This is a genomic window from Pseudomonas sp. PS01298, assembly GCF_029959745.1.
GTDB classification, from domain to species: Bacteria; Pseudomonadota; Gammaproteobacteria; order Pseudomonadales; family Pseudomonadaceae; genus Aquipseudomonas; species Aquipseudomonas aylmerensis.
Map to the genome: position 1 here is coordinate 1 of NZ_JASCPP010000055.1, position 42,533 is coordinate 42,533.

Annotated in this window: 41 protein-coding genes and 1 tRNA gene; 23 read left to right on the plus strand and 19 right to left on the minus strand. The window is 62.6% G+C overall.

From position 1 onward, the window contains the following. Positions 1-249: 249 nt before the first annotated feature. On the minus strand, positions 250-1,128 hold the full coding sequence (locus tag QMX97_RS18995) for a LysR substrate-binding domain-containing protein (RefSeq protein WP_120447877.1): 879 nt from the start codon (positions 1,126-1,128) through the stop codon (positions 250-252). A 111-nt stretch (positions 1,129-1,239) separates the two neighbouring features. Here QMX97_RS18995 and QMX97_RS19000 point away from each other — a divergent pair, with 111 nt between their 5' ends. The 4 genes from QMX97_RS19000 (at position 1,240) to QMX97_RS19015 (ending at position 6,781) form a co-directional block, all read left to right on the plus strand. After that, complete coding sequence (locus QMX97_RS19000; protein ID WP_282397385.1) at positions 1,240-2,865, plus strand: 5-guanidino-2-oxopentanoate decarboxylase; 1,626 nt, start codon at positions 1,240-1,242, stop codon at positions 2,863-2,865. Next, a complete protein-coding gene (locus tag QMX97_RS19005) occupies positions 2,862-4,304 on the plus strand; it encodes an aldehyde dehydrogenase family protein (RefSeq protein ID WP_282397386.1) in 1,443 nt (480 codons plus the stop codon). Before QMX97_RS19000 ends, QMX97_RS19005 begins: the two co-directional genes overlap by 4 nt. Positions 4,305-4,520: 216 nt before the next feature. Continuing rightward, a complete protein-coding gene (locus QMX97_RS19010) occupies positions 4,521-5,708 on the plus strand; it encodes a cyanate transporter (protein ID WP_282397387.1) in 1,188 nt (395 codons plus the stop codon). Positions 5,709-5,845: 137 nt separating this feature from the next. Beyond that, entirely contained in the window at positions 5,846-6,781 is a 936-nt protein-coding gene (locus QMX97_RS19015) for a LysR family transcriptional regulator (protein WP_120447874.1), read from the plus strand. A gap of 15 nt (positions 6,782-6,796) precedes the next feature. On the opposite strand, the gene QMX97_RS19020 is transcribed toward QMX97_RS19015, so the two are convergent. Both QMX97_RS19020 and QMX97_RS19025 read right to left on the minus strand, forming a co-directional pair. Further along, a complete protein-coding gene (locus QMX97_RS19020) occupies positions 6,797-7,159 on the minus strand; it encodes a 5-carboxymethyl-2-hydroxymuconate Delta-isomerase (RefSeq protein WP_065899374.1) in 363 nt (120 codons plus the stop codon). A gap of 79 nt (positions 7,160-7,238) precedes the next feature. Beyond that, positions 7,239-8,162, minus strand: coding sequence for a LysR substrate-binding domain-containing protein (locus QMX97_RS19025; protein WP_106804849.1), 924 nt, complete (start codon positions 8,160-8,162; stop codon positions 7,239-7,241). 129 nt (positions 8,163-8,291) lie between these two features. On the opposite strand from QMX97_RS19025, the gene QMX97_RS19030 reads away from it, so the two are divergent. Continuing rightward, positions 8,292-8,471 (plus strand): hypothetical protein, encoded by a 180-nt coding sequence (locus QMX97_RS19030; protein WP_106804850.1) that lies wholly within the window; start codon positions 8,292-8,294, stop codon positions 8,469-8,471. Positions 8,472-8,546: 75 nt separating this feature from the next. Here the strand turns inward: QMX97_RS19030 and QMX97_RS19035 are convergent, their stop codons facing one another. Further along, a complete protein-coding gene (locus QMX97_RS19035; RefSeq protein ID WP_016971360.1) occupies positions 8,547-8,690 on the minus strand; it encodes a hypothetical protein in 144 nt (47 codons plus the stop codon). Positions 8,691-8,886: 196 nt separating this feature from the next. Between QMX97_RS19035 and QMX97_RS19040 the strand changes: the two genes are divergently transcribed. Then, on the plus strand, positions 8,887-10,191 hold the full coding sequence (locus QMX97_RS19040; RefSeq protein WP_282397388.1) for an MFS transporter: 1,305 nt from the start codon (positions 8,887-8,889) through the stop codon (positions 10,189-10,191). Then, complete coding sequence (locus QMX97_RS19045; protein WP_282397401.1) at positions 10,191-10,949, plus strand: substrate-binding domain-containing protein; 759 nt, start codon at positions 10,191-10,193, stop codon at positions 10,947-10,949. Before QMX97_RS19040 ends, QMX97_RS19045 begins: the two co-directional genes overlap by 1 nt. On the opposite strand, the gene QMX97_RS19050 is transcribed toward QMX97_RS19045, so the two are convergent. Next, complete coding sequence (locus tag QMX97_RS19050) at positions 10,941-11,837, minus strand: LysR family transcriptional regulator (protein ID WP_282397402.1); 897 nt, start codon at positions 11,835-11,837, stop codon at positions 10,941-10,943. The two genes, QMX97_RS19045 and QMX97_RS19050, sit on opposite strands and share 9 nt — an antisense overlap. Positions 11,838-12,176: 339 nt before the next feature. Between QMX97_RS19050 and QMX97_RS19055 the strand changes: the two genes are divergently transcribed. From QMX97_RS19055 to QMX97_RS19085, 7 genes are all read left to right on the plus strand, one after another. Further along, positions 12,177-13,028, plus strand: coding sequence for an STAS domain-containing protein (locus QMX97_RS19055; protein ID WP_106804852.1), 852 nt, complete (start codon positions 12,177-12,179; stop codon positions 13,026-13,028). A 2-nt stretch (positions 13,029-13,030) separates the two neighbouring features. Beyond that, complete coding sequence (locus tag QMX97_RS19060; protein ID WP_106804853.1) at positions 13,031-13,393, plus strand: STAS domain-containing protein; 363 nt, start codon at positions 13,031-13,033, stop codon at positions 13,391-13,393. Continuing rightward, positions 13,390-13,794 carry an ATP-binding protein gene (locus QMX97_RS19065; protein ID WP_065899382.1) on the plus strand — a complete coding sequence of 135 codons (405 nt, stop codon included), beginning with the start codon at positions 13,390-13,392 and terminating at the stop codon, positions 13,792-13,794. The genes QMX97_RS19060 and QMX97_RS19065 overlap by 4 nt, the downstream gene beginning before the upstream one ends. Next, positions 13,785-14,792: an ATP-binding protein gene (locus tag QMX97_RS19070; RefSeq protein ID WP_106804854.1), complete on the plus strand. Its 1,008-nt coding sequence runs from the start codon at positions 13,785-13,787 to the stop codon at positions 14,790-14,792. The genes QMX97_RS19065 and QMX97_RS19070 overlap by 10 nt, the downstream gene beginning before the upstream one ends. Continuing rightward, positions 14,785-15,648 carry an ATP-binding protein gene (locus tag QMX97_RS19075; RefSeq protein WP_213552027.1) on the plus strand — a complete coding sequence of 288 codons (864 nt, stop codon included), beginning with the start codon at positions 14,785-14,787 and terminating at the stop codon, positions 15,646-15,648. Before QMX97_RS19070 ends, QMX97_RS19075 begins: the two co-directional genes overlap by 8 nt. After that, positions 15,638-17,572: a response regulator gene (locus tag QMX97_RS19080; protein ID WP_282397389.1), complete on the plus strand. Its 1,935-nt coding sequence runs from the start codon at positions 15,638-15,640 to the stop codon at positions 17,570-17,572. Before QMX97_RS19075 ends, QMX97_RS19080 begins: the two co-directional genes overlap by 11 nt. An 83-nt stretch (positions 17,573-17,655) precedes the next feature. After that, on the plus strand, positions 17,656-18,540 hold the full coding sequence (locus QMX97_RS19085) for a hypothetical protein (RefSeq protein WP_282397390.1): 885 nt from the start codon (positions 17,656-17,658) through the stop codon (positions 18,538-18,540). Positions 18,541-18,674: 134 nt separating this feature from the next. On the opposite strand, the gene QMX97_RS19090 is transcribed toward QMX97_RS19085, so the two are convergent. The 3 genes from QMX97_RS19090 to QMX97_RS19100 form a co-directional block, all read right to left on the minus strand. Next, entirely contained in the window at positions 18,675-19,700 is a 1,026-nt protein-coding gene (locus tag QMX97_RS19090; protein WP_282397391.1) for a histone deacetylase family protein, read from the minus strand. Between the two features lie 78 nt (positions 19,701-19,778). Continuing rightward, positions 19,779-21,008, minus strand: coding sequence for a Zn-dependent hydrolase (locus tag QMX97_RS19095; protein ID WP_282397392.1), 1,230 nt, complete (start codon positions 21,006-21,008; stop codon positions 19,779-19,781). Positions 21,009-21,021: 13 nt separating this feature from the next. Further along, positions 21,022-22,341, minus strand: a complete 1,320-nt coding sequence (locus tag QMX97_RS19100; protein ID WP_106804858.1) for an MFS transporter — start codon at positions 22,339-22,341, stop codon at positions 21,022-21,024. Positions 22,342-22,498: 157 nt separating this feature from the next. Here QMX97_RS19100 and QMX97_RS19105 point away from each other — a divergent pair, with 157 nt between their 5' ends. The 3 genes from QMX97_RS19105 (at position 22,499) to QMX97_RS19115 (ending at position 25,412) form a co-directional block, all read left to right on the plus strand. Further along, positions 22,499-23,440: a LysR family transcriptional regulator gene (locus tag QMX97_RS19105; RefSeq protein ID WP_282397393.1), complete on the plus strand. Its 942-nt coding sequence runs from the start codon at positions 22,499-22,501 to the stop codon at positions 23,438-23,440. Between the two features lie 112 nt (positions 23,441-23,552). Next, positions 23,553-24,374: an SDR family NAD(P)-dependent oxidoreductase gene (locus tag QMX97_RS19110; protein WP_262133946.1), complete on the plus strand. Its 822-nt coding sequence runs from the start codon at positions 23,553-23,555 to the stop codon at positions 24,372-24,374. An 18-nt stretch (positions 24,375-24,392) separates the two neighbouring features. Next, complete coding sequence (locus tag QMX97_RS19115; protein WP_282397394.1) at positions 24,393-25,412, plus strand: AraC family transcriptional regulator; 1,020 nt, start codon at positions 24,393-24,395, stop codon at positions 25,410-25,412. Between the two features lie 2 nt (positions 25,413-25,414). On the opposite strand, the gene QMX97_RS19120 is transcribed toward QMX97_RS19115, so the two are convergent. From QMX97_RS19120 to QMX97_RS19140, 5 genes are all read right to left on the minus strand, one after another. Further along, positions 25,415-26,182, minus strand: coding sequence for a transcriptional regulator (locus QMX97_RS19120; protein ID WP_201143713.1), 768 nt, complete (start codon positions 26,180-26,182; stop codon positions 25,415-25,417). Then, complete coding sequence (locus QMX97_RS19125) at positions 26,179-26,676, minus strand: RNA polymerase sigma factor (protein ID WP_282397395.1); 498 nt, start codon at positions 26,674-26,676, stop codon at positions 26,179-26,181. Before QMX97_RS19125 ends, QMX97_RS19120 begins: the two co-directional genes overlap by 4 nt. A 60-nt stretch (positions 26,677-26,736) precedes the next feature. Continuing rightward, positions 26,737-27,288 (minus strand): tetratricopeptide repeat protein, encoded by a 552-nt coding sequence (locus QMX97_RS19130; RefSeq protein ID WP_201143712.1) that lies wholly within the window; start codon positions 27,286-27,288, stop codon positions 26,737-26,739. A 48-nt stretch (positions 27,289-27,336) separates the two neighbouring features. Further along, positions 27,337-27,888, minus strand: a complete 552-nt coding sequence (locus QMX97_RS19135) for a cytochrome b (protein ID WP_282397396.1) — start codon at positions 27,886-27,888, stop codon at positions 27,337-27,339. Positions 27,889-28,027: 139 nt separating this feature from the next. Further along, positions 28,028-28,654 (minus strand): response regulator transcription factor, encoded by a 627-nt coding sequence (locus QMX97_RS19140; RefSeq protein ID WP_282397397.1) that lies wholly within the window; start codon positions 28,652-28,654, stop codon positions 28,028-28,030. 165 nt (positions 28,655-28,819) lie between these two features. Between QMX97_RS19140 and QMX97_RS19145 the strand changes: the two genes are divergently transcribed. The 3 genes from QMX97_RS19145 to QMX97_RS19155 all read left to right on the plus strand — a co-directional run bounded on the left by QMX97_RS19145 (position 28,820) and on the right by QMX97_RS19155 (position 35,502). After that, positions 28,820-32,437: a transporter substrate-binding domain-containing protein gene (locus QMX97_RS19145; protein WP_282397398.1), complete on the plus strand. Its 3,618-nt coding sequence runs from the start codon at positions 28,820-28,822 to the stop codon at positions 32,435-32,437. Between the two features lie 98 nt (positions 32,438-32,535). After that, positions 32,536-33,738 (plus strand): EAL domain-containing response regulator, encoded by a 1,203-nt coding sequence (locus tag QMX97_RS19150; protein WP_282397399.1) that lies wholly within the window; start codon positions 32,536-32,538, stop codon positions 33,736-33,738. Positions 33,739-33,876: 138 nt separating this feature from the next. After that, positions 33,877-35,502: a methyl-accepting chemotaxis protein gene (locus tag QMX97_RS19155; RefSeq protein ID WP_282397400.1), complete on the plus strand. Its 1,626-nt coding sequence runs from the start codon at positions 33,877-33,879 to the stop codon at positions 35,500-35,502. Positions 35,503-35,610: 108 nt separating this feature from the next. Here QMX97_RS19155 and QMX97_RS19160 read toward each other — a convergent pair whose 3' ends face one another. Further along, positions 35,611-35,865, minus strand: coding sequence for a hypothetical protein (locus QMX97_RS19160; protein WP_106804865.1), 255 nt, complete (start codon positions 35,863-35,865; stop codon positions 35,611-35,613). Positions 35,866-36,144: 279 nt separating this feature from the next. Between QMX97_RS19160 and QMX97_RS19165 the strand changes: the two genes are divergently transcribed. Continuing rightward, complete coding sequence (locus tag QMX97_RS19165; protein WP_065899394.1) at positions 36,145-37,371, plus strand: MFS transporter; 1,227 nt, start codon at positions 36,145-36,147, stop codon at positions 37,369-37,371. Between the two features lie 61 nt (positions 37,372-37,432). Here QMX97_RS19165 and QMX97_RS19170 read toward each other — a convergent pair. From QMX97_RS19170 to dapA, 5 genes are all read right to left on the minus strand, one after another. After that, positions 37,433-37,522: transfer RNA gene (locus QMX97_RS19170), tRNA-Ser, on the minus strand. 83 nt (positions 37,523-37,605) lie between these two features. Beyond that, a complete protein-coding gene (gene purC, locus QMX97_RS19175; RefSeq protein ID WP_016971341.1) occupies positions 37,606-38,319 on the minus strand; it encodes a phosphoribosylaminoimidazolesuccinocarboxamide synthase in 714 nt (237 codons plus the stop codon). 27 nt (positions 38,320-38,346) lie between these two features. Continuing rightward, entirely contained in the window at positions 38,347-39,105 is a 759-nt protein-coding gene (locus QMX97_RS19180) for an MBL fold metallo-hydrolase (protein ID WP_213552008.1), read from the minus strand. 4 nt (positions 39,106-39,109) lie between these two features. Next, the gene (gene bamC, locus QMX97_RS19185; RefSeq protein WP_065899399.1) at positions 39,110-40,225 is read right to left on the minus strand and encodes an outer membrane protein assembly factor BamC; all 1,116 of its coding nucleotides are present in this window, start codon (positions 40,223-40,225) and stop codon (positions 39,110-39,112) included. 17 nt (positions 40,226-40,242) lie between these two features. Beyond that, positions 40,243-41,121, minus strand: a complete 879-nt coding sequence (gene dapA, locus QMX97_RS19190) for a 4-hydroxy-tetrahydrodipicolinate synthase (RefSeq protein WP_065899400.1) — start codon at positions 41,119-41,121, stop codon at positions 40,243-40,245. 273 nt (positions 41,122-41,394) lie between these two features. Between dapA and QMX97_RS19195 the strand changes: the two genes are divergently transcribed. Together QMX97_RS19195 and QMX97_RS19200 are read left to right on the plus strand one after the other, a co-directional pair. Next, a complete protein-coding gene (locus tag QMX97_RS19195; RefSeq protein WP_003172487.1) occupies positions 41,395-41,955 on the plus strand; it encodes a glycine cleavage system protein R in 561 nt (186 codons plus the stop codon). 12 nt (positions 41,956-41,967) lie between these two features. Then, positions 41,968-42,441 (plus strand): peroxiredoxin, encoded by a 474-nt coding sequence (locus QMX97_RS19200; protein WP_025855402.1) that lies wholly within the window; start codon positions 41,968-41,970, stop codon positions 42,439-42,441. Positions 42,442-42,533: the final 92 nt, after the last annotated feature.

The following is a 42,533-nucleotide window of genomic DNA, read 5'->3' on the forward strand; positions in this document are numbered from 1 at the left end:
CCGCGGGGGGCTCGCTAGCCCACCCCCCCCCCCCCCCCCCCGGCGGGCCCCCCCCCCCCCCCGCTCCCACAGTGGGGGGAGGCGTTGTCCATGCCTGCGGTGCACGGCCGGACTATTCCAGCCACACCGCCACACCCCAAGCCTCACACCGACTAAAAATGTGGGAGCGGGCTTGCTCGCGAAGGCTGCCTGCCAGTCACCGAAAACATCACGTGAACCACCGCCCTCGCGCCCCCCTACACTCGCTCTTCAGCGCTCCGCCTGTTGTGCCTGGCCCACCAGCCACTCCATCAGCGCTTCAAGCCCGGCCGACGGGGCTGTCCCCGGCGGGTACACGAGGTAATAGCCCATCCCCGTCGGCACCCTCAGCTCAAACGGTGTCGCCAAGCGACCGGCCTTCAAGTCCTCGCCAATCAACGCGCTGTCGCCAATCGCCACGCCGGAGCCTTGTGACGCGACGGTCATCGCCAGGTCCAGGGTTTCAAAATGATGCCCCTGGGCCAGATTGCTCAGGCGTGTATTCGCAGCCTGCAGCCACAACGCCCAATCGCGCTCATCGCGCGTGGGGTGCAGCAAGACCTGCTGCTGCAGGTCCGAAGGCGTGAGCAATGTGCCGAGCAATCCCGGCGCACACACGGGGGTGAGTTGTTCATCGAACAAATGCCGGGCCTCGGCCGACTGTTCGGCAATGGGCGCGTAGATCACCGCCGCGTCGAAGGCCTCGCGACGAAAGTCGACGGTGTAGGCCACGGTGGTGGTGAGTTCCACCGGCACATCCGGGCGCTCCCGTTGCCACTGCATCAGGCGCGGCAACAGCCAGCGCATCACGCAGGTGGAGGCCTTTAGCTGCAGGGTCTCGCGCCGGCTGCCGATCTGCTCCACCGCCTCTGCGATCAGGCCGAACACCTGCTGCGCGCGCAGCGACCATTCACGCCCTTCCTCGGTCAGGCTCAAGCCGCGGGCCTGGCGCTGGAACAAGGCATAGCCCAGGTGGCTTTCAAGCCCGGCAATCTGCCGGCTCACCGCGCCCTGGGTGATGTGCAGCTGCTCGGCGGCGCGGGTGAAGTTGCAGCACTGGGCCGTGACCCAGAAGGTGTGCAGCGCAGGCAGGGGCGGAAGGCGTTTCATCGGGGCGCAGCCATGACGTGAGGACATGGCTAGTATGACTTTTTATCGATTGTTGCCGCTACAGGCCAGCCGGTCCAATACCGCCTCGAATCAATAACAAGAGCGACATCTATGGCGACCTGCGGCGAAGTATTGGTCAACCTCCTGGAAAGCTACGGCGTGGACCAGGTGTTCGGCATCCCCGGCGTGCATACCGTGGAGCTGTATCGCGGCCTGGCACGGTCCAGCATCCGCCACGTCACCCCGCGCCACGAACAGGGCGCCGGCTTCATGGCCGACGGTTACGCGCGCACCAGCGGCAAGCCGGGCGTGTGTTTCATCATCACCGGCCCGGGCATGACCAATATCACCACGGCCATGGGCCAGGCCTACGCCGACTCGATCCCGATGCTGGTGATTTCCAGCGTGCAATCGCGCAGCCAGTTGGGGGGCGGGCGCGGCAAGTTGCACGAGTTGCCGAACCAGGGCGCGATGATCGCCGGCGTGGCCGCCTTCTCGCACACACTGATGTCGGCGGCGGAGTTGCCCGGCGTCCTGGCGCGCGCGTTTGCGGTGTTCCAGGCCGGTCGGCCACGCCCGGTGCATATCGAGATCCCGCTGGACGTGCTGGTGGAAAACGCCGACGCGTTGCTCGGCAGTGAGCCGGTCAGCGTGGCGCGTGCCGGTGCAGCGCCAGCGGCCGTCAAGCAGATGAGCCAGTTGCTCGCAGCGGCCAAGCGGCCGTTGATCCTCGCCGGCGGTGGCGCGATTGATGCAGCTCCCGAGTTGACGCGTCTGGCCGAGCGGCTCGGCGCGCCAGTGGCCCTGACCATCAACGCCAAAGGCATGCTGCCCGCCGCGCACCCGTTGCTGATCGGCTCGACCCAGACCCTGGTCGCCACCCGCGCGCTGGTCGCCGAGGCCGACGTGGTGCTGGCGATTGGCACCGAGCTGGCTGAAACCGACTACGACGTGACCTTCGCCGGCGGCTTTGAAATTCCCGGTGCGCTGCTGCGCGTCGATATCGATCCGGACCAGACCGTGCGCAACTACCCGCCACAGGTGGCGCTGGTGGCCGACGCGCAGATCGCCGCCGAAGCCTTGCTGGCCGAACTGAGCCACCAGCCGTTACCCCACCGCGATCCACAGTGGGGGGCTGAACGCGTCGCCCGCCTGTGGGCAGACCTTGCGCCCACCTGGGACGCCGCCACCCGCGCGCAGACCCTGTTCCTCAACACCGTGCTGGAGGCCCTGCCCGGCGCCGTGCTGGTGGGCGACTCCACCCAGCCGGTGTACAGCGGCAACCTGACCCTGAACCTCGACCACCCACGCCGCTGGTTCAATTCCTCCACCGGCTACGGCACCCTCGGCTACGCCCTCCCCGCTGCGATCGGCGCCTGGCTCGGGCGTGGCGACGGGCAGCCGGTGGTGTGCCTGATCGGCGACGGCGGGTTGCAATTCACCCTGCCGGAACTGGCCAGTGCGGTCGAGGCGCGTACGCCCATCATCGTGCTGCTGTGGAATAACCAGGGCTACGAAGAGATCAAGAAATACATGCTCAACCGCGCCATCGAGCCCGTCGGTGTGGACATCTACACCCCGGACTTCATCGGCGTGGCCAAGGCGCTCGGCAGCGCGGCCGAAAGCGTGCACAGCCCCGACCTTTTACGCCGCGCCTTGCGCGTCGCCGCTGACCGCCAGGGGCCGACGCTGATTGAAATCGACCAGGGTCTTTGGATGAAGGAGGTAGCGCTATGAGCGCAGTCGTGAACGGTGTGTATATCAACGGTGCGTGGCGAGCTGGCGAGACGGTGCTGGAGGTGATCAACCCGGCCACCGAAGCCACCCTGGCGCAGGTCAGCGTTGGCGATGCGAATGCCGTGACCGAGGCGGTCGATGCGGCCAGCGCGGCCTTTATCGACTGGTCGAAAAGCACCGGCCGTGATCGCGGCGCGCTGCTGCGCAAGGTTGCCCAAGGGGTGAGCGAGCAGCGCGAACAACTGATGCACGTGCAGTCGAGCAACAACGGCAAGCCGCTGTTTGAAGCGGGCATCGATGTGGATGACGTGATCGCCACCTTCGAGTATTACGCCGGTGTCTGCGACGCCATGGACGCCAGCCAGGACACCTCGGTGGCGCTGCCCAGCGAAGATTTCAGCGCCCGCCTGCGCCGCGAACCGTGCGGCGTGGTGGGGCTGATCGTACCGTGGAATTTCCCCATGGTGACCACCGCCTGGAAACTCGCCCCGGCCCTCGCCGCCGGTTGCTGCGTGGTGCTCAAGCCCTCGGAAGTCACGCCGCTGGCGGAGCTGCAATTGGCGCGCATCATTGCCGAGGCCGGTTTTCCGGCGGGCGTCTTCAACCTGGTCTGCGGCACCGGGCTGGCGGTGGGCGCTCCGCTGGCGGCGGACCGTCGCGTGGCGAAGATCTCCTTCACCGGCAGCAACGCCGTCGGGGTGCAGGTGATGCAACGCGCCGCCGAAACCATCAAGGGCGTGAGCCTGGAATTGGGCGGTAAATCATCGCTGCTGGTGCTCGCCGATGCCGACCTCGACCTGGCGGTGGAGCTGGCGTGTGGCGGTGGATTTTTCAACGCTGGGCAGATGTGTTCGGCCACCAGCCGGGTGCTGGTGGCGGACAGCCTGGCGGATGAATTCCTGCAGCGCTTGCAGGCACGGGCGGAGGCGATCCGCGTGGCGGACCCGTTTGCCGAAGACGTGGAAATGGGCGCGCTGATCAACCGCACGCAGTACCAGCGGGTGCTGGGGCATATCCAGCGAGGCATTGAGCAGGGGGCGCGCTTGCTGTGTGGTGGCGGGCGTCCGGCGGACCTGCCCAAGGGCTTTTTCATCCGCCCCACGGTGTTCACCGACGTGCCGCTGGACAGCGCCTTGTGGAACGAAGAAATCTTCGGCCCGGTGCTGTGCGTACGCCGCTTTGCCAGCGAGGACGAAGCCATCGCGCTGGCCAACGCGAGTGACTTCGGCCTGGTCGCGAGCGTGGTCAGCCGCGATGCAGAAACGGCTGAGCGCGTGGCCAATGGGTTGCAGGCAGGCATGGTGTGGATCAACGCCCCGCAAGTGATCTTCCCGCAGACGGCGTGGGGCGGTTACAAGCAGAGCAGCATTGGCCGCGAGCTGGGGCCGTGGGGGCTGGCGGCGTTTCAGGAGATCAAGCACGTGATTAGATCGATCTGATACCGCGCCCCCTGCAGGCGCTGGCTTGCCGGCGATAGCACTCTTTCAGTTGCAGCAGGCTTGACTGATAGACCGCCATCGCCGGCCAGCCAGCTCCGCACTTTGCCCGTGGTGCTGCAGTCATCTGGATTTTTTAGATAAGCCTAACGACTTTCTCATTTGCCCCCCTCCCCCGGTACATGGCCTGATTCGCCCTTGTTCATTCAAGGCCTGCCCATGGAAAACGTACACGCAAAACCCACCACCGCCGTCTTGCTGATGATCAGCGTGGTACTGGTCGCTTTGAACCTGCGCCCGTCGATGGCCGCCGTTGGCCCGTTGCTGTCATCGATTCGCGGTGACGTGCCGTTGAGTTTCAGCAGTGCGGCGTTGCTGACCATGTTGCCGGTCATGGCCATGGGCCTGGCGATGTTCTTTGGCATGGGCCTGGCCAAGCGGGTGGGCGAGCACCGCAGCATTGTGCTGTCGCTGCTGGTGATTGGCCTGGCGACGCTGTCGCGATTGTGGCTGGATTCGGCCTTGGAGTTGATCGTCAGTGCGGTTGCCGCCGGTGTCGGCATTGCGCTGATCCAGGCAGTGATGCCGGCGCTGATCAAGTCGCGCTTCAGCGATAACGTTTCACTGTTCATGGGACTGTATGTGACCGCCATCATGGGCGGCGCGGCGCTGGCGGCTGCGTTCGCGCCGTTCGTGCAGGTGCAGACCGGCAGCTGGCGCATCGGCCTGGCGATCTGGGCCGCACTGGCCCTGTTCGCCCTGGTGTTCTGGTATGCCCAGCGCGCGGCAGTGCCGCCGATGCCCCAGGCCGGCACGGGCGCGCAGGAATCATTTTTCGGCAATCGGCGCGCCTGGCTGCTGGCGATCTTTTTCGGCCTCGGCACCGCGTCCTACACCTGCGTGCTGGCGTGGCTGGCGCCGTACTACGTGGAGCTGGGCTGGAGCGAACAGAACGCCGGGTTGCTGCTGGGGTTCCTGACCGCCATGGAAGTGGTATCCGGGCTGGTCACCCCGGCCATCGCCAACCGTCGCCAGGATAAACGCGGCGTGGTCGCGGTGCTGCTGGTGCTGATCATCCTGGGGTTCTGCGGCCTGATCCTCAGCCCTCATCATTTGAGCCTGCTGTGGCCATGCCTGCTGGGCCTGGGCATCGGCGGCCTGTTTCCGATGAGCCTGATCCTCTCGCTCGACCACCTGGACAACCCGCGCCGTGCCGGTGGCCTCACCGCCTTTGTGCAAGGCATCGGCTACCTGATCGCAGGCCTGTCGCCACTGATTGCCGGGATGATCCGCGACCAACTCGGCAGCTTTGAATGGGCCTGGTGGTCGCTCACCGCGGTGATCGTGGTGATGCTGGTGATCGTCACGCGCTTCAACCCACGACATTACGCGCGGCATATCCGCTGAGGTCGTATTGCCAAAAGTATTTGTCCCACTCCAAACATAGAAACGCCCTACAGCACTTTCTATTGGCACGTCCGTTCCGTTAAGCTTTTGCACGGTTTTGTACTGACTTCGGTGCACCGGGCTTACGGACGGAATGGATGCTAAACAGTAACTTGCTCAGAAAGCTCGATATGCAGGACTTGATGGTGTTCATCGCCGTCTACGACCAGAGCAGCGTTACCGAGGTGTCAGAAACGCTGTTCGTCAGCCAGTCCACTGTCAGCTACAGCCTGAAGAAATTGCGCACCAGCTTCGAAGATGAGCTTTTTATCAACACGCGGGCGGGTATGCGTCCTACGTACAAGGCCAGCACCATGTACGGCCATGTGCAGAAAATCCTCGAAAGCATCAACCTGTGCCACGCCGGTGGCCAGGCGTTCGACCCCACCCAGAAGGCCGTGACTTTCAACGTCTGCGCGCCGGAATACTTCGAACAGCTGATCCTGCCGCGCCTGCTGAAGAACTTCGACCGCGCCGACCTGCCGGTGATCGTCAATGTGCAGAAGCTGGAAACCGATATTCCCGCCGACGACCTGCGCGAAGGCCGCCTCGATCTGGTGGTCTGCTTCGGCCCGCACTTTCACCGCGCCCACAAGGATTTCAAGACCCAGATGCTGCTGGAGGACGACCTGGTGTGCGTCTTCGACAAACGCGCGACGCCCCGCGAGCCGGCCCTCAGCCTGCAATCCTTCACGGCACGGCGCCACGTGTTCCCGACGCCGTGGACCTCCGACACCAACATGATCGATGGCTGGCTTTCGCGCCAGGCCCACAAGCGCCAAGTGGTCGCGCGGGCCAACAGCTACAGCGCCGCCCTGAAGATGATTGCCGGCACCGACTTCGTCGTCACCCTGCCGCGTCGCGTGCAGAAGCTGCTGGCACCGGCCACGCTGTATGGGCATTGCGAAGCGCCCAACGGCTTGCCGGGCTTCACCCTGGACATGCAGTGGAATGAAAGCAGTCAACAGGACAGCGCCAATACCTGGTTTCGGGAACAGGTGGTTAAGGTCTGCGCCGATCAGGGCTTGTTATAGCGGCTGCTGGGAAGGTCAGCCGATCGCGGCCTTGCTGTAGGAATCGCGATCCATGTCGACCAACTGCACACTCAGTTGCACCTGCAGCCCTTCTGGCCAGTCGCCCAGATCCTGCAACGCCGCCAACAGGCTCTGCGACAACTGCTGCTTGACCTGCGGTGAGCGCCCACTGAGCAACGACAGCTTCACCGCGATGAAACCGCGCGGGCCGAGGGAGGTGCCGACCTGGAAACTCTCGACCTTCACCGCGCGGCTCTTGATATCGAACTCGGAAGCGAACTGCCCGGACACCATCAGCACATTGTTCAGCCGCAGCAAGGTTTTCTCGACGGCCAGGCCTGTGAGGTTGGCGGTGTATTCCAGGTGCAGGTGCGGCATGGGTTTCTCCAAGTTTGTTGTAGGAAGATTCGTAGATATAGCACGGGGCGCAACGCCCCAGGCATGAAAGCTGTGTCAGTCAGGTTTTACCCGCCAACCCTCGATCACTCATGAAGGCCTCCAGCCGTGAACGCACCCAGCGCTCGGCCGGGTCAGTGTCGACGTGGCTGAGCCAGACCATGGACAAATCCAGGGTCGGCGTCTGGAACGGAAACGGCTCGCAGAACAGCTTGCCCGATACCGCCATGGCTTCGGCGGTGTAGTCCGGCAGGCTGGCGATCAAGTCGGTGCCGGCAAGCAACGCCGGCAGCGCACTGTATTGCGGCACCGACAGCACCACATGGCGCTTGCGGCCGATTTCGGCCAGCCACTCATCGGCAAACCCGGACACGTTGGCGGTGTGCGACACCAGCACGTGGGGGCGTGAGCAATATTCATCGAGGGTCAGCGGCGTATCGCTGGCGTCCGCCCTGAGGATGCGCGGATGAATGTGGCGCAGCAGCTTGCGCTTGGCGTTCGCCGGCAGGCCACGGGTCTGGGTGATGCCGACGGTGATATCACCCGAGGCCAGCAGGTCGGGGATCCGCCAATAGTCCACGTGCTGCACCACGAACACCACCTGCGGCGCTTCCTGGCGCAGGGCCCGCAACAGCGGCGGCAACAGGCCGAACTCGACATCGTCGGACAGGCCGATGCGAAAGGTCATGGTGCTGATGGACGGGTCGAAATCGTGGGTCAGGCTCAGTGCCGACGACAGGGAATCCAGGGCCGGCGACAGGTGCTGGATGATTTCCTCGGCCCGCGCGGTGGGCTCCATGCGGTGGCCGACGCGAATGAACAGCGGGTCGTTGAACAAGGTGCGCAAGCGGTTGAGTGCCGAACTGATGGTCGGCTGGCCGAGAAACAGCTTCTCGGCGACCCGGGTCACGTTGCGCTCGAGCATCAAAGCTTCGAACACCACCATCAGGTTGATGTCGGCCTTGCGTAATTCATTGCGATTCATCGGCGCCTGCCCCTTCCCCAAGACAAGCCGCAGTTTAGAAAGCCCGGGGGGCTGCGTCTATGTGCGCACTGTTCATCGTAAGCCTTTGCGACTATAAATCAGCTCTTCAGGGTCGCTGGAGCATCTTCCGTGCTGGTCATTCTCGCCCTGGCCATTGTCGTGGCCGGGTTCTGTCTCTGGGCTATCCGGTTGATTGCCCACCCCACCGCCCGCACTTTGTTGCGGGTATTTGTTGGCCTGTGCCTGGCGGCAGTGGTGGCGTTTATGGTGCTGGCGTCGGGGTTTCCTATTTCGTTGCTGGTTTCATGACCCCTGTCCCTGACGCGAGCGCCGCGCTGCCAGCGCGGCGAACACCCGCACATTTGCACCGCGTTTAACCTGATATCAAGGCTTCAGCGGACGCTCCTGGTCGCGCTCGGACAGTTCTGTCCCATCATCGGGATGCTTCCAGGTCTGCGGTTTTTCTTCTTCCCGCCGCCGGGGTTGCTCACGCTCCGGCTCATCGCGGCGCTTGTGTTCGTCAGCCATTGCCACCTCCATCGATAAGAATTGGTCACACCTTCAAGCATAGAGCAGGGCTGGAATTTCGACGGACACCCGGATTGATAGCCAATGCACATCAATCTATCCAAATTTGTCACTTATCATTTCTAAATGTGTCAGCCACTATTCTAGGTCTTAAGCGAAACAAGCACTTTAAAAAGAACGCTGGAGACACAAAACCATGACTAGCCCTACCCGGCCCGACTCTGCCCGTTCGAAAGTTGGTGCGGTATTCCGCGTTACTTCGGGCAACTTCCTCGAACAGTTCGACTTCTTTCTGTTCGGTTTCTACGCCACCTATATCGCTGCCGCGTTCTTCCCCGCCGCTAATGAGTTTGCGTCATTAATGATGACCTTCGCCGTATTCGGCGCAGGCTTCCTGATGCGTCCGTTGGGCGCGATCATCCTGGGTGCCTATATCGATGACGTCGGTCGCCGCAAAGGGCTGATCGTGACCCTGTCGATCATGGCCAGCGGCACGTTGCTGATCGTGCTGGTACCGGGTTACCACACCATTGGCCTGTGGGCGCCGTTGCTGGTGCTGCTCGGCCGTCTGCTGCAAGGCTTCTCGGCAGGCGCGGAACTGGGCGGCGTGTCCGTCTACCTGTCCGAAATGGCCACCCCAGGCCGCAAAGGCTTCTACACCAGCTGGCAGTCGGGCAGCCAACAGATCTCCATCGTGATCGCCGCCGCGCTCGGGTATGGCCTGAACGTGTGGATGGAGCCTTCGGTGGTAGCCGATTGGGGCTGGCGCATTCCGTTTGCCATCGGTTGCGTGATCATTCCGTTCATCTTCCTGCTGCGTCGCAACCTGCAAGAGACCGAAGAATTCGCCAACCGCAAACATCGCCCGAGCATGCGTGAAGTGCTGGCGACCCTGGTGAAGAACTGGACCGTGGTCATCGGCGGCATGCTGATGGTCGCCATGACCACCACCGCGTTCTACCTGATCACCGTCTACGCGCCGACCTTCGGCAAGACCGTGCTGCAACTGAGCACCTCGGATGCGCTGCTGGTGACCCTGCTGGTGGCGGTGTCGAACTTTGTCTGGCTGCCGATCGGTGGCACCTTGAGTGACCGCTTCGGCCGCAAACCGGTGCTGATCGCCATGACGGTACTGACCGTTCTCACGGCTTATCCGGCGCTGTCCTACGTGGTGAATGCACCGAGCTTCGCCCACATGCTCGAAACCCTGCTGTGGTTCTCGTTCCTCTACGGCATGTACAACGGCGCGATGATCCCGGCGCTCACCGAAATCATGCCGGTGGAAGTGCGCGTGGCAGGCTTCTCGCTGGCCTATAGCCTGGCGACTGCGATCTTCGGTGGTTTCACCCCGGCGATCTCCACCTGGTTCATCCACATCACCGAAGACAAGGCCTCGCCGGCCTACTGGATGATGTTTGCCGCCCTGTGCGCCCTGTGCTCGACCCTGGCGCTGTACCGTCGCGCCAACACTCGCGGGCAGGTGATGCAGGGGGCGGCATGATGAAGCCGCTGCTCACGGCCCTGACGGCCCTGGCCCTCGGCGCGCTGGCGCTGACGGCACAGGCCGAGGAACTCAAGGTGATGACGTCCGGCGGTTTTACCGCCGCCTACAAATTGCTCGGCCCGCAGTACGCCAAGCAAAGCGGTGACAGCCTGGATACCATCCTCGGCCCGTCGATGGGCAAGGCGCCGGAAGCGATTCCCAACCGCCTGGCCCGTGGCGAACACGCCGACGTGGTGATCATGGTCGGCTACGCCCTCGACGACCTGATCAAGCAGGGCAAGGTCGATCCGGCCTCCCGTGTCGAATTGGCTGACTCGCGCATCGGCCTGGTGGTGAAGGACGGCGCGCCCAAGCCTGCGATCGGCACCGACGCCGAACTCAAGGCGGTGCTGCTCAAGGCCAAGTCCGTGGCGTATTCGGACAGCGCCAGCGGTGTGTATGTCGAGAAGGAGTTGTTCAAGAAACTCGGCATGCCGGCCAAAGGCACGATGGTCGAACGCATTCCGGTGGCCGAGAAGGTCGCCAAGGGTGACTACGAGGTGGGCTTGCAACAGGTCGCGGAATTGTTGCCGGTACCAGGTGTGACCTACGTCGGCAAGATCCCGGAAGACGTGCAATCGGTGACGCGTTTTGCCGCGGGCATTCCGGTCAACGCCGAACACCCGACGCAGGCCAAGGCGCTGCTGCGCTACCTGGCGTCGCCCGAAGCCCAACCGGTGGTGCAATCGACCGGGCTGGACTCGGTATCACACTGACCGAAACGGTGTCTCGCGCACCAACCGCTCCAACTCCAGCGCCGCCGGTGGCAACGTCCGCCCGCGGCGCTTGATCAAGCCCACATTGCGCATCACCTGCGGCTCCACCAACGGCACGCTCAGCAGGATCGGGTGATCGCTCGCCGGCATCGCAATCGATGGCACCATCGCCACGCCCAACCCCGCCTCCACCAGCCCGATCATCGTGGTCACGTGGTGCGTCTCGCAGATACTCGGTTTTTTCACCCGCACCCCGCGCAGGGCCTGGTCCAGCAGGAAGCGGTTGCCCGAGGTCTTGTCCACGGTGATGTAGTCGTGCTCGTAGGCTTCGGCCCAGGTCACGCTGTCGCGCCCGGCCAGCGGGTGGTCACGCCGACAGGCCAGCACATAGCGCTCCTGCAGCAGCAACTCGAACTCCACCTCATCGGCCAGGCTGCCGCTGAAACTCACGCCGAAATCCGCCTCGCCGCTTTCCACCGCGTTGCACACCTCACCGGCGCTGGCGTCGAGCACCCGCAGGCGAATCTTCGGATAGAGCTTGTGGAATTCGGAGATCACGTGGGGCATGAAGTAGTACGCGGTGGACGGCACGCAGGCGATGGTCACGTTGCCCATGCGCGTGGAGGCGACGTTGCTGATGCCCATCAGGGCGACGTCAAGGTCGTCGAGCATGCGTTCGACCTGCGGCAGGAACGCGCGGCCGACCATGGTCAGGCTGACCCGCCGCGTGGTGCGTTCGAACAGCTTCACATCCAGCGCGGACTCAAGCTTCTCGATACGGCGACTGAGCGCCGGCTGCGAGATACGGATAGCTTCGGCGGCGCCGCGAAAACTGCCCTTGTCTACCACGGCGCGGAAGGCTTGGAGGTCGTTGAGGTCGAAGTTGATGTCCCCGGGTGGCGGCCTGTTGAGGCGGGGTGGGGGGCATTATCGTCCTAGAGACGATGGGGCGCCATGATTGTGAAGGGCAAGCGTGTTGGGGTGAGCAGGCTTGCCACGATCAAAAAGTCCACCTGCCCCATGCGGTTGATTTGCCAGAGAACGCCGCGTCACCGCATAGATTTTTTCGAGCCTGCAGAGACCTTTCCCCTGTCAACCCCAAAACCCGCTGGAGCGCCCAATCCATAGGGCCTCTACGAATTGAACGAAAACACTCGAAACAATTCAAAACAGTCCGTTTTAGTATAAATTGCATGCCATTCACCCAGGCATTCAAGGAGATTCCCCGTGGCAACTTTGCAAGCTCACACCATTCAGGCGCTCCACACCCATCGCCCTACCCTGCTGACCGAGTGGGTTGCCAGCCTTGAAGCTTCGGGGGCCACGCGCAACGTCAAGGGTGAGGACGCCAAGCAACAGGCCAACGACTTCCTCAACCTGCTGATCGCGGCATTGCAGCAAGGCGGTTCCCAGCAGGTCGGCCAGGAAAACTGGGCCGAGACCCGCGTGTTCCTGGAAAAGCTCTCCCACAGCCGTGCCCTGGTCGGCCAGGACTCGCAGCAGACCGCCAGCTTTATCTTCGCCCTCAAGGGCCCGTTGTTCGCCTTGCTGCAGCGTGAATACGCCGAGCAACCGACGCAACTCGCCGAACAGCTGTGGGAAATCTCCGAGTTGCTCGACGCACTGGGCATGCACACTATCCGTACGTTCCAGAAATCCCGTGAGTCGGTGATCAAGCGCCAGCAGGAAGAATTACTCGAACTCTCCACCCCGGTGGTCAAGCTGTGGGACGGCGTACTGGCCCTGCCGATGATCGGCACCCTGGATTCGCAACGCACCCAGGTGGTCATGGAGTCGCTGTTGCAGCGCATCGTCGACACCGGCTCGGAAATTGCCATTATCGACATCACTGGCGTGCCGACCGTGGACACCCTGGTGGCCCAGCACCTGCTCAAAACCGTGACCGCCATCCGCCTGATGGGTGCCGATTGCATCATCAGCGGCGTGCGTCCGCAAATCGCCCAGACCATCGTGCACCTGGGCCTCGATCTACAGGGCGTGGTCACCAAGGCCAACCTGGCCGATGCGCTGGCGCTGGCCCTGAAGCGCCTGGGCGTCACCATCAGCAAGGCTGTTTAAGTATGGAACGCATCCCTATTTTGCAGATGGGCGAATTCCTGCTGGTGACCATCCAGGTCGACATGCATGACCAACTCGCACTGACGTTGCAGGACGACCTGTCCGAACGCATCAGCCGCACCTCGGCGCGTGGCGTGTTGATCGATATCTCGGCACTCGACATGGTCGACTCGTTCATCGGTCGCATGATCGGCACCATTTCCGGCCTGTCGCGCATCATGGATGCCCAGACCGTATTGGTCGGCATGCAGCCGGCCGTGGCCATCACCCTGGTGGAACTGGGCATGACCCTGCCGGGCGTGGCGACCGCGTTGAACGTCGAGCGCGGCATGAATCTGCTGCGTGACCGGGTAGACCACTCATGACCCAGGCCAGCAGCGGCACCCACCCGGTGCTCATCGAACAGGACGTGGTGCTGGCCCGACAATTGGTGCGCAAGCTGGCCCAGGAATGCGGCATGCGCTTGATCGACCTGACCAAACTGGTCACCGCCGTCAGCGAGTTGGCGCGCAACACCGTGGTCTACGGCGGCGGCGGTCATATGGATTGGGCCGTGGTCGAGAAAGACCACCGCCCCGGCCTGCGCCTGACCTTTCGCGATGAAGGCCCCGGCATCCCCGACCTCAAGCTCGCGATGACCGACGGCTGGACCTCCGGCAGCGGCCTGGGCCTGGGCTTGACCGGCGCCAAGCGCCTGGTCGACGAGTTCGAACTGGACACCGCACCCGGCAAGGGTACCCGCGTGACGATCACCCGATGGACGTGAACATTCCCAGCGCCCTGACCCAGGTGCTGTTGATCGAAGACGTCAGCCAGGTCGGCTACGCACGGCGTACCGCGCAACAATTCGCCGAGCAGTTGGGCTTTGACGAAACCGATGCCGGTCGCGTCGCGCTGGTGGCTACCGAGCTGGCCAGCAATATCCTCAAGCATGCCGCACATGGCGAGTTGCATCTGCGCGCCACCGGCAACCAGGGCGTGGAGCTGATCGCCGTGGACCGCGGCCAGGGTTTCGACCTGGACAGCTGCCTGGTGGATGGGTTTTCCACCGGCGGCACCCAGGGCATCGGCATGGGCGCGATCTCCCGCGTGGCCCAGGTCTTCGATGTGTACGCCGACCAACGCGGCACGGCGATGCTGGCGCGGTTGTACCCACGGGCGGCCGGCGCGAAGGACATTCGCTACGGCGTCAGCCAGCATTCCCTGCACCACGACCCGGCCTGCGGCGATGCCTGGCACCTGGCAATCCAACCGGGCCGCTTCAGCGTGATGGTGGCCGACGGCCTGGGTCATGGCAGCGAGGCCGAACGGGCCGCGCGCGCCGGTGAGGAAGTGTTCGCCCATGACGCGTTCCTCGACGCCGGCGTGTTGTTCAACGACCTGCATATCGGCATGACCGGCACCCGCGGCGGCGCCGTGGCGGTCGCGCAATACGACGCCACGGCCGACAGCCTGCGCTTTACCGGAGTGGGCAATATCGGCGCCAGCCTGATCGGTCCCGGCAAGTCGCGCGGGCTGGCGTCTCATCCGGGCATTGTCGGCGTGCAGTTTCGCAAGGCGCAGCCCTTCGACTACGCTGAGGTCAGCGGCCAGTTGCTGATTCTCTACAGCGACGGCCTGCAGTCACGCTGGAACCTTGCCGACTACCCTGGGCTTTCTCACCGCCACCCCGCCCTGATTGCCGCCATTTTGCACCGTGATTTCTGTCGCGGACGGGATGACGTCACCGTCTTCGTGATTGCCCTGGAGGCCATCGATGGCTGAAGCCACTGTTTCCCTCGCCGATGAAGTGCTGCGCCTGCGCCAGGAAGCGGAGGCGTTGCGCGCGGAGTTGGACGAGACCAACCAGGGTGTCCTGGCGCTGTATGCCGAGCTGGACATGCAGGCTGATCAACTGCGCCAGGCCTCGGACCTGAAAAGCCGCTTCCTGTCGTACATGAGCCATGAATTCCGCACGCCGCTGGGCTCGATCCTGAGCATCACCAGCCTGCTGGCCGATGAACTCGATGGCCCGCTGAGTTCGGAGCAACACACCCAGGTGGGGTTTATCCGCAGTTCGGCGCGCGAACTGCGCGAAATGGTCGACGACTTGCTCGACCTGGCCAAGATCGAGGCGGGCCGTATCACTATCTCGCCGGCCTGGTTCGATATGTTCGACCTGTTCTCGGCCTTGCGCGGCATGTTCCGGCCGATTGTCGACGCGTCATCGGTGGACCTGATCTTCGAAGAACCCGTCGGCTTGCCCAAGCTCTACACCGATGACAAGAAGCTTGCGCAGATCCTGCGCAACTTCATTTCCAATGCCCTCAAATTCACCGTGCAAGGCGAGGTCCGCGTGTCGGCGCAACGGGTCGGCGAGGCAGAAATCCGCTTTGCCGTACAGGACACCGGCCTGGGCATTCCCGCCCAACTGCACAGCAACCTGTTCGAAGATTTTTCGCAGATCGACTCGCCACTGCAAAAACGCCTGCGCGGCACCGGGCTGGGCCTGTCGCTGTGCAAGCGTTTTGCCGAGCTGCTTGGCGGCCGGGTCGGCGTGGAAAGTACTCCCGGCGTGGGCTCGATGTTCTTTGTGATCATTCCTCTCTCTATTGCTGGCGGCCCTGTCGATGAATCGTGACATTCAACTGCTGATCGTCGACGACAATGCCGCCACCCGCTACGCCCTGCGGCGGCGCCTGGAAAGCCACGACTATCACGTGCTCGAAGCCGGCACCGGCCAGGAGGGGCTGGACCTGATCGCCCGCGAAAAGATCGACGGGCTGATCCTCGACGTCAACCTGCCGGACATGAGCGGCTTCGACATCGTGCGGGTGTTGCGCGCCGACCCGGTCACCGCCTTGCTGCCCGTGGTGCATGTGTCGGCGGCTTCCATCGAGACCGGCGACATCATCACCGGCCTGGATGCCGGCGCCGATGCCTACCTGATCCATCCGGTCGACCCTGATGTGCTGCTCGCGACCCTGCGCACCCTGCTGCGCGTACGTGACACCGAATACGCGTTGCGCGAGAGCGAGGCGCGGTTTCGCGAGATCTTTTTCAATATCAGCGCACCGATTGCGGTGATGGACGCACAGCTCAAGGTGCACGAATGCAACCACGCGTTCGCCCAATTGATTCACGACAACCTCAACCCGGACGCCCTGCTCGAGTGCTTCGCCGCCGACCAGCTCACGGTACTCCAGGAGCTGTGCCAGCGCCTGGCCGCCGGTGAGCGCTGGAAAGGCACGCTGCAGATGAAGGTCGACGGCCAGTTGCGCGAAACCGAGTGGCAGATTTCACCCTATCGCCGCGCCGAATTGAGCCTGGTGTTTGTCGAGGACGTGACCGAACACCGCCACCGCGAACGTCATCAACAGGCCGAACTGGCCAACGCCACCACCCAGCTGGCGCGCACCGAGGCGCAGCTGTTGCAGGCGCAGAAAATGGATGCGCTGGGCAAGCTCACCGGTGGCATCGCGCATGACTTCAACAACCTGCTGACCGGGATCATCACCAGCCTGGAGCTGATCAAGAAACGCATCGACAGCCAGCGCACCGACAAGGTCATGGGTTACGCCGATGCGGCCTTGAGTTCGGCGCTGAGTGCCGCCGGCCTGACCAACCGCCTGCTCGCCTTCGCCCGCCAGCAGCCGCTGGACACGCGGCCGATCGACATCAATGCACATATCCGCTCGCTGGAAGAACTGCTGGTGCGCACCATCGGCGAACATATCGCGCTGAAGCTCGAACTGACCAACAACCCCGCCGTGGCAATGGTCGACCCGATCCAGCTGGAAAGCGCCGTGCTCAACCTGGTGATCAACGCCCGCGATGCGCTGCCCAAAGGCGGCAATATCTGGGTGACCACCTACCCGGCCTATTCCAACGGCAACCTGAAACTGGAAAACGGCCCCTATATCGCCCTGTCGGTACGCGACAACGGCGTGGGTATCGAGCACAGCGTCATCGACAAGGTCTTCGACCCGTTCTTCACCACCAAGCCCCTGGGCCAGGGTACCGGGCTGGGCCTGTCGACCATTTATGGCTTCGCGCGCCAGTCCGGCGGCGACGCACAGATCCGCAGCGTGACCCGCCAGGGCACCGAAGTGACCATCATGCTGCCCGCCGCCAGCGGTCCCGCCAGCACGGCGACCAGGCCGGTTGCAGCCCCCGGCCAGAGCAGCGGCGAACACGTGTTGATCGTCGAGGATATGCCCTCGGTGCGCAGCTTTGTCGCCGAGGTGCTGGTCGATGCCGGCTACCGCTGCAGCCTGGCCGCCGATGGCGACGAAGCCGTCACCAGCCTGCGCAACGACCCGAGCATCGACCTGCTGCTGACCGATGTCGGGCTGCCCTACATGAACGGGCGCGAGCTGGCCGACATCGCACGCGAAATGCACCCCGCGCTGCCGATTCTGTTCATGACCGGCTACGCCGAGAACGCGGCAAATCGCCAGAGCTTCCTCGGTGAAGGCATGGACCTGATCTCCAAGCCGTTTCATATCGACGAGTTGCTGGAGAAGATCCGCCGTGGCCTGGATGGCGCGGCAGGCGCCGGATAAAGGGGACATCGCGCAATTGCCGGGTGATGTTCGGCGGCATGCTTGGTAACGTGGTCGACCTTTCGATCCGTCGGCGCCAAGCAATGATCCGAATCCTGAAAACCGCACTGTGCACACTCGTCCTGGTGTGCACCGCCGCCCTGGGCTTTTTTGCCTGGCAGACTTACTACCCGGTCAGCGCCATCGGCCAGTGGCATTACCAGGTCCTGCACACGGACGTGGCCAAGGCCGCCTCGCTGATGCCCCTGGACGACGGCTCGCTGATGGTCAGCCAGGAACTCGACGACGGCAAGGGCAGCATCGTGCGCATCCACCCCGACGGCAGCCGCGAAGTCGTAGTGGGCAACCTGTCCAAGCCCGACGGCATGTTCGCCACGCGCGGCGGCTGGGTGTTCAGCCAGGAAGCCCTCGATTCGCCCGTCAGTTTCCTCAAGGACGGCCACGTCACCGAACTGTTCAGGGGCCAGAACGTGCAAGGCCTGTGGGACGACGGCGACTACCTGTATGCCATGGAAGACCGGCGCGACGAGGGCCGTGTGCTGCGTTATCGCTGGAGTGACCAGAGCCTGAGCGTCGTACGCACGGGCATGGACGAAGGCGAATCGATCATCCGCTGCAGCGACGGGCGCATGCTCTACACCAAAAAGAAGGAAGGCATGGTGCGCGAGCTGACCGAGGACGGCAGCGACCCGATGGTCGTGGACGGGCTGAACCAGCCGACGTTCCTGATGTGTGATGCGCGGGGCCTGTGGATCAACGAGGACGCCACCCACCGCGCGCGTTTGCTGCTGATCGACAAGCAGGGGCACCGGCAGACGATCCTATCATTCCTGAAAGCGCCGCAGTCGATTGTGCCGACGACTCGAGGCACTTACCTGTTGGCCGAAGGTGGGCGTGACCGGGTACTGGAATTGACGCCGCCCATGACGCATGTTGCGGTGGGCGACGACGGCGCTTCGACGCGTTGATTGTGATCGGGAAGTTGCTATCCCGGCAGAGCGCCTGGCCAAACCGTTCAAGCTCCCGGTGACCGCCCCCTCATGACAAGCCACGTGACGATCACAACGCGAGATCGTCACGCAGGTGCCACGTCACTCCTGCCTTACTTCACCCAAGCCTGTGGCCCATCGAAAAACGCCTGCGCATTCGCGTCCAGCGTTTCCAGGTGATAGCCGCCCTCCTGCACGATCACACACGGCAGGCCCAGCCCGCGAATGCATTCGCCCAACCGCGCGAAGCCTTCGCGCGTCACCGCGACTTTGCTCTGCGGGTCCAACTCGTAGATATCGAAGCCCAGCGACAGCACCAGCACATCGGCCGAAAAGTCCTTCAGCACCTTCAGCGCCACTTCAAGCTTGTCGAAGAACACGGCCTCACTGGCGCCATGAGGCATCGGCAGGTTGAGGTTGAAACCTTCACCCGCCGCGCTGCCACGCTCTTCGGCGAAGCCGGCGACACCGGGGTAGAAGTTGGTCGGGTCGCCGTGGATCGACACGTAGAGCACGTCGTCGCGCGTGTAGAAAATCTCCTGGATGCCCTGGCCGTGGTGCATGTCGGTGTCGAGCACGGCAACACGCTGGAAGCCGCCGCGCAACACTTGCGCGGCCACGGCGGCGTTGTTGATGTAGCAGAACCCGCCTGCCGCCTCGAAACGCGCGTGATGCCCCGGTGGCCGGCATAAGGCGTAGGCAGCCGGGGCGCCGTCGAGAATGTCCCGGGCGGCGGCAACCGCGCTTTGCGCCGACCAGTAGGCCGAGCGCCAGGTGAGTTCGCCCACCGGGCAGCTGCCGTCGGCGAGGTAGCGCGCGGCCTGGGCAAGGATGCCGCGCAGGGCGTTGGGCTCGCGCACGAAGATGTTGGACATGACTTCGTCGCCCCAGTCTTCGGGGATTTCTTTCCAGCGCTGATGGGCTTCCTGCAGGAACGTCAGGTAAGGCGCACCGTGCACCGCAAGCAGCGGCTCAAGGCCGTGGTCGGCCGGCTGCTGGATGTCGAACCCAAGGGTCTGCGCGGCCTGCAGCAGGTTGCGCGCGCGCTCGGGGACCTCCTGCGGCGTGCGCATCTGGCCACGGGAGTAATAGCTGCGTGGATGGTGCAGCAGTTGTTCGGGGTGGAAAAAAGTACGCATGGCAATCTCCTCAATACACAGGGTTGCGGGTAGACGCTGCCCACAGGTGAGCTTCTTCAGTCTTCCCGAACGGTGTTGTCAGTCGGCCCGGCCGGCGCGTTGCAACACGGCGTTGAGCAATACATCGGTGCCCTGGCGCACGTCCTCGGGCAACACATCTTCGGCTTCGTTGTGGCTGAGGCCGCCGACGCACGGGATGAAGATCATCGCGGTCGGGCAATAGCGCGCCAGGTGGATGGCATCGTGGCCTGCACCGCTGACGATTGGTTGCTGACTGTAGCCCAGCGCATCCACCGCGGTTTGCACGCAGGCCACGCATTCGATGTCGAAGGGCGTGGCCGGGCTGACCCAGTGCGGGGTGACGGTGACGGTGAGCCCGCGTTGTTCAGCGATGGCCTGCAACTGTTGGCGCACCTGTTGCTCCATGGCGTCGATAGCGCTGTCGCGGTGATGACGCAGGTCGACCGTGAAATTCAGCAGGCCGGGAATGGTATTGCGCGACGATTTGGCAATGCTCAACTCACCGACGGTGGTCAGGCCCTCGGGGGCAAAATCGGCGGCCAATTGCTCCAGCGCCTGGATCATACGGGCCGCGCCATACAGCGCATCTTTGCGCAGCGGCATCGGCGTGGTGCCGGCATGCGCGGCCATGCCTTCGACGCGCACATCGAGCCAGCGAATCGCCTGGCCGCCGGTCACCACGCCGATGCTCTTGGCGTTGTCTTCCAGGATCGGGCCTTGTTCGATATGCGCTTCGAAGTACGCATCCACCGCGCCGCCCAGCGGGCGCGCACCGTTATAGCCGGTGACGCGCAGGGCCTCGGCCACGCTGATACCGTCGACATCGGTCGTGGCCAGCGCCGGGGCCAGCGCCAGGCTGCCGGTGAATACCGCCGAACCGAGCATGGCCGGGGTAAAACGCGCGCCTTCCTCGTTGGTCCACACCACAATCTCCAGCGGTTTGCGGGTCCGGATGCCCTGGTCGTCAAGGCTGCGGATCACTTCGAGGCCGGCCAGTACGCCGTAGACGCCATCAAAGCGCCCGCCTTCTGGCTGGGTGTCGAGGTGACTGCCGATCATCACCGGGGCGGCGTCCTTGTCCGTGCCGGCGCGCCGGGCGAAGAGGTTGCCGATGGCGTCCACGCTGAGGGTCAGCCCGGCAGCGCTACACCAATGGCTGAACAGCTCGCGACCGGCCTGGTCTTCGGCACTCAAGGCCAGCCGGCAACTGCCGCCGCGCGCAGTGGCACCGATCTCGGCCATGGCCATCAGGCTGGCCCACAGGCGTTCGCCGTTAATCTTCAACATGCTGCAATCTCCCTCAGGCACTCTGTGCCATTTCAATTCGGTGCGCGCTGGCGTGGCGGCGCGACAAGGCCAATACGCACACCAGCGACACCGCCGCGATCAGGCTGTAGAACACTGCCATCGGCCACCATTGGCCCTGGTATTCGTGGGCCAGCCAGGTGCCGATCAGCGGCGTCAGGCCACCGGCCAGCGCACCGCACACCTGATAAGCCAGGGAGATGGCGGTGTAGCGCACACGGGTTTCGAACAGGCCGCTGACAAAGCCTGCGATCACCGCATAAAACGAGGCCATGCACACCACTGCCAAGGCGATGCCGAGGATGATCAACGGCGCCTGGCCACTGCTCACCAGCACGAACATCGGATAAGGCGAGGCCATTGCCAGCACGGTCATCGCACACAGGAAACGCGTAGCACCAACCTTCTCTGCCACCCAGGCCGCCAGGGGCTGGACACAGAATTGAATGATTGCCACGAAGAACAGGCACTCCAGAATCAGCGAGCGCGGTAGGCCCAATTGCTGAGTGCTGTAGGCAATCATGAAGGTGTTGGTGAAATACACCCCGGCAATCCCCAGGGTATTGGCACCGATGCACAGCAACAGTGGGCGCCAGGCGGTTTTCAGCACTTCGATCACCGGGGCCTGGTCCTGCTTGATTGCCCGGGCTTTTTCCGCGAGGGCCTTGTCTTCGAGGAACTCCGGCGACTCGTTGACGCCAAGGCGAATCGCCAGGCCGACCACCAGCAGCAAGGCGCTGGCGAGGAACGGCAGGCGCCAGCCCCAGCTGAGCAAGTCTTCTTCAGGCAGACGGGTGACTGCGCTGAACGCCAGCAGGGACAGGATCAACCCCGCCGGGCTGCCCAGTTGCGCGAAGGACGCGAAGAAGTTACGCCGCCCTTTCGGCGCGTGCTCGCCGGCCATCAACACCGCCCCGCCCCACTCGCCGCCGACGGCAATGCCTTGCACCACCCGCAACAGCACCAGCAAGACCGGTGCTGCGGCGCCGATCTGCGCATAGGTCGGCAACAGGCCGATGCAGACGGTGACCACGCCCATCATCACCAGGGTGATCACCAGGGATTTCTTGCGGCCGATCCGGTCGCCGATATGGCCGAACACAATGCCGCCCAAGGGCCGCGCGAAGAAGCCCACGGCGAAGGTGCCGAACGCGGCCATGGTGCTGAACAGTTTGTCTTCGGAAGGGAAAAACAGTTGGCCAAACACCAGTGCAGCGGCGGTGGCGTAGATGTAGAAATCGTACCACTCGATCATGGTGCCGATAAAAGCGGCGGCCGCAGCACGGCGAGGCTGAGGCGAAGCGGAAGGCTTCATGGGCGGGCTCCTTTGGTTATTTTTTTGGCAGGAGAAAGGTCAAACGCAGGCGCTCTGATGGCGCTTGTCGAGGAGGATTTTTCGTCTCGGGGCTATGATTAGTCAATTTTCTATTTATTATTCCGATTATAAATCCTGCTTATGATCGAGCCCGCGCATGTCCGAACCCCGCCGCGATATTCACCCGCTGCTCAACGACCGGCTGGACTGGAACCTGCTGCGCACCTTTCGCGTGATCGGCCAGGAGCTGAGCATCAGCCGCGCCGCCGCGCGCCTGCACCTGACGCAACCGGCGATCAGCCAGGCGCTCAAACGCCTGGAAGAACAACTCGACTGCCAACTGATCGTGCGCCGTGGCCCGCGCTTTGTACTGACCGAAGCCGGCGAACAGATTTTCGCCATCGCCGGCGAGATGTACGGCCAGGTCTCGCAGATGAGCAACGCCCTGCAAAAACCCGGCGATGAAGTGATCGGCAAAGTGCGCCTGCTGATGATCAGCCGCATCAACTCAGAGACCTTTGATGACTTCCTCACGGGCTTTCACCGCGAACATCCGCGGGTCGACCTCGAGGTCGAGGTGATGCGCAGCTCCGACATCGTCGCCGCCCTGCTGGAAAAAACCGCGACCCTCGGACTGAGCCTCAATCGCCGGCCGCAGCCGCGCCTGGAGCAGCACCTGTTCCTGCGTCAACGCTACGCATTCTTTTGCGGGCGCCACCACCCGCTGTTTGGCCGTACCGGTTTGGCCGAAGGTGATTTGCAGTCGGAGAACTTCGTCAGTTTCACCAGCGACCAGATCGGCGGGATGCTCTCGCCACTGACCATCTTTCGCGATCAGCAAGGCTTCAGCGGGCGCATCGTGGCGTCGTCTTCCAGCCTGGAAGAAGTGCGACGCCTGGTGATCGCCGGGTTCGGCCTGGGGTGCCTGCCGATCCATGTGGTGGCGGAGGACGTGAAAAACGGGCTGCTGTGGCGGCTGCCGCCCGATGAAGGGATCGCCGATGTGGACATTCACCTGTTGTGGAATCGTGAACAGAAGATGAGTCGGGCCGAGACGGTGTTCATCGAGAGCCTGGCCGCGCGCTTGACCCGCGAATAATTGGCGTCTTTTGCAAGTCACTTGGCGCCCTTCTGCTAGTGCCTGGACCGCATTCATCGACCATCCTGGGTGCCCAGGCTGCTTTAGCCGCCCGAAACGAAGAGGTGTTCGCATGTCCAAGATCTGGTTTATCACTGGCAGTTCCCGTGGCCTTGGCCGCGCCATCACCGAAGCGGCCTTGCGCGCCGGCGATCGTGTGGCGGCCACTGCACGCACTCCCCGCCAACTGGATGAACTGGTGGCCGAGTACGGTGACGCAATCTACCCACTGCAGCTGGATGTGACCGACAACCTGCAGGTGCTACAGGCCGTGGAGGCCGCCGTGGCGCACTTCGGTCGCCTGGATGTGGTGGTCAACAACGCGGGGTATGGCGACCTGGCATCGGTCGAGGATGTCACCCTGGAGGACTTCTCGGCACAGATCGACACCAACTTCTATGGTGTCGTGCACGTCAGCAAGGCCGTGGTACCGATCCTGCGCGCCCAGGGTCGCGGGCATATCTTTCAGGTATCGTCGTTGGGCGGGCGGATTGGCATGGCGGGCCTGGCGGCGTACCAGAGTGCCAAGTGGGCCGTGGGCGGCTTTTCAACCGTGCTGGCGCAAGAGGTCAACCCGCTGGGCGTGCAGGTGACGGTGCTGGAACCGGGTGGCATGCGTACCGACTGGTCGGGCAGCTCCATGACGATTGCGCCGATCAGTGCGCCCTATCAGCAAAGTGTCGGTGCACTGGTTGAGTTGCTCAACTCCCCCGGCATTTTGCCGACCGGGCCGGAGCGGGTGGCCGAGATCGTGCTCGAACTGGCCCTGCGTGAAGACGCGCCCCTGCGCCTGTTGATCGGCAGCGATGCGGTGCAATATGCCGCGCGGGCGGCGGCGGACCTGGCAGCTTCCGACGAGAAATGGCATGACCTCAGTGTGTCAGCCTCCGATTGATTGAAACAAAGGTGGTCCATGTCTGACGCACGCCAATCGCGCTTCAACATTCCGCAGGTGTTCTGGCACGCCCTGACAACCATCGGGCTGGAGCCTGCAGCGGTGTTACGCCAGGCACGGCTGCCAATGACCCTGCACCTGGGCGAGCGCGGTGATCGTCGCCACGTCAGCACCGAGGAATATTTTCGCCTGTGGGAAGCCGTAGGCGTGCTCAATCCCGACCCGGCGGCCGGCGTCCTGCTGGTCACCCAGCTGGACAGCAGCGCCCTGCCGCCGTCCAGTTTTGCCGCGTTCATTGCCCGTGACTTTCGCGATGGCCTGCATCGCCTCGCACGCTTCAAGCAACTGTGTACGCCCGAACGCGTGCAGGTGAGCGAGGACGGCGCGACCTGCACGGTCACCCTCGACTGGCTGCGCACCCAGCAGCCGCCACCGCGGCTGTTGATCGACGCGGCGTTTGCGACGTTTGTCGAGCTGGGCCGGCGCGGCTCGGGGGTGCACATCACGGCGCGCCGTGTCGAACTGGCCCGCCCCCGGAGCAACAGCCCGGCACTGGCGGAGTTTTTCGGCTGTGCCATCCGTTTCGGTGCCGCGCGCAATGCCTTGGTGCTCGATACCGCCGACCTCAAACGGCCCTTCCCTGGCCATAACCCGGAACTGCTCGACCTGCTGAACCCGGCCCTGGTAGCGGCGTTGGCCGAAGCGACCGCGCCGGCCACGATCAGCCACCAAGTGAAAAGCACCCTCAAGCGCCTCTTCGCCAGTGGCCGCCCGGAGATGGTCGACGTGGCCCGCGAACTGGGCCTGAGCGAACGCACCTTGCAGCGGCGCATGACCGAGGAAGGCACGGGCTTTCGGCAATTGCTGCTGGAGAGCCGCCAGGAGGTGGTGCGCCATCTGCTGGCGGAGCCGTCGATCGAAATAGACGAGATCGCCTGCCTGCTCGGTTACGAAGACACCAACTCGTTTTATCGCGCGTTTCGCACCTGGGAAGGCACCACGCCCACGCGTTGGCGCGCCCTGCAGACCCGTCACTGAGATCAGGCCGGCAAGCTGCGCTCGACGCTGCTGGCCATGATCTGCAAATCTTCGAAAGGGTTTCGGCCGATCAGCATGAAGGCATGGGACGCGCTGGCCCAATACACCACGTTCATGCCTCGGCGCTGCTCGGTGGCGAAAGTCGCCGGGGCTCTTTTGTTGGCCGTGATGCACAGCGCCAGTGGACCGTGGCGGGGATCCAGGTAGGTCAGTTGGCCGATGATCACGCCGTCATAGTCCAGGCTCTGCGCCCGCCGGAACTCGGCGCCGGGCAAGGCCACGGCAGCAGGCGACAACGGCAGGCCCAGTTGCGTGCCCACCGCGCTGAGTTGCGCGAGGTGGGCAGCCGGGTCCGCGCTGAGATTGTCCAGGGTCTGCGGCGTGTACAACGCCATGTATTCAGCCACCGAGGCGCGCCAGCCCTGGCCGGGTTCCCCACGCGGCCAGGCCAGGAACAGGCGATCGGCGACCACGCCGGCCACCGCGAAACCTGCGGCCACGGCGAGGAAACGGCGGCGACTCAAGGCGGGGACCGCTGCCGGCGGCAAGGCGTTGAGCATCGACTGCAGGCGAGCGGTCGGCGCTTGATCCAGCACGCTGTCGAACGCGTCCTTGAACGGCATATCAGCGCACCGCAGCACCTCCAGGCGCGCAGCGACCGCAGGGTGAGTGTGGATCTGGTCGGCGATGACCCGGCGCTGGTCGGCATCCAGTTCTCCATCCAGATAAGCCACCAACTGCTCATCGCAAGGCAAGTGTGTGTGAGTCATCGGCGTTCTCCACTGGCGTGTTCCGCGTGGGCTTTTGCCGGGGCCGTCTCGGCCAGCCTGGCGCGTGCAGCCGCGAGCCGACTCATGACTGTGCCGACCGGTATTTGCAGGACATCGGCAATTTCCTTGTATGAAAGCCCTTCGACATACGCCAGAAAAACCGTTTCTCGTTGCGCTTCGGGCAACCCGTTGACCCGCTTGATCACTTGCGCGGCGAGCACGTGATCCTGGGCCTGGCTTTCGCCATCGAATGACAACGCCTGCTCTGCATCGACAAAGCCCTGCCCCTGACGAACCCGCTGCGAGCGCAGCTCGTTGAGCCAGATCGAGTGCATGATCGCCAGCAACCAGCGATCCAGCCGCGTGCCGGCGACAAATTGCCCGGCACGCTCCAGCGCCCGCACACAGGTGGCCTGCACCAGGTCCTCGGCCAGGTGCTTTTGTCGCGACAGCACCAGGCCGTATCGCCATAAACGCGGCAACAACTGGCCCAATTCGCGACGAAACTCAGCCTCTCGAGTAATGGCGGCCCCCTGCTCGTTCAGTCACCGATGTCATACCTGGGGCGCGGCAGTGATGGCCTCGGCCAGGTCTTCATATTCTTCGCAGGTGGTGCCGCACAGCGCCTTGATTTTCAGCAGTTGCTCCTGGGCCAGGTCCACCCGGCCCTTGATCACATAGGCCTCACCCAGGTATTCGCGGACCTGGGCGTAGTTGGGGTCCAAAGCCACAGACTGCAGGTAATAGCCGATGCCTTCATCGGTACGCCCCAGTTTGCGCGTGGCGTAGCCGCGGTAGTTGAGGGCCTTGGCGGTGTTGGGGTTGCTCAGGGTATTGAGCAAGGCCAGGGCTTCTTCATAGCGCCCGTCCTTGGCCAGGCGGTAGGCGTAGTCGGTCCGATCGGCATCCGACGTTGCCTTGCTGGTTTGCAGCACGCACTTGCCGGTCTTGGTGTCCCACACCTGGCCCTTCGGACAGTTCGGCTTGGGCGGCGCTGATTCATCGCCGGAAGCCCGGGCCTGGCCTGCGAGCAAGGCGACAGCCAGGCAGGCACCGAAGAGCAGCGCGGTGCGATAAGTAATGGGGTGTTGGTGGCGAGTCTTCATGGTTGTCGTGCTCCGTAACGATGGGGAGATACAGCAGCAAACATCACTTCAAACAGCGTCCCGTGGGGCGGGCAGCATGCGGCGCAGCGTGTTGTCACGCTTGATGCTGTGGTGCCACAGCGCCGCACAGGCGTGCAGGCCAGCCAGCCCGATGATCGCCCACGCCACGGTGTCATGCAGACCGCCCAGCGTGCCGCGCCATGCGTGATCAATCGCAAACGGCGCGGGAACTGAAAACAGTCCGAAAAAGTTGAATGGCTCGCCCTGTGCCCAACGAAACAGGAACCCCAGGACAATCTGCGCCAGCAGCAACAGGTACAGGCAACCATGCGCCATTTTCGCCAGCAGGTTAAGCGCCGGGTGACTGTCGGCCTTGAGCCGGGTGCCGCCAGACAGCCGCCACGCGATCCGCGCGACGATCAGTACCGCCAGGGCAATGCCCAGGGAGATATGCACCGACTGCAGGCCCTTGCGCAGCGGCGTGCCTTTTTCCAGGTTTTCCCAGATATGCGCACTGGCGAACATGAAGATCACCACGGCAGCGGTCAGCCAGTGGAAGGTGCGGGTCAGGCGGTCGTAGCGGTCGACAGGTGTGTTCATGGGCGCTTCCTGGGTGGTCTGTGGAGTGAACACCGCAGGAGGGGAAGTTATTCGGTGGGGCGAGGATTTTATTTCAGCGGCCGCAAACCCTCTGGGCAAGCAACCCTGCACCGTGGTGCGGGGCAGATTCGATAACGCTTCAAATAAGGTTGTTGCGCCTGGCGATATCCGCCAAATCCACCACCGATTTCACATTCAGCTTTGTCATCAAGCGCGCCTTGTAGCAACTCACCGTCTTGCTGCTGAGCAAAATATTCTGCGCAATATCCTTGTTGCTCATGCCTCTGGAAAGCTGCTGGAACACGGAAAGCTCACGGTTGGACAGCGAGGAAATAAGCTGCGACTCATCCACTGCCAATGCGTTTTTCTTCGAAAACCCCATCACCGCTTCCGGACAATAAACGTAGCCGCTCATTACCGTTTTCATGGCCAGCGCGAGCACGTTCAACTCATCGGTCTTGCTGATGAATCCTGAAGCGCCGGCGCCGATGCAACGCGTGGCGTAGTGTTCCGAGCACAGCGAGGTGAGCACGATGATCCGCGTATTCAACTCGAGGGCACGGATGCGTTCGATGACCGCGATACCGTCCAGGCGCGGCATAGTGATGTCCAGCAACACCAGGTCCGGGGTCAGTTGCCGGACCAGGCTGATGGCGTCGACGCCGTTGTCCGTTTCGCCCACCACCTCATAGCCTTCCTCACTCACCAGCGTGCGCAGCGCGGTCCTGATAAAGGGGTGGTCATCGACCACCAGGACTTTATACATCTGCAGGCTTCCTCGGTGTTTAGTGGTGCTTCGTCGGCAATTATGTCGACAATGTACCATAATGCTTTAATGCCACTACTCAAATCCGGACGAGTTACGCGCCTTCCGGACAATAGCGTTATGCTGCTACCGCACCCTTTTCCCTCTGCATTAAGGACCTTTGATTTGAAGTTGCTCGCAGCCATGCTGATGTTCTGGGCAGGCGTTCACGTGGCATGGGCGGCGGGTTCGCCCGTCACATTGACGGTGCTGGGCAGATCGATACTGTCGGACAGCGAGTTGCACCTGAGCCCCGCCGACCTGAAAGTGTTGGGCAGTAAAAAGCATCTGCGTGTCGGCACCTCCGAACCTGACTATCCACCGTTTGATATCACCAACCACAGCAATGAGTTCGAGGGTATCAGTGCGGATTACCTGGCACTCATCGGCCAATTGCTGGCGGTGCAAATCCAGGTGCAGCGCTACCCTAGCCGACCCGAGGTGATCCAGGCGCTCAAACGCGGCGAGATCGACCTGCTGGCTTCTGCAAATGGCTTTGAAGCCGCAGACCCGGACCTTCGGCTGTCAGAGCCGTACACCCTGGACCAACCGACGCTGGTGGCGCGCAGCAACGATTCGCCCCTGCTCGATCCGACCCTGGCCGGTAAAACGGTGGCCATGGTCGACCATTACCTGCCGCTGAACACCGTGCAAGCGTTCTACCCGCACGCCACCTTCAAACTCTACCCCTCCATCCTCAATGCCGTCGGTGCAGTGGCGTTTTCCAAGGCAGATCTTTACTTGGGCGACTCGGTGACGGCCAGTTACCTGATCAACAAGAGTTACCTGAACAATGTGCAGTTGGTGGATTTTTCGCGCATGGAGGTCAACAATTTCTCGTTCGCCGCGACTCGCCAGAACACGCCGCTGCTGCACCTGGTCAACGCCGCCCTTCGCGCGATCCCCTCAACTGAACAGATGGCTATCGCGCGTCGCTGGAATGCCGGCGGCGTCAGTATTTCCGGTACTCATCAAGTGCAGTTCAGCGTCGAGGAACAACGCTGGCTGGCACAACATCCACGGCTCAAAGTGATCATCAATGAAGACTTTCTACCGTTTACGTTTTTTGATGAACAGCAACGTTTCAGGGGCCTGAGTGCCGATGTAATCGCCAAGATCAGCCTCAGGACCGGACTGAAATTCGACCCGCAAAAAGGCGGCTCGGTCGATGAAATGATCACCCGCGTCAACCAGGGCAACGCCGATCTGCTGGCGGCGCTGACCCCCAGTATCGATCGGCAGGCGCGCGTGAGCTTCAGCCGCCCGTACCTGTCCACGCCGTTTGTACTGGTCACGCGTAACCGGGTAAACAGTCCGAACAGCTTGCAGGACCTGTCGGGAAAACGCCTGGCGATCATCAAGGGCAATGCCAGCAGGGAGATGATTGAACGCCAGTTCCCGCAGGTGCAGATCGTCGAGGCGCAAAGTCTTGACGACGCGTTTTCGTTGCTTGCCAAAGGCAGCGTGGACGCCAGCGTCAGCACGCTGGTCAGCGCACGTTATCTGATTAGCCGAAATTACCCTGACCAACTGAGGATCAGCGCAACCGTCGGCGCCCGTGCCGCGCAGCTGGCATTTGCGGTGGACCGTTCCTCGCCGATCCTGCTCTCGATCCTCAACAAGGCCCTGCTGAGCATTTCGCCTGAAGAAATGGACGAACTGACCAATCGCTGGCGCAGCCCGTTGGTCCTCGACGACAGCTACTGGGCCAAACACCGGACGGCGATCCTGCAGGGTTTTGCGCTGGCAGCCGGGCTGTTGCTGAGCGCGTGTGTGTGGATTGTATTGCTGCGCCGTCAGGTCCTGCGCCGCAAACTCGCCGAACGAGCACTGAGCGCCAGGCTTGAATTTGACCGTGTGCTGATCAACGGCACGCCCCACCCCACCTATGTGCGGGACCGCCAGGCGCGCCTGCTGCTGTGCAACAAGGCTTACCGGCAAGTCTTCGGTGTCGAGGACGAGCGACAGCTGCTGGGCACCACCGTGATGCAAAGCCTGCTCTCCAGCGAAGAGCAGGCCCTGGAATATCACCGCGACTACCTCGCGGTGATGGACGCCGATGAACCGATGCTACGTGATCGCCAGATCGTGTTGCCCAGCGGTGAAGTCCTCACGATCTATCACTGGATCCTGCCTTTTCGCGGCAGTGAGGGCCGTGTCGACGGCTTGATCGGTGGCTGGGTCGACGTCAGTGACCGCCAGCGCCTGGTGGAGGAACTGCACACGGCAAAGCGCGAGGCAGACAATGCCAACCGGGCCAAGACCACCTTTCTGGCGACCATGAGCCACGAGATTCGCACCCCCATGAACGCGGTGCTTGGCATGCTGGAAATGGCCGCGCGCAAATCGGAACAAGGCCTGTTCGACCGGGCCGCCATCGATGTTGCATCGGGTGCCGCCAAGGAACTGCTGGCGCTGATCGGCGATGTACTCGACATCGCCCGGATCGAGTCCGGCCGCCAGCGCCTGACGCCCGAAAGTGCCAACCCCTTCCAGCTCTTGAACTCGGTGGCACGTGTGTTCGATGGCCTGGCGCGTGAAAAGGGCATTGCCCTGGTCCTGGACATCGATCCGGCCCTGGACCGCAATGTGCTGATTGACGCCATGCGCTTCAAACAAATTATCGCCAACCTGCTGAGTAACGCGATCAAGTTCACCCCCGTGGGTGAAGTGCGCATTACCGCGCATGCGCAATCTGCCAACGGTACTCACCCGCTGCAGTTATCGGTGAGTATCGTGGACACCGGCGTGGGCATCTGCGAAGCCGATCAGCAGCAACTGTTCTCGCCGTTCAGCCAGGCCGGCAATCAGCAACAAGGCTCGGGCCTGGGCCTGGTCATCAGCCGGTCGCTGATCGAGTTGATGGGCGGCAGCCTGGCGTTGTCCAGCGTGCCGAGCAAAGGCACCCGCGTCACCCTGAAGCTTGAACTCCCGGGCACAGACGCGCCGTCCCCGCAGGCTGGCGCGCCCCTGGACATCGTCCCGGGCCTGCCGTTGAACGTGCTGATCGTGGACGACTACACCGCCAATCGCCTGGTGCTGTCACAACAACTCGCGTACCTGGGTCACGCGGTTCAGGAGGCCAGCGATGGCATTCAAGCCCTGGCGTTGTGGAACGCGCAACCGTTCGATGTGGTGGTGACAGACTGCGACATGCCCGGCATGAACGGCTACCAATTGGCCCAGGCCATTCGCCAGGCCGAACACGCGCGGGGCGAACCTGGGTGTTTGCTGCTGGGCTTCACCGCCAACGCGGTCGCCGAGGAAAAACAGCGTTGCCTGCAGGCCGGCATGGATGACTGCCTCTTCAAGCCCATCAGCCTGGAGCAACTGAACGCTCGGCTGCAGCCTCTGCAAACGGCATACTTCATTGATGAAACGGGTGCAGAGCTGACCCCCGCATCACTCGACGCGCAGTTGAAAACGCTGACACTGGGCAAGTCATCGGCGCTGCAAACGCTGCGCGAAGAACTGATATCGAGCACCCGCGCCGACCTGCATCAGCTCACCGAACTGCTGGCGCGCGATGACCGCCAATCCCTGGCTCACTTGGCTCATCGGGTAAAAGGCGGGGCGAGGCTCATCCGCTACGAGCAATTGATCCTCACCTGCGAGCACCTTGAAGCCAATTGCACAAATGAGGCCGCGCAAATGCACCTGAGCACCTCGGTGCAGGCGGTGGAAATCTGTATGCGGCGGCTTCTGGATTTGCTGCGGGGCGATTCTCGACCGGTATCTGCTTAAGAAATTTCTTGCAAAGACGTAAGGGTTTTCGAGATTAAAAGGCCATCACTCTTTGGCAAGCTGGCGCCTTAGAATTTCGATGAGCCCTTCAGATGCCAATGTCCACACTTCGCGTCCTGGTGCTGGAGGACCAGCCCGTACAGCGCCGTTATGCGGTCACACTCCTCGCGCACCTGGGTTGTACGCGCATTCTTGAAGCCCGCGAGGGTTGGGAGGCGCTGCAGTTGCTGGAGCGCAATGGACCGGTCGACATCGCTTTTTGCGACATCCGCATGGAGGGCATGGACGGTATTACTTTCCTGCGCCGTGCCAGCCAACGACACGCGCTTAAATCGGTGGTCATCACCAGCAGCATTGCCCTGGACTTGCGCCAAGCCATCAGCCATATGGCGACATTGCTCGGCCTGCGCGTCCTCGGCCAGCTGTGCAAGCCCATGCATGCGCAAGACGTGAAAAGACTCGCGAGCCAGTACCTTGACCATGATCCGCTCCACGCTTACCCACTGCATGTCACCCGCGTGACCAGCGAACACCAGGTGCTGGGAGCCTTGGAGAACGGTGAACTGGAGGTCTTCTACCAGCCCAAATTCGCTATGCGGACACTGCAGGTCACCTCCGTGGAGGCGCTTGCACGCTGGAACCATCCCGAGCGGGGCATCCTGCCACCCGCTTCATTTATTCCGGTATTGGAGCGCCATGGCCTGCTGGACAGTCTGTTGTATCGCCAGATTGATCAATGCCTGACGCTGCGCAAGGAGGCGCTGGCCAACGCGGTGCCACTCACCTTCGCGGTGAATGTCAATGCGAGCCAGTTTGCCAACCCGCAGATGAGTGCGCACATCGCCCTGCTGCTGAAACGCTTCGACGCACCGGGGTCCAGCCTGACGTTTGAGATGACCGAAACCGGCAGGCTCGATCCGGGCTCCATCAGCCTTGAGAACATGGTGCGCCTGCGCTTGATGGGCTGTGGGTTATCCATCGACGACTTTGGTGGTGGCTATTCCTCATTGCAGCGCCTGTGCAGCCTGCCGTTCAACGAAATAAAAATAGATGCCGAATTTATCCGCGACTTGTCGTCGGAACCGCGCAGTCGCGCGGCGATTTCCAGCGTGTTGTCACTCGCCCGCGAGCTGAGTATTGAGGTGGTGATCGAGGGCATCGAAACCACTGAACAACGCGACATCCTGCTCCACCTGGGTTGCGAGACGGGCCAGGGCTACCTGCTGGCTCGTCCCATGCCCGCGCACAGCCTGCTGCCCTGGCTGCTCGACAGAAACGCGGCCATACCGCACTCGCCATGATGCCTGGCGCTGCCCGCCGGGCCTGGCTGCACGGTTAAAAAATCCAAACCAACCGCGTGGTGTAACGACTGCCTCCTGCGATTTCACGTGGACAAGGCAGCGCTGCGGCCACTCTTTTTCCGTTCACCGGGGGAGTTCATGAGTTTAAGAAAGATGAAAATAGCGCTGCGTTCGGCCTGTGGTTTTGGCCTGGTCGGACTGCTCGTGGTGTTGCTTGGCTTGTTCTCTCTGAGCCAGATGCGCGATATGGCCAGCCAGTCGGATGAAGTCGATAAAAACTGGCTGCCGAGCATTCTGGCCCTGGGCGACCTGCAAACCACCATGTCCGAGATACGTGTCGCGACTTACCGCGTCATGCTGCTGGACAACTCGGAACAGGTGAAAGCCAGCCAGCGAGCTTTTTCGCAGCTGCGCGAGAAGATTCAGGCGGACAACACGCAGTACGCCGGCAAACTCGCCGCGGACGCCGAACGGGCCAGCTTCGAGCGTTTCAAGTCGGTCCAGGCGCAGTACCTGCAAGTTCAGCAAGAGGTATTGAACCTGGCCGCACACGGCGAGCGCCCCGCAGCGATCGCCTTGCTCAACGGCGAACTGATCGCCCTGGGCGACAGGCTTGGGTCCGAGTTGGCCAGTCTGCTGGCGATCAATATCGAGGAAGCCGACAACGCCGCGACGAGTTCCGACACCACGTACCACAGCGCCGTAAAGTGGGTGTTCGTCGCCATGGTGCTGGCGACACTCCTTACCGCACTCCTCGCCACTCTGTTTACCCGCAGCATCGTGCTGCCGTTGCACCAAGCGGTACGCATCGCCGAGCAAGTGGCCAAAGGCGACCTGACCGTGTCGATTGTGGTCGAGGGCAAGGACGAGCCTGCCCAGCTGTTGCGTGCGTTGGAAACCATGCAATCTGACCTTCGTGAAACCATCCACCAGATTACCGACTCCTCCAATCAACTGGCCTCGGCGGCCGAAGAACTCTCGGCCGTTACCGAGGAATCGACACGGGCACTGCACGAGCAAAACGGTGAAATCGAGCAGGCGGCCACGGCCGTCAACCAGATGACGGCGGCGGTGGACGAAGTCGCGCGCAACGCCATCAGCACCGCCGACGCCTCGCGCGAGGGTGACGCCATGGCGGGCAATGGTCGCAGTCACGTGATGGACACCGTGGAGTCGATCTCCTTGCTGGCCGAAGAAGTGACGTCGGCAACCGAGGAAATCCAGAGTTTGGCCGACAGCGTCCAGGACATCACCAAAGTCTTGGACGTGATCCGCGCCATTGCCGAACAAACCAATCTGCTGGCACTGAACGCTGCCATCGAGGCCGCCAGAGCCGGTGAGGCCGGACGTGGTTTCGCGGTGGTGGCCGACGAAGTCCGCGCCCTCGCGCATCGAACCCAGCAATCGACCCAGGAAATCGAGCAGATGGTCGGCGGCGTGCAGAAAGGTTCGACCCAGGCGGTATCGGCGATGCACAGCAGCAATGAACGGGCACGCGCGACACTGACCGTAGCCCACAGTGCGGGAGAGTCGCTGGAACGGATCACCCATGCAATCACCCGAATTACCGAAGGCAACCTGATCATCGCCAGTGCATCCGAAGAACAGGCGCAGGTGGCCCGTGAGGTGGACCGCAATCTGACGAATATCCGCGATCTGTCCGCCCAGACTGCCGCCGGCGCCAATCAGACCACCGCCGCCAGCCAGGAGCTTTCGCGCCTGGCGGTGGACCTCAATACGATGATTGCGAAGTTTGTGGTTTGACCGCGCCACTGCGCAGCTAGGCTGACTCCGGAGCGCTTGAACCACACGGCTAAAACAACAAAGCCCCGCAGCGTGTTCAGCTGCGGGGCTTTTTTCATGACGTGTAACTCAGTTGCCGCGCTCTTTATTGGCTTGGGAAAGCACCGAGGCGGCCAGGGATTTGGTTTTCTCGCTGTAGTGGCCGCTCTGGAGGGCCTTCCCGGCTTTTTCCTCCATGTCGGCACTGGTCTGCTTGTCGGTACCGCTCTGGGCCAATGCAGACGCCGCCAGGCTTTTGGCAATGGCCGAGGCGTTTGGATCAGTGAGGGTGTGCGCGGCCAGCGTGGCCATTTTGTCGGAGGTTTTTTTCGTGTTTTTGCTCATGATGCATTTCCTATGCAGTGTGGGAATTTCTACCTGAAAAACCGTGGGGCCCAAGATAGTGACTAACGCCACGGGTCGCAATGCATTGCCTGTAGGCAGCGTTGGAGATGCAGGTAAGAAAAACCCAACCGTCCTGTAGGGGCGTCGAATCGATTGCACTGATGGTTATTATCGAAACGAGCGCCTGTGTGATTGCCAGAGCCGATTCATATAATCGCCTCCACTTTCCCTCCCCCTCGCCTGACTTCAGGCGACATTCCCCTTCTGGAATCCAGCACCATGCCAAGCGCGAGCCAGGCCCCCAGCGGCCGTCCCGAACATAATCAACAGAGTGTCAAACAGCAGTGGCTGGCGATTCTCTCGGTCGCCGTGGGCGCCTTTGCCCTGGTCACCAGTGAGTTTCTGCCGGTGGGCGTCCTCAACGACGTCGCCAGCGACCTCGGCATCAGTGCCGGGCACGCCGGCCTGATGGTGACCCTGCCCGGTATCATGGCCGCCCTCGCCGCCCCGTTGCTGTCTGTCAGCATTGGCGCCATGGACCGTCGTTATCTGCTGATCGGCCTGACGCTGATCATGATCATCGCCAACTCGGTCGTGGCTTACGCCAGCGACTTCAGCCTCCTGCTGTTCGGCCGTGTCCTGCTGGGTATCAGCATCGGCGGCTTCTGGGCCACGGCAATCGCCCTCAGCGGCCGCCTCGCCCCCAAGGGCGTGGGCGTCGCGAAGGCCACCTCGATCATCATGATGGGCGTGACCCTGGCCACCGTACTCGGCGTCCCCGTGGGCACCTGGCTCAGCGGCCTGATGGGCTGGCGCATGACCTTCCTGGTCACCGCGCTGGTCGGCGTGCCGGTGCTGCTCGCGCAAGTCCTCCTGCTGCCCCGCCTGAAGCCGGAAAAGGCCATTCAAGTGCGTGACCTGCCCGCCTTGTTCATCAACCCGCAAGCACGGGTCGGATTGATCGCCGTCCTGCTGATCGGCCTGGCGCACTTCGCCGCCTACACCTACGTCGCGCCCTTCTTCAAAAACAGTTCGGGCTTTGACGGACCGACGATTGGCTCACTGTTGCTGCTCTACGGCGTGGCCGGGGTCATGGGTAATGTCTTCGCCGGCTTCGCCGCCAACCGCAGCGTGCGCCACACCTTGCTGTTGGTCGCACTAATGATCGGCACCAGCACCGCCCTGTTCCCCTACTTCGCCACCGGCATGACCGGCGCAGCGATGCTGATCGCCCTCTGGGGCTTCGCCTTCGGCGCCTTCCCGGCCTGCGCAAGTATCTGGATGTTTGTCGTGGCCCCCAAGGATGTCGAACGCGGCATGCCACTGTTCGTCGCCTTGTTCCAGGTGATCATCGCCCTGGGCTCGTTCTTCGGCGGCCGGATTGTCGACCAGATGGGCAGCGCGGTGCTGCTGAGCCTGGCCACGGCGTTGGTGGGCTGTGGGTTCGTGACGGTGCTGGTACTGGGGCGTCGTGTGAGTAATAGCCTGGTGGCCCAGCCGAGCTGATCAAACCGCAGAAACGAAAAAGCCCCGTAGCTTGTTCAGCTACGGGGCTTTTTCTATGTAATGGCGGAGAGATAGGGATTCGAACCCTAGGTACCGGTGAAGGTACAACGGATTTCGAATCCGTCCCATTCGGCCACTCTGGCATCTCTCCAACGGCGCGCATCATAACAGTGTGTTTCGCGGAAGCAAACCCCAAACGCGATTTTTTTCCGTGCTATCAGATGCTTGCGTCGATTAAAGCGGTACGCCGAGACGATTGGCGACTTCTTCGTAGGCTTCGATCACATCACCGAGGCCCTGGCGGAAGCGGTCTTTGTCCATCTTCTTCTTGGTGTCCTTGTCCCACAGGCGGCAGCCGTCCGGGCTGAATTCGTCGCCGAGGACGATGGAGCCATCGTGGAATACGCCGAATTCGAGCTTGAAGTCCACCAGCAGCAGGCCGGCGTCGTCGAACAGCTTGCTCAGCACCTCGTTGACCTTGAGGGACAACTCTTTCATGCGCGCCAGTTGCTCAGCGGTGCCCCAGCCGAATGCCACGACGTGGGATTCGTTGATGAACGGGTCGCCTTTGGCGTCGTCCTTCAGGAACAGCTCGAAGGTGTAGGGGTTGAGCTTGAGGCCCTCTTCCACGCCCAGGCGCTTGACCAGGCTGCCGGCGGCGTAGTTACGCACGACGCATTCCACCGGGATCATGTCCAGCTTCTTGACCAGGCACTCGTTGTCGCCCAGCAGTTTGTCGAATTGGGTCGGAATGCCGGCCGCTTCGAGTTTCTGCATGATGAAGGCGTTGAACTTGTTGTTCACCATGCCCTTGCGATCAAGCTGTTCGATGCGCTTGCCGTCGAACGCCGAAGTGTCGTTGCGAAACAGCAGGATCAGGCGGTTGGCGTCGTCGGTCTTGTAAACCGACTTGGCTTTGCCGCGGTAGAGTTCTTCACGTTTTTCCATGATGGGCTCCGCTTTGAGTGAGGTGGGCTAGGCGATGTGTCGCCAGTCGAGCCCTGAATCTTGATCGGCCAGTTGCAGCCAGTCCGGGTCGCACCCAAGGGTGTCGACAAAACATTGCCGGGCAAGCGTCGGCAGGTTGTTCTTGCTGCTCAAGTGGGCCAGGACCAGGTGTTGCAGGTCTTGCCAGCCCAACTCATACACCAGGTACGCCGCCTGGTGGTTGTTCAAATGTCCCAGTTCGCCACCGACCCGCTGCTTGAGAAAGTAGGGGTAATGACCGCGAGCCAGCAGGTCCCGGCAGTGGTTGGATTCGATCATCAATGCATCGAGGTTCCGGTAACCGTCCAGCACCTTGGCGCAGTAGGAGCCCAGGTCGGTGAGCACGCCGAAACGCCGCTCGCCATCACTGAATACATACTGCGTCGGTTCCTGGGCGTCGTGCGCCACGGCAATCACATCAATGCTCAACGCACCGATCTGCAGTTGCTCGCCACCGGCCAGGAAACCTGCGGGTTCAATCGGTTTGCGCATCCCGCGCAAGGTACCGCGACTGAGGTACACCGGAAGATTGTAGCGCCGAGACAGCAAACCCACGCCATGCACGTGGTCGGCATGTTCGTGGGTCACCAGAATCGCGTTCAGCTGCGTGGGGTGAACCCCCAGGCGCAGCAGGCGCCGCTCGGTTTCCCGTAACGAGAAACCACAATCCACCAGCACGTACGTGTCGTCATGAGCGACCAGCGTGCCGTTCCCTTGGCTACCGCTGCCGAGAACGGCAAAACGCATCGGATCAGCCCAGGTTGTCCTGAATCACGCCCAACACTTTCCGCGCTGTTTCAGCTGGCGCAACGGTATTGATGTTCTTCTCGACGGTGACTTGTACGCTTTCGCCAACCTTGCTCAAACGAACCTGGTAGCGCTCGGCGCGGGTCTCGATCTCTTCCTTGGTCGGCTTGCTGCCGAACAATTTGCCGAAGAAACCTGGCTCTTCATCTTTGCGCTCGGCTTTTTCAGCCACGTTGATGTAGTAGAGGCCCAGGCTGCGGTTGATGTCTTCAACGCGCCATGGACCCTGCTCCAAGGCACGGCCAACACTGGCCCAGGCACGGTCCAGGTCTTCACCCAGGTTCAGCACCACGTTGCCGCTGCCGTCTTCGGTGAGGCTGACGCGGCTCGGGGTGTCGTAATCACGTGCGGCGAGCAGGGAGACGGAACCGCCCTTCTCGGAAATGCGGCTCATGCTGGCCAGCATCTCGTCGACCAGTGCCGAGTCGACACCGGTGTTGACCGAACGGTTGGTGAAATCGACGTTGGCGGTGCTGCCGGCAGGACGCTCGGCGCTGACGACGTAGACTTCACTGGTATTGCGCTGCACGCCAGGCTCGATGCGCACACGCACTCGGGCTTCGCTGTCAGCGGCTACACCACCGGCCTGCAGGCGCTTGGCCATGCTGGCGGAGAGTTCGCTGCTGTGCTGCCATGCCGTGGTGAATTCACCGGTCTGTGGACGCTGCTCTTCAATACGGAAGCCGTTGTCCTGGAAGAACTGCACCGCCACCGGCCAGACTTCGGCTGGTGGACGCTGGGCCATGATCCAGCGCGAATCGCCGCTCTTCTGCAGGCTGTAGTCGCTGGCATCCGCCACGGCCGAGATCGGCTGTGGACGTGGTACCACGTACTCACCCTTGGTGGTGTCGTCGGCCACGTTGCGTGGAATCGGCAGCAACGGGTCAAGGCGCTTGGCGACATTGACGTCCGGCGGCAGTTGCATCGGTTTGGTTGCTTGTGCTTCCAGGTAATCGCTGCCGCGGTCACGGAAGTAGCCTTCCGGGCCCCAGATCCAACCGCAGCCACTGGTGCTGGAGATAATCAAGGCAAGTGCGGAAAGTCCGGCCAATCGCTTCATGCGTAGTGCTTCCTCAATTAAACCAGGACGCCGGACTGGCGCAGGGCCTGTCGCAGCGGTTCGTGACAGGCGTCGCTGAGGCGGGTGAGCGGCAGACGGATACCGTCCGGCATCAGGCCCATCTCGAACAGCGCCCATTTCACGGGAATAGGGTTGGATTCGATAAACAGTGTCTTGTTGAGCGGCATCAGCTTCTCGTGGATCGCGCGGGCGGTCACGGCGTCGCCGGCGATGGCGGCGGCGCACATTTCGCTCATGGCACGCGGGGCCACGTTGGCGGTGACCGAGATGTTGCCCTTGCCGCCCAGCAGGATCAGCTCGACAGCAGTGGCGTCGTCACCGGAATACACCAGGAAGTCGCTGCTCACGCCGGCGAGGATGTCCTTGGCGCGCTGCAGGTCGCCGGTGGCTTCCTTGATGCCGATGATGTTCGGCACGGTGGACAGGCGGATCACGGTCTCGGCCTTCATGTCGCAGGCAGTGCGGCCGGGTACGTTGTAGAGGATCTGCGGGATGTCCACGGCTTCGGCAATGGTGCGAAAGTGCTGGTACAGGCCTTCCTGGGTCGGCTTGTTGTAGTACGGGGTCACCAGCAGGCAGGCATCGGCGCCGGCCTTCTTGGCGTTCCTGGTCAACTCGATCGCTTCACGCGTCGAGTTGGCGCCCGTACCGGCGATCACGGCAATGCGGCCCGCGACGCGCTTGACCACGAATTCGATCACCTGGATGTGTTCTTCCACATCGAGGGTGGCCGATTCACCTGTGGTGCCGACCGCCACGATGGCGTTGGTGCCTTCTTGCAGGTGGAAGTCCACCAGTTTGCCCAGGCTGTCCCAGTCGAGATGACCTTGTGCATCCATGGGTGTGACCAGTGCCACCATACTGCCCGCAATCATGCAACCGCTCCTGCCGGAAAAAGAGAGCCGTAATGGTACTGGCGCCAAGATGCTTGTACAAGCTAAGTACCGCCTGACGATGCGTTCCGGAGCAACTAAACGACGGGCAATGCCATCATTGGGCCAAAGTACGGCCGCAAGCCCGAGAAAATTCCGCCGTTCACGCAATGAAAACGCCACCTCCTATCCCTTGGCGACGCTTTTCGCTACCCTTCATCCTTTGATCGATACGGCCCTCACAGTATCGACCGCTCATCGTTTTAGGAAGGCTGCATGTCCACCCCCACAGTTCGCGAACAATTCCTTGTTATCAGTGCCCTCGGCGCCAACCCCATGGAGCTGACCAACGTCCTGTGCCGCGCCAGCCATGAAAACCGCTGCGCCGTCGTGACTTCCCGCTTGACCCGCCACGGCGAGTGCAGTGCGCTGGTGCTGCAGATTTCCGGCACCTGGGATGCCCTCGCGCGCCTGGAAACCGGCTTGCCGGGCCTGGCCAAGAAGCACGACTTCACCGTCAACGTGGTGCGCAGCGCGGCCCTGGAGAACCGTCCCCAGGCCCTGCCTTATGTAGCGTACGTGAGCTCGGCCTACCGCTCGGACATCGTCAATGAGCTGTGCCAGTTCTTTATCGACCACAACGTCGAGCTGGAGAACCTCACCTGCGACACCTACCAGGCGCCACAAACCGGCGGCACCATGCTCAACGCCACGTTCACCGTGACCTTGCCGGCCGGCGTGCAGATCAGCTGGTTGCGCGACCAGTTCCTGGACTTCGCCGATGCCTTGAACCTCGACGCACTGATCGAGCCGTGGCGCCCACAGAACCCAATGTAAGGAAGTTTTTTCATGGCGGTAGTCATCGACAAACCCGTAGCCGATTTCGAAGCCCAGGCCACCAGCGGCCAGACCTTCAGCCTCGCCGCTCTCAAGGGCAAGCAGGTGGTGATCTACTTCTACCCGAAGGACAGCACCCCGGGCTGCACCACCGAAGGCCAGGGTTTCCGTGACCAGTACGCGGCATTCAAGGCCGCCAACACCGAGGTGTTTGGCGTGTCACGTGACAGTGTGAAGTCTCACGAGAACTTCAAGGGCAAGCAGGAATTCCCCTTTGAGCTGATCAGCGACAAGGACGAAGCGGTTTGCCAACTGTTTGATGTGATCAAGCTGAAGAAGCTGTACGGCAAGGAATACCTGGGCGTGGATCGCAGCACTTTCCTCATCGATAGCGAAGGTGTGCTGCGCCAGGAATGGCGTGGCGTGAAAGTGCCGGGTCATGTGGATGCGGTGTTGGCGGCGGCGCAGGCTTTGAACAAGGCTTGATTGCTGCTGCGACCTTTGGATTGTCAGCGCCGGCAAGCCGGCTCCTATAGTGGTTACGCATTTCCCTGTAGGCGCCGGCTTGCCGGCGATGG

Excerpts from the sequence above, each read along its gene's own strand:
- QMX97_RS18995 (WP_120447877.1), bottom strand. The coding sequence starts at position 1,128 with ATGAAACGCCTTCCGCCCCTGCCTGCGCTGCACACCTTCTGGGTCACG.
- QMX97_RS19000 (WP_282397385.1), top strand. The coding sequence starts at position 1,240 with ATGGCGACCTGCGGCGAAGTATTGGTCAACCTCCTGGAAAGCTACGGC.
- QMX97_RS19005 (WP_282397386.1), top strand. The coding sequence starts at position 2,862 with ATGAGCGCAGTCGTGAACGGTGTGTATATCAACGGTGCGTGGCGAGCT.
- QMX97_RS19010 (WP_282397387.1), top strand. The coding sequence starts at position 4,521 with ATGGAAAACGTACACGCAAAACCCACCACCGCCGTCTTGCTGATGATC.
- QMX97_RS19015 (WP_120447874.1), top strand. The coding sequence starts at position 5,846 with ATGCTAAACAGTAACTTGCTCAGAAAGCTCGATATGCAGGACTTGATG.
- QMX97_RS19020 (WP_065899374.1), bottom strand. The coding sequence starts at position 7,159 with ATGCCGCACCTGCACCTGGAATACACCGCCAACCTCACAGGCCTGGCC.
- QMX97_RS19025 (WP_106804849.1), bottom strand. The coding sequence starts at position 8,162 with ATGAATCGCAATGAATTACGCAAGGCCGACATCAACCTGATGGTGGTG.
- QMX97_RS19035 (WP_016971360.1), bottom strand. The coding sequence starts at position 8,690 with ATGGCTGACGAACACAAGCGCCGCGATGAGCCGGAGCGTGAGCAACCC.
- QMX97_RS19040 (WP_282397388.1), top strand. The coding sequence starts at position 8,887 with ATGACTAGCCCTACCCGGCCCGACTCTGCCCGTTCGAAAGTTGGTGCG.
- QMX97_RS19045 (WP_282397401.1), top strand. The coding sequence starts at position 10,191 with ATGAAGCCGCTGCTCACGGCCCTGACGGCCCTGGCCCTCGGCGCGCTG.
- QMX97_RS19060 (WP_106804853.1), top strand. The coding sequence starts at position 13,031 with ATGGAACGCATCCCTATTTTGCAGATGGGCGAATTCCTGCTGGTGACC.
- QMX97_RS19065 (WP_065899382.1), top strand. The coding sequence starts at position 13,390 with ATGACCCAGGCCAGCAGCGGCACCCACCCGGTGCTCATCGAACAGGAC.
- QMX97_RS19070 (WP_106804854.1), top strand. The coding sequence starts at position 13,785 with ATGGACGTGAACATTCCCAGCGCCCTGACCCAGGTGCTGTTGATCGAA.
- QMX97_RS19075 (WP_213552027.1), top strand. The coding sequence starts at position 14,785 with ATGGCTGAAGCCACTGTTTCCCTCGCCGATGAAGTGCTGCGCCTGCGC.
- QMX97_RS19080 (WP_282397389.1), top strand. The coding sequence starts at position 15,638 with ATGAATCGTGACATTCAACTGCTGATCGTCGACGACAATGCCGCCACC.
- QMX97_RS19085 (WP_282397390.1), top strand. The coding sequence starts at position 17,656 with ATGATCCGAATCCTGAAAACCGCACTGTGCACACTCGTCCTGGTGTGC.
- QMX97_RS19090 (WP_282397391.1), bottom strand. The coding sequence starts at position 19,700 with ATGCGTACTTTTTTCCACCCCGAACAACTGCTGCACCATCCACGCAGC.
- QMX97_RS19095 (WP_282397392.1), bottom strand. The coding sequence starts at position 21,008 with ATGTTGAAGATTAACGGCGAACGCCTGTGGGCCAGCCTGATGGCCATG.
- QMX97_RS19100 (WP_106804858.1), bottom strand. The coding sequence starts at position 22,341 with ATGAAGCCTTCCGCTTCGCCTCAGCCTCGCCGTGCTGCGGCCGCCGCT.
- QMX97_RS19105 (WP_282397393.1), top strand. The coding sequence starts at position 22,499 with ATGTCCGAACCCCGCCGCGATATTCACCCGCTGCTCAACGACCGGCTG.
- QMX97_RS19110 (WP_262133946.1), top strand. The coding sequence starts at position 23,553 with ATGTCCAAGATCTGGTTTATCACTGGCAGTTCCCGTGGCCTTGGCCGC.
- QMX97_RS19115 (WP_282397394.1), top strand. The coding sequence starts at position 24,393 with ATGTCTGACGCACGCCAATCGCGCTTCAACATTCCGCAGGTGTTCTGG.
- QMX97_RS19120 (WP_201143713.1), bottom strand. The coding sequence starts at position 26,182 with ATGACTCACACACACTTGCCTTGCGATGAGCAGTTGGTGGCTTATCTG.
- QMX97_RS19130 (WP_201143712.1), bottom strand. The coding sequence starts at position 27,288 with ATGAAGACTCGCCACCAACACCCCATTACTTATCGCACCGCGCTGCTC.
- QMX97_RS19135 (WP_282397396.1), bottom strand. The coding sequence starts at position 27,888 with ATGAACACACCTGTCGACCGCTACGACCGCCTGACCCGCACCTTCCAC.
- QMX97_RS19140 (WP_282397397.1), bottom strand. The coding sequence starts at position 28,654 with ATGTATAAAGTCCTGGTGGTCGATGACCACCCCTTTATCAGGACCGCG.
- QMX97_RS19150 (WP_282397399.1), top strand. The coding sequence starts at position 32,536 with ATGTCCACACTTCGCGTCCTGGTGCTGGAGGACCAGCCCGTACAGCGC.
- QMX97_RS19155 (WP_282397400.1), top strand. The coding sequence starts at position 33,877 with ATGAGTTTAAGAAAGATGAAAATAGCGCTGCGTTCGGCCTGTGGTTTT.
- QMX97_RS19160 (WP_106804865.1), bottom strand. The coding sequence starts at position 35,865 with ATGAGCAAAAACACGAAAAAAACCTCCGACAAAATGGCCACGCTGGCC.
- QMX97_RS19165 (WP_065899394.1), top strand. The coding sequence starts at position 36,145 with ATGCCAAGCGCGAGCCAGGCCCCCAGCGGCCGTCCCGAACATAATCAA.
- purC (WP_016971341.1), bottom strand. The coding sequence starts at position 38,319 with ATGGAAAAACGTGAAGAACTCTACCGCGGCAAAGCCAAGTCGGTTTAC.
- QMX97_RS19180 (WP_213552008.1), bottom strand. The coding sequence starts at position 39,105 with ATGCGTTTTGCCGTTCTCGGCAGCGGTAGCCAAGGGAACGGCACGCTG.
- bamC (WP_065899399.1), bottom strand. The coding sequence starts at position 40,225 with ATGAAGCGATTGGCCGGACTTTCCGCACTTGCCTTGATTATCTCCAGC.
- dapA (WP_065899400.1), bottom strand. The coding sequence starts at position 41,121 with ATGATTGCGGGCAGTATGGTGGCACTGGTCACACCCATGGATGCACAA.
- QMX97_RS19195 (WP_003172487.1), top strand. The coding sequence starts at position 41,395 with ATGTCCACCCCCACAGTTCGCGAACAATTCCTTGTTATCAGTGCCCTC.
- QMX97_RS19200 (WP_025855402.1), top strand. The coding sequence starts at position 41,968 with ATGGCGGTAGTCATCGACAAACCCGTAGCCGATTTCGAAGCCCAGGCC.